General features: G+C 72.1%; 47 protein-coding genes and 3 pseudogenes (1 of these 50 cut by a window edge). 14 read left to right on the top strand and 36 right to left on the bottom strand.

The features are described from left to right. Positions 1–328 precede the first annotated feature (328 nt). Positions 329–685 carry a histone-like nucleoid-structuring protein Lsr2 gene (locus tag ACQEVU_RS52060; RefSeq protein WP_433338136.1) on the bottom strand — a complete coding sequence of 119 codons (357 nt, stop codon included), beginning with the start codon at positions 683–685 and terminating at the stop codon, positions 329–331. A gap of 242 nt (positions 686–927) precedes the next feature. On the opposite strand from ACQEVU_RS52060, the gene ACQEVU_RS52055 reads away from it, so the two are divergent. After that, the gene (locus ACQEVU_RS52055) at positions 928–1,650 is read left to right on the top strand and encodes a class I SAM-dependent methyltransferase (protein WP_433338134.1); all 723 of its coding nucleotides are present in this window, start codon (positions 928–930) and stop codon (positions 1,648–1,650) included. Here the strand turns inward: ACQEVU_RS52055 and ACQEVU_RS52050 are convergent. Beyond that, positions 1,647–2,408: a type III pantothenate kinase gene (locus ACQEVU_RS52050; protein WP_433338132.1), complete on the bottom strand. Its 762-nt coding sequence runs from the start codon at positions 2,406–2,408 to the stop codon at positions 1,647–1,649. The genes ACQEVU_RS52055 and ACQEVU_RS52050 overlap by 4 nt on opposite strands. A 44-nt stretch (positions 2,409–2,452) precedes the next feature. Between ACQEVU_RS52050 and ACQEVU_RS52045 the strand changes: the two genes are divergently transcribed. After that, positions 2,453–4,531 carry a hypothetical protein gene (locus tag ACQEVU_RS52045; RefSeq protein ID WP_433338130.1) on the top strand — a complete coding sequence of 693 codons (2,079 nt, stop codon included), beginning with the start codon at positions 2,453–2,455 and terminating at the stop codon, positions 4,529–4,531. A 3-nt stretch (positions 4,532–4,534) separates the two neighbouring features. On the opposite strand, the gene nadC is transcribed toward ACQEVU_RS52045, so the two are convergent. From nadC to ACQEVU_RS52005, 8 genes are all read right to left on the bottom strand, one after another. After that, a complete protein-coding gene (gene nadC, locus ACQEVU_RS52040) occupies positions 4,535–5,413 on the bottom strand; it encodes a carboxylating nicotinate-nucleotide diphosphorylase (RefSeq protein ID WP_433338128.1) in 879 nt (292 codons plus the stop codon). Positions 5,414–5,420: 7 nt separating this feature from the next. Further along, complete coding sequence (locus tag ACQEVU_RS52035; protein ID WP_433338126.1) at positions 5,421–7,058, bottom strand: L-aspartate oxidase; 1,638 nt, start codon at positions 7,056–7,058, stop codon at positions 5,421–5,423. A gap of 113 nt (positions 7,059–7,171) precedes the next feature. Continuing rightward, positions 7,172–8,044, bottom strand: a complete 873-nt coding sequence (locus ACQEVU_RS52030; RefSeq protein WP_433338124.1) for a septum formation family protein — start codon at positions 8,042–8,044, stop codon at positions 7,172–7,174. Positions 8,045–8,089: 45 nt separating this feature from the next. After that, positions 8,090–8,995 (bottom strand): septum formation family protein, encoded by a 906-nt coding sequence (locus ACQEVU_RS52025; RefSeq protein WP_433338122.1) that lies wholly within the window; start codon positions 8,993–8,995, stop codon positions 8,090–8,092. A 102-nt stretch (positions 8,996–9,097) separates the two neighbouring features. Then, the gene (panD, locus tag ACQEVU_RS52020) at positions 9,098–9,520 is read right to left on the bottom strand and encodes an aspartate 1-decarboxylase (RefSeq protein WP_433338120.1); all 423 of its coding nucleotides are present in this window, start codon (positions 9,518–9,520) and stop codon (positions 9,098–9,100) included. After that, a complete protein-coding gene (gene panC, locus ACQEVU_RS52015) occupies positions 9,517–10,320 on the bottom strand; it encodes a pantoate--beta-alanine ligase (RefSeq protein ID WP_433338118.1) in 804 nt (267 codons plus the stop codon). The genes panD and panC overlap by 4 nt, the downstream gene beginning before the upstream one ends. Further along, complete coding sequence (locus tag ACQEVU_RS52010) at positions 10,317–11,204, bottom strand: Rossmann-like and DUF2520 domain-containing protein (RefSeq protein ID WP_433338116.1); 888 nt, start codon at positions 11,202–11,204, stop codon at positions 10,317–10,319. Before ACQEVU_RS52010 ends, panC begins: the two co-directional genes overlap by 4 nt. A 127-nt stretch (positions 11,205–11,331) precedes the next feature. Continuing rightward, positions 11,332–11,877 (bottom strand): TetR/AcrR family transcriptional regulator, encoded by a 546-nt coding sequence (locus tag ACQEVU_RS52005; RefSeq protein WP_433339738.1) that lies wholly within the window; start codon positions 11,875–11,877, stop codon positions 11,332–11,334. A gap of 244 nt (positions 11,878–12,121) precedes the next feature. Between ACQEVU_RS52005 and ACQEVU_RS52000 the strand changes: the two genes are divergently transcribed. Beyond that, on the top strand, positions 12,122–13,414 hold the full coding sequence (locus ACQEVU_RS52000) for a D-arabinono-1,4-lactone oxidase (protein ID WP_433338114.1): 1,293 nt from the start codon (positions 12,122–12,124) through the stop codon (positions 13,412–13,414). A gap of 93 nt (positions 13,415–13,507) precedes the next feature. Here ACQEVU_RS52000 and topA read toward each other — a convergent pair whose 3' ends face one another. The 6 genes from topA to ACQEVU_RS51970 form a co-directional block, all read right to left on the bottom strand. Next, entirely contained in the window at positions 13,508–16,315 is a 2,808-nt protein-coding gene (topA, locus tag ACQEVU_RS51995; protein WP_433338112.1) for a type I DNA topoisomerase, read from the bottom strand. Positions 16,316–16,593: 278 nt separating this feature from the next. Continuing rightward, positions 16,594–17,541: a hypothetical protein gene (locus ACQEVU_RS51990; protein WP_433338110.1), complete on the bottom strand. Its 948-nt coding sequence runs from the start codon at positions 17,539–17,541 to the stop codon at positions 16,594–16,596. After that, a complete protein-coding gene (locus ACQEVU_RS51985; protein ID WP_433338108.1) occupies positions 17,532–18,059 on the bottom strand; it encodes a hypothetical protein in 528 nt (175 codons plus the stop codon). Before ACQEVU_RS51985 ends, ACQEVU_RS51990 begins: the two co-directional genes overlap by 10 nt. A 102-nt stretch (positions 18,060–18,161) precedes the next feature. After that, positions 18,162–20,540: a sodium-translocating pyrophosphatase gene (locus tag ACQEVU_RS51980; protein WP_433338106.1), complete on the bottom strand. Its 2,379-nt coding sequence runs from the start codon at positions 20,538–20,540 to the stop codon at positions 18,162–18,164. A gap of 209 nt (positions 20,541–20,749) precedes the next feature. Then, the gene (locus ACQEVU_RS51975) at positions 20,750–21,226 is read right to left on the bottom strand and encodes an ATP-binding protein (RefSeq protein ID WP_433338104.1); all 477 of its coding nucleotides are present in this window, start codon (positions 21,224–21,226) and stop codon (positions 20,750–20,752) included. A 4-nt stretch (positions 21,227–21,230) separates the two neighbouring features. Next, positions 21,231–21,593, bottom strand: coding sequence for an STAS domain-containing protein (locus ACQEVU_RS51970; protein ID WP_433338102.1), 363 nt, complete (start codon positions 21,591–21,593; stop codon positions 21,231–21,233). Positions 21,594–21,743: 150 nt separating this feature from the next. Between ACQEVU_RS51970 and ACQEVU_RS51965 the strand changes: the two are divergent. Next, positions 21,744–24,002, top strand: a pseudogene (locus tag ACQEVU_RS51965) (DEAD/DEAH box helicase); the annotation flags it as partial. A 192-nt stretch (positions 24,003–24,194) separates the two neighbouring features. Here the strand turns inward: ACQEVU_RS51965 and ACQEVU_RS51960 are convergent. The 8 genes from ACQEVU_RS51960 to ssd all read right to left on the bottom strand — a co-directional run bounded on the left by ACQEVU_RS51960 (position 24,195) and on the right by ssd (position 29,378). After that, entirely contained in the window at positions 24,195–24,533 is a 339-nt protein-coding gene (locus tag ACQEVU_RS51960; RefSeq protein ID WP_433338100.1) for an Rv3654c family TadE-like protein, read from the bottom strand. Between the two features lie 20 nt (positions 24,534–24,553). After that, positions 24,554–25,144 (bottom strand): TadE family type IV pilus minor pilin, encoded by a 591-nt coding sequence (locus tag ACQEVU_RS51955; RefSeq protein ID WP_433338098.1) that lies wholly within the window; start codon positions 25,142–25,144, stop codon positions 24,554–24,556. Then, complete coding sequence (locus ACQEVU_RS51950; protein WP_433338096.1) at positions 25,141–25,320, bottom strand: DUF4244 domain-containing protein; 180 nt, start codon at positions 25,318–25,320, stop codon at positions 25,141–25,143. The genes ACQEVU_RS51955 and ACQEVU_RS51950 overlap by 4 nt, the downstream gene beginning before the upstream one ends. Before the next feature lie 69 nt (positions 25,321–25,389). Continuing rightward, positions 25,390–26,052: a type II secretion system F family protein gene (locus ACQEVU_RS51945; RefSeq protein ID WP_433338094.1), complete on the bottom strand. Its 663-nt coding sequence runs from the start codon at positions 26,050–26,052 to the stop codon at positions 25,390–25,392. Next, complete coding sequence (locus tag ACQEVU_RS51940; RefSeq protein ID WP_433338092.1) at positions 26,052–26,258, bottom strand: hypothetical protein; 207 nt, start codon at positions 26,256–26,258, stop codon at positions 26,052–26,054. The genes ACQEVU_RS51945 and ACQEVU_RS51940 overlap by 1 nt, the downstream gene beginning before the upstream one ends. Continuing rightward, the gene (locus tag ACQEVU_RS51935) at positions 26,258–27,091 is read right to left on the bottom strand and encodes a hypothetical protein (protein WP_433338090.1); all 834 of its coding nucleotides are present in this window, start codon (positions 27,089–27,091) and stop codon (positions 26,258–26,260) included. The genes ACQEVU_RS51940 and ACQEVU_RS51935 overlap by 1 nt, the downstream gene beginning before the upstream one ends. Beyond that, on the bottom strand, positions 27,088–28,308 hold the full coding sequence (locus tag ACQEVU_RS51930; protein ID WP_433338088.1) for a TadA family conjugal transfer-associated ATPase: 1,221 nt from the start codon (positions 28,306–28,308) through the stop codon (positions 27,088–27,090). Before ACQEVU_RS51930 ends, ACQEVU_RS51935 begins: the two co-directional genes overlap by 4 nt. Further along, positions 28,305–29,378: a septum site-determining protein Ssd gene (gene ssd / locus ACQEVU_RS51925; protein WP_433338086.1), complete on the bottom strand. Its 1,074-nt coding sequence runs from the start codon at positions 29,376–29,378 to the stop codon at positions 28,305–28,307. Before ssd ends, ACQEVU_RS51930 begins: the two co-directional genes overlap by 4 nt. A gap of 692 nt (positions 29,379–30,070) precedes the next feature. Here ssd and ACQEVU_RS51920 point away from each other — a divergent pair. Further along, positions 30,071–30,904, top strand: coding sequence for an HAD family hydrolase (locus ACQEVU_RS51920; RefSeq protein WP_433338084.1), 834 nt, complete (start codon positions 30,071–30,073; stop codon positions 30,902–30,904). Positions 30,905–31,171: 267 nt separating this feature from the next. Here ACQEVU_RS51920 and ACQEVU_RS51915 read toward each other — a convergent pair whose 3' ends face one another. Beyond that, entirely contained in the window at positions 31,172–31,912 is a 741-nt protein-coding gene (locus ACQEVU_RS51915; protein ID WP_433338082.1) for an oxidoreductase, read from the bottom strand. 119 nt (positions 31,913–32,031) lie between these two features. Here ACQEVU_RS51915 and acs point away from each other — a divergent pair, with 119 nt between their 5' ends. The 3 genes and pseudogenes from acs to ACQEVU_RS51900 form a co-directional block, all read left to right on the top strand. Beyond that, the gene (gene acs, locus ACQEVU_RS51910) at positions 32,032–33,996 is read left to right on the top strand and encodes an acetate--CoA ligase (RefSeq protein WP_433338080.1); all 1,965 of its coding nucleotides are present in this window, start codon (positions 32,032–32,034) and stop codon (positions 33,994–33,996) included. Positions 33,997–34,666: 670 nt separating this feature from the next. Continuing rightward, a complete protein-coding gene (locus ACQEVU_RS51905; RefSeq protein WP_433338078.1) occupies positions 34,667–35,179 on the top strand; it encodes a hypothetical protein in 513 nt (170 codons plus the stop codon). Between the two features lie 121 nt (positions 35,180–35,300). After that, positions 35,301–35,522, top strand: a pseudogene (locus ACQEVU_RS51900) (transposase); the annotation flags it as partial. Positions 35,523–36,096: 574 nt separating this feature from the next. Here ACQEVU_RS51900 and ACQEVU_RS51895 read toward each other — a convergent pair. The 3 genes from ACQEVU_RS51895 to ACQEVU_RS51885 form a co-directional block, all read right to left on the bottom strand. Continuing rightward, on the bottom strand, positions 36,097–37,470 hold the full coding sequence (locus tag ACQEVU_RS51895) for a DUF1501 domain-containing protein (protein WP_433338076.1): 1,374 nt from the start codon (positions 37,468–37,470) through the stop codon (positions 36,097–36,099). A 22-nt stretch (positions 37,471–37,492) separates the two neighbouring features. Then, the gene (locus ACQEVU_RS51890) at positions 37,493–39,442 is read right to left on the bottom strand and encodes a DUF1800 domain-containing protein (protein WP_433338074.1); all 1,950 of its coding nucleotides are present in this window, start codon (positions 39,440–39,442) and stop codon (positions 37,493–37,495) included. 257 nt (positions 39,443–39,699) lie between these two features. Then, complete coding sequence (locus tag ACQEVU_RS51885) at positions 39,700–40,737, bottom strand: C45 family autoproteolytic acyltransferase/hydolase (protein WP_433338072.1); 1,038 nt, start codon at positions 40,735–40,737, stop codon at positions 39,700–39,702. A gap of 74 nt (positions 40,738–40,811) precedes the next feature. Between ACQEVU_RS51885 and ACQEVU_RS51880 the strand changes: the two genes are divergently transcribed. Then, entirely contained in the window at positions 40,812–41,735 is a 924-nt protein-coding gene (locus ACQEVU_RS51880) for an alpha/beta fold hydrolase (RefSeq protein WP_433338070.1), read from the top strand. A gap of 75 nt (positions 41,736–41,810) precedes the next feature. Here ACQEVU_RS51880 and ACQEVU_RS51875 read toward each other — a convergent pair whose 3' ends face one another. Together ACQEVU_RS51875 and ACQEVU_RS51870 are read right to left on the bottom strand one after the other, a co-directional pair. Then, complete coding sequence (locus tag ACQEVU_RS51875) at positions 41,811–42,176, bottom strand: hypothetical protein (protein ID WP_433338068.1); 366 nt, start codon at positions 42,174–42,176, stop codon at positions 41,811–41,813. Position 42,177: 1 nt separating this feature from the next. Next, positions 42,178–46,698, bottom strand: coding sequence for an SseB family protein (locus ACQEVU_RS51870; RefSeq protein WP_433338066.1), 4,521 nt, complete (start codon positions 46,696–46,698; stop codon positions 42,178–42,180). 272 nt (positions 46,699–46,970) lie between these two features. Here ACQEVU_RS51870 and mycP point away from each other — a divergent pair, with 272 nt between their 5' ends. Then, positions 46,971–48,149 carry a type VII secretion-associated serine protease mycosin gene (mycP, locus tag ACQEVU_RS51865; protein WP_433338064.1) on the top strand — a complete coding sequence of 393 codons (1,179 nt, stop codon included), beginning with the start codon at positions 46,971–46,973 and terminating at the stop codon, positions 48,147–48,149. A 498-nt stretch (positions 48,150–48,647) separates the two neighbouring features. Here the strand turns inward: mycP and ACQEVU_RS51860 are convergent, their stop codons facing one another. Together ACQEVU_RS51860 and ACQEVU_RS51855 are read right to left on the bottom strand one after the other, a co-directional pair. Further along, positions 48,648–48,950 (bottom strand): WXG100 family type VII secretion target, encoded by a 303-nt coding sequence (locus tag ACQEVU_RS51860; protein ID WP_433338062.1) that lies wholly within the window; start codon positions 48,948–48,950, stop codon positions 48,648–48,650. Positions 48,951–48,964: 14 nt separating this feature from the next. Next, the gene (locus ACQEVU_RS51855) at positions 48,965–49,288 is read right to left on the bottom strand and encodes a WXG100 family type VII secretion target (protein ID WP_433338060.1); all 324 of its coding nucleotides are present in this window, start codon (positions 49,286–49,288) and stop codon (positions 48,965–48,967) included. Between the two features lie 62 nt (positions 49,289–49,350). Between ACQEVU_RS51855 and ACQEVU_RS51850 the strand changes: the two genes are divergently transcribed. Then, the gene (locus ACQEVU_RS51850; protein WP_433338058.1) at positions 49,351–50,220 is read left to right on the top strand and encodes a DNA adenine methylase; all 870 of its coding nucleotides are present in this window, start codon (positions 49,351–49,353) and stop codon (positions 50,218–50,220) included. Here ACQEVU_RS51850 and eccB read toward each other — a convergent pair. After that, a complete protein-coding gene (gene eccB / locus ACQEVU_RS51845; RefSeq protein ID WP_433338056.1) occupies positions 50,214–51,563 on the bottom strand; it encodes a type VII secretion protein EccB in 1,350 nt (449 codons plus the stop codon). The genes ACQEVU_RS51850 and eccB overlap by 7 nt on opposite strands. 100 nt (positions 51,564–51,663) lie before the next feature. Here eccB and ACQEVU_RS51840 point away from each other — a divergent pair, with 100 nt between their 5' ends. The 3 genes and pseudogenes from ACQEVU_RS51840 to rarD all read left to right on the top strand — a co-directional run bounded on the left by ACQEVU_RS51840 (position 51,664) and on the right by rarD (position 55,755). Then, positions 51,664–53,805, top strand: coding sequence for a type VII secretion protein EccE (locus ACQEVU_RS51840; protein WP_433338054.1), 2,142 nt, complete (start codon positions 51,664–51,666; stop codon positions 53,803–53,805). Positions 53,806–54,293: 488 nt separating this feature from the next. Beyond that, positions 54,294–54,641, top strand: a pseudogene (locus ACQEVU_RS51835) (phage holin family protein); the annotation flags it as partial. A 187-nt stretch (positions 54,642–54,828) separates the two neighbouring features. After that, entirely contained in the window at positions 54,829–55,755 is a 927-nt protein-coding gene (rarD, locus tag ACQEVU_RS51830; protein WP_433338052.1) for an EamA family transporter RarD, read from the top strand. A 170-nt stretch (positions 55,756–55,925) separates the two neighbouring features. Here the strand turns inward: rarD and ACQEVU_RS51825 are convergent, their stop codons facing one another. From ACQEVU_RS51825 to ACQEVU_RS51815, 3 genes are all read right to left on the bottom strand, one after another. Then, the gene (locus tag ACQEVU_RS51825; protein ID WP_433338050.1) at positions 55,926–56,684 is read right to left on the bottom strand and encodes a hypothetical protein; all 759 of its coding nucleotides are present in this window, start codon (positions 56,682–56,684) and stop codon (positions 55,926–55,928) included. A gap of 32 nt (positions 56,685–56,716) precedes the next feature. Next, the gene (locus ACQEVU_RS51820; RefSeq protein WP_433338048.1) at positions 56,717–57,232 is read right to left on the bottom strand and encodes a sigma-70 family RNA polymerase sigma factor; all 516 of its coding nucleotides are present in this window, start codon (positions 57,230–57,232) and stop codon (positions 56,717–56,719) included. Between the two features lie 223 nt (positions 57,233–57,455). Next, positions 57,456–57,671: the 3' portion of an IclR family transcriptional regulator gene (locus tag ACQEVU_RS51815; protein WP_433338046.1), read on the bottom strand. Its footprint extends 561 nt past the window's final position; 216 of the gene's 777 nt are visible here — the last part of the coding sequence; its start codon lies beyond the right edge, outside the window; its stop codon occupies positions 57,456–57,458.

The following is a 57,671-nucleotide window of genomic DNA, read 5'->3' as shown; positions in this document are numbered from 1 at the left end:
CCGTGCCATCACTCTATCGCCGCGGGCCGACACCTTGCGGGGTGTGCGGCGTTGCCGCACCCCACATTCGAGACGCGGGACCCGCGATCTGACGTTGCCTACCCCCCGGGAACCACGTGTACCCGGTGCTTTCGCCCAACGTTCGCACCCGCCGCCCTGTTCCAGCATCCCCGCCGGTACGCCAAGAGCGAAATCCGGCCGCCGAACGCACGACACCCACCGTAACTGAACCACTACGGTGGGTGTCTGGAGTCTCTGGAATCGCGTGCGGAGGACCAAAACGTGCGCTAAGTACCCGATATGGACCGGACGAAACGGTCAACGGGAACTAACGACCCGCTTCGGCGTTATAGCGGTCGACGATTTCCTGCTTGATGCGGCCCCGATCGGACACCTTGATGCCCTTGTTCTGAGCCCATTCCCGAATCGCCTTGTTCTGCTCCCGATCGGCGGCGGCCCCACCGCGGCCGCGAGCGCTGGCGGCGCGCCCACCGACAACCACGCCACCCCGTCCGACCTTGGTCCCGGCCGACAGGAACGGGCTGAACGCATCGCGCAGCTTCGTTGCGTTCTTCTTGGACAGGTCGATCTCGTACTGCACGCCGTCGAGCGCGAACTTCACCGTCTCATCGGCTTCGCCGCCGTCGAGGTCGTCGACCAGCACGTGGATGGTCCGCTTGGCCACTGTCGTATTCCCTTCGAGGAGCCCGCCCCGCGATGTGCGAATGCAAAGATAACGCAGTAAGGCCGCGCTCCGTCAACGGTACGCCGAAACTACCCCGCCCGCACCAGCAGAAAGAGGATTTACGGCGGTCGGAATTGGCTCCGCCCAACAGGTGATCACACATAGCAATGCGACCGACACGGATCTGTACGCGCGCGCATTGCGGGGCCCTCCGGAATTCGCCATGGCGTACGGTCGGCGGCATGGACTTCGCGAAACACGCGTCTTCGTTCGGGCCCGCCGCGGACCTCTACGACCGGACCCGGCCGCGCTATCCGCAGGAGGCGCTGCGCTGGGCGCTCGGCGACGACTCACGCGCGATTGTCGACCTCGGCGCCGGCACCGGCATTCTCACCCGCCAGCTGAGCGAACTCGGCCACCGCGTCATCGCGGTCGAGCCCGACGACGAAATGCGCCGCCGCATCGGCGGGGATGCCCGATCCGGCAGCGCGACGTCAATTCCGGTCGAGGACGCCAGCCAGGACGCCGTCACCGCGGGGCAGGCATATCACTGGTTTGCCGGCGCCGACGCGCACACCGAGATCGCGCGCGTGCTGCGGCCCGGCGGATTGTTCGTGCCGATCTGGAACGTGCGCGACGAGTCGGAACCGTGGGTCGCCGAGCTCTCCGATGTGTTCGACGGTCACCGGGCCCGGTCGGTCATCGACGAGCGCCATCTGGGCCCGGACCAGTTCGGGCCCGCATTCGCGCCCGCGGAGCTGCGACTTTTCCACTGGAGCACGCCGCACACGGCCGACTCCCTGGTCGACCTGATCCGTTCGCGCTCCTATTACCTGGTGTCCGACGCCGACACCCGCGCGGCGCTCGAGCGGCAGGTGCGCGAACTGGCCGAGAGGACGTTCGAGCCGGGGGAACAATTCGCGCTGCCGTACGTCACCTACACGTACCGTGCGAAAAAGCTCTAAGTGTTGCGCTCGAAGATCAGCCGCAGGCCGATCAGCGTGAGCATCGGCTCGTGATGCGTGACACTCTGGCACTCCCCGATCACGATCGAGGCGAGGCCGCCCGTCGCGACGACCGCCTTCACGTTGCCGCCCAGCTCCGCGGTCACCCCGCGCACGACGCCGTCCACCTGGCCCGCGAAGCCGTACACCACGCCCGACTGCAGGCACTCCACCGTGTTCTTGCCGATCACCCGCGGCGGCTTGACCAGCTCGACCTTGCGCAGCTGGGCGGCGCGGGAGGCCAGCGCGTCCACGGAGATCTCGATGCCCGGGGCGAGCACGCCGCCCAGGAACTCCCCGCGCGCCGACACCACGTCGAAGTTGGTGGAGGTGCCGAAGTCCACGACGATCGACGGCCCGCCGAAGAGGGTGTACGCCGCAAGAGTGTTCGCCACCCGGTCGGTGCCGACCTCTTTCGGGTTGTCGATGGCCAGCTGTACGCCGGTCCGCACCCCGGGCTCCACGATCACGGTGGGCACGTTGCCGTAGTACCGCTGCAGCATCGTGCGCAGCGAGCGCAGCGCGGCGGGGACGGTCGAGCACGCCGCCACGCCGGTCAGGGACACCGCGTCGGTGGCCAGCAGACCCCGGTAGAGCAGGCCGAGCTCGTCCGCGGTCGCGCGGGAGTCGGTCTTGATCCGCCACGAGTGGACGATCTTCTCGCCCTCGAAGGTGGCGAGCACCGTGTTGGTGTTCCCGATGTCGATGCACAGCAGCACCCCGGAAGCCTAACCAACGCTCACTCAATTACGATCGCGTCCCAATGATCCTGTTCGCCCTGCTGCCAGTGGCCACGTTCGTCTTCACGGCCGCCGCGCTGCGGCCGCGCGCCGGGGCCGACGGCCGGCTCGCCGTGGTGCGCGCCGCGATCGCGGTCGCCGCCGCCACGGTCCTCGCCACCGAGCTGCTGTCGCTGCTCAACTGGATCTCCCCGCTCCCGGTGATCATCCTGTGGAGCGCCGCCACACTGACGACGGCCTGGCTCGCGAAACCGGGCATATCAGAGCTTAAAGCGAAATTTCCGGTACGCCGGAAACGCGCGCCAGGCAGCGCCCGCCCGGCCGGCGCCGAGCCGGCCCACGCGGCAAGCCCTCAGGAGAAGGCGGCCACTCAGGAGAAGGCGAGCGTTCAGGAGAAGCGCAGCACAGCCGCCGAGCACGCGCCCACGATGAGCGCGCCCGCAGAACGCACAGACATCGAGAACGCGCCCCCGGGCGTGGATGATGAGCAAGCCGCAAGAGTGACGTGGGCGGGCGTCGTGGCCGTCGCACCGCTCATCCTGCTGGTCGCCGCCGAGCTGATCCTGGCCATCGCCAGCTCCCCCAACAACTTCGACTCCAACAGCTACCACCTGCCGAAGATCGAGCACTGGATCGCCAACCACAACCTCGCCAACTACCCGACGGTCCAGACCCAGCAGCTCATCCTCGTCCCCGGCGCCGAGTTCCTCCTGCTGCACCTGCGCCTGCTGACCGGCGGCGACGCCGCGTTCAACCTGCTGCAGTGGTCCGCCGCCCTCCTCGGCGCCACCGCCGCCGCCCGCTGCGCCGCCCAGCTCGGCGCCGGACGAGCCGGCCAGTGGATCGCCGCGGGCGTGTTCCTCACGGCCCCCGCGGTCGTGCTGGAGTCGACGAGCACCCAGAACGACCTCGTCGTCACCGCCTGGGTCCTCTGCGCCGCCACGATCGCCCTGGACGCCCGCCGCCGCCCCGCCACGATCGCCGACATCGCGGGCCTCGCCGGCGCCGCGGGCCTGGTCATGGTCACGAAGTCGACCGGCCTGATGGCCCTGGCCCCGGTCCTCGCCTACTGGGCCGTCGCGCAATTGCGACAGAAGCAGATGAAACGCACCATCAGCGGCGCCGTCGTGGTCGCCGCCGCCTGCGCCCTGCTCGCCGGGCCCTCGCTGCTGCGCGTCCAGGAGGCGTTCGGCTCCCCGTTCGGGCCGCCCGGGTACCGCGCCGCCCTGTCCACCACGCGCCACGACCCGCCCGCCGTGCTCGTCAACGGCCTGCGCCTGGGCGCCTCGACGCTGCTCACCCCGATCCCGGCGATCAACGAGGCCGTCGGCGAGGCGGTCGTCAACGTCGCCGGCCTGGTCGGCGTGGACCCGAACGACCCGGGCATCACCCAGTGGCGCAGCGTGTTCCCGGGCAACCGGTGGAAGCCCGACGAGGACCGCTCGCCGTACCCCGTCCAGTCCGCCCTCGCCCTCCTCGGCGCCGCGCTGGGCCTGTGCTGGCGGCGCACGCGGGGGTACGCGCTGCTCGTCCTCGGCGCCCTGCTGATGACCGCCGCGATCGTGAAGTGGCAGGACTGGGGCAACCGGCTGATCCTGCCGGCGTTCGCGGTGGCGGCCCCGCTGGCCGGCTACGCCCTGGAGCGGGCGAAGCAGCACAAGATCCTGCCGGCCCTGGTCGCCTTGGCCCTGGCCGCCGGGACCGCGCACGGCTACGCCGCCGTCCTCTACGGCCAGCCCCGCCGGCTGCTCGGCCAGGGCTCGGTGTTCACCCTGGACGACTGGCAGGAGCGGTTCGTGCGCCAGCCCGACCACGCCGGCGCGTACCGCACGGCGATCGACCAGGTCCGCGCGAGCGGCGCCCCGCGGGTCGGCCTCGTACTGCAGGGGGACCTTTGGGAGTACCCCCTGCAGTACGAACTGCGGGACAGGAAGCTCGTCGAGCTCTACTCGGAGGTCGACAGCCAGCCGGCCGGGCACGCCGACGACGTCGACGCGGTGATCTGCGTGTCGAGCCCGGAGCGGTGCCAGAGCGTCGTGCCGGAAAACTGGCAATACACCCAGATAGATGCGTTCGTGGCGACGGCCTTTCGACCGAAGTGACGGCTAGTGCAGGCGCAGGTCCATGGCGATGTCGAGGATCGGCGAGGAGTGCGTGAGGCCGCCGACCGACAGGTAGTCGACGCCGGTCGCGGCGTACTCCGCCGCCGTGGCCAGCGTCAGGTTGCCGGTCGCCTCCAGTTCGGCCCGTGAGGCGACCGCGCTGACCACCTCCCGCAGCAGGTCGGGGCGCATGTTATCCAGCAGCAGGAACGTCGCGCCGGCGGTGACCGCCTCGACGGCCTCGCCGACCGTGGTGACCTCGACCTGCACCGGCACGTCCGGGAAGGCCTCGCGGACACGTTCGAAGGCCGCCGTGATGCCGCCCGCCGCCAGCTTGTGGTTGTCCTTGATCATGGCGACGTCGTAGAGCCCCATGCGCTTGTTGGTGCCGCCGCCGGCGCGCACCGCGTACTTCTCGAGGATCCGCAGGCCGGGCGTGGTCTTGCGGGTGTCGAGCACGAGCGCCTTGGTGCCCTCCAGCAGGTCCGCCCAGCGGCGGGTGTGGGTGGCGACGCCGGACATGCGGCACAGCAGGTTGAGCGCGGAGCGCTCGGCGGTCAGCAGCGCCCGGGTGGGCCCGCTCACCGTGGCCAGCACGTCGCCGCGGGCCACCCGCTCTCCGTCGCGCTTGCGGACTTCGGCGACGGTACCGCTGGACACCGCCTCGAACACCGCCGCCGCCACCCACAGGCCGGCGACCACGCCGTCGGCCCGGGCCACGATGTCGGCCTCGTCGGTCTGCTCCGCCGGGATCGTCGCCACGCTGGTGACGTCCAGGCCCTCGGGGCCCAGATCCTCGTCCAGGGTGCGCCGGACGATGTCGTCCACGGCCGCCGGGTCGAGGCCGACCTTGCGCAGCTCGGCCTCGGTCTGGATCCTCACTGGTCTCTCACGCGTCCTCCCAGGTTTCGGTGAGCGCGCCGGCGTCGTCGAGGGCGGCGAGGAAGTGCCCCCGGTACACGTCGCTGGCGTCGGGAAAGTCCTCGCGCCAGTGGCAGCCCCGGGTCTCCTGCCGCTGCGTTGCGGCGGCGACCAGGGCACTGGCGACGGTGAGCAGGTTGGTCGCCTCCCAGGCGGCGACGTTGGCGGCCGCCCGGTCCAGCGAGAGCTTGGTGAGCGCCTGCGCCGCCTGGTCGAGCGACTCGGCGCTGCGCAGCACCGAGGCGTGCGCCGACATGGCGGCCTGCAGGTGGGGGCGGATCGCCGGGTCGGCGGACCAGGTCGGGCCCTCGGCGGCGACCGGCTCGCCCTGGTCGGGCAGGTGGCGGGCGATGTCCTCGGCGATGCGGCGGGCGAAGACGAGCCCCTCCAGCAGCGAGTTGGACGCCAGGCGGTTGGCGCCGTGCACGCCGGTGCAGGCGACCTCGCCGCACGCGTACAGGTTGGGGATCGAGGTGCGCCCGTGCAGGTCGGTGCGCACGCCGCCGGAGGCGTAGTGCGCGGCCGGCGAGACCGGGATGAGGTCGGCGGCCGGGTCGACGCCGGCGGCCCGGCAGGAGGCGACGATCGTCGGGAAGCGGGCCTCAAGGAACTCGCGGCCGAGGTGCCGGGCGTCGAGCCACACTTGGCTGGTGCCCTCGGCGCGCATGACCCGGTAGATGCCCTTGGCCACGACGTCGCGCGGGGCCAGCTCGGCCAGCTCGTGCCGGCCGAGCATGAAGCGGTTGCCGTCGCCGTCGCGCAGGTAGGCGCCCTCGCCGCGCAGCGCCTCGCTGACCAGCGGCTGCTGGGAGTCGCGGTTGCCCAGCGCCAGCGCGGTCGGGTGGAACTGGACGAACTCGATGTCGGTCACCTTGGCCCCGGCCCGCAGGGCGAGCGCGACGCCGTCGCCGGTGGAGACGATCGGGTTGGTGGTGGCGGCGAAGATCTGGCCCATGCCGCCGGTCGCGAGCACGACCGCGCGGGCCATGACGGCGCCGACGCCGTCCTCGGCGCCCTCGCCGAGCACGTGCAGCGTGACGCCGCAGGCCCGGCCGGCCGAGTCGGTGAGCAGGTCGAGCACCAGGGCGTGCTCGATGAGGCGGATCCACGGGTCGCGGTGCACGGCGTCGTGCAGGGCCCGCTGGACCTCGGCCCCGGTGGCGTCGCCGCCGGCGTGGATGATCCGGTTGGCGTGGTGGCCGCCCTCGCGGGTGAGCATGAGTGAGCCGTCGGTGTTGCGGTCGAACTCGGCGCCCCAGCGGATCAGCTCGCGCACCCGGGTCGGGCCCTCGCGCACCAGCACCTCGACGGCGGCCGGGTCGCAGAGCCCGACGCCGGCCACGAGCGTGTCCTGGGCGTGGGCCTCCGGCGTGTCGAGCGGGTCGAGCACCGCGGCGATGCCGCCCTGCGCCCACCGCGTCGAACCGTCATCGATATTGACCTTGGTGACGACGGTGACGTGCAGGCCGGCCTCGCGCAGGTGGAGCGCGGCGGTCAGCCCGGCCACCCCGGAACCGATGACGACGACATCGGTCGGCTCCGCCCACCCGGGCGGTGGCCCGGCGAGGCGGCGCGGCACGATCGGCCCGTTCAAGCCCTGAGTCATCCCTACAGTCAACATCACTCGTCTGGATGACGGGTGGTGATGCTCATCGCCCTCCCGTAGGCATCCCCGAACAGCGGGTGAGCGGGATCCGCCGGGCCGTGGTGCCCAGCTCGTCACACGGCGAGCGGCAGCGGCCCCTTGCCCAGGCCCTTCACGGAGGCCTTCAGCGGCTTCGGGCTCATGAGGTAGCAGGCGAACGCCTGGTCGCTGCCGAGCCAGTCCGCCGAGGTCTTCGGGCCGACCGAGCCGGCCGACAGGTCGTCGCGGCCGCCGTCCTCGGGCAGGCCGAGGTAGCGCAGCCCGACCGATGTGCACCCCTTCGCCGTCGCCGACTGCACCGCCGCCTCGTCGAACGGGGCCTCGGGCGGGGTGATGATGTAGACGCCGGTGTACTCCCCGTCGTGGCTCTCGCCGCAGCCGGCGTACCGCAGCTGCTCCCCGTCCTTCTTCACGCACGCGATCGCGAGCGGCGAGCCGGCGCCGAGCGCGCCCTTGAGCGAGCCGGTGTGCTGGGCGAACCGGTCGCCGGTCGGCCCGGTCACCTCGGCCACCGCGCAGCCGAAGAAGCCGTCGGTGGCCGGCTTGATCCAGGAGGCGATGATCTGCACCTTCGCCTCGTGCCAGCCGCCGCCGAGGAAGATCGGCCCGGTGACGAGGCAGGCCCGCCGCGCCTGTGCGTAGAGCAGCGCCTGGGCGATCTTGACGTCCTCGCCCTTGGCGTCGTCGAGGCGGTGCAGGAGGTCCTTGCCGACCTGCCCGACGTGGAAGAGCTCGACGGTGTGCGCGCCGGCGCAGTCGACCGGCCTGCCGTCCCAGGGCAGCGCCGCCTTCGCCCCGGCCGCGTCGACCTGGTAGCAGGTGCCCTCCGCGGGCGCGCCGGCCGGCGGGGTGCTGGGGATGTCGCGCCCCTGCCCCCGCTCGTACATCCAGTACACCCCGCCGCCGATCAGCGCCAGGACCGCCAGGACGATGGCCACCCGCTTCATGAGCAAGCAGTCTGCGTTACCCGCCGGTAACTGTCCAGTCGCGCCTTAGAACGTCGTGGGGCCGATGCCCTTGAGGGAGCGGGTGATCGTCTTCTTGTCGAACAGCATCGCGTAGCAGCGCGAGGAGCGGTCGCCGCGGTTCCAGTTCTCCTCGCCGACCGTCCAGTAGCCGATGCCGACCTGCTTGTGCGCGGCCAGCTGGGCGGTGGTCATGTTGAGGAACTTGGCGCCGAGGGCGTCGCAGCCGGCCTCGATGGCCGCCTTGCGCTCGTCGGCGTTCTTCGGGAAGGCGCGCTCCGGGGCCGTGTACGTCCCGACGTACTCGATGTTGTGCGCGCTCGTGCACGGCGTCGCCGTGTAGTCCAGCCACGTCGTGCCGTCGGTGTCGTAGACCTCCATCGCGCAGCCGAGCGCGACCGGCTTGTCCCCGGTGAGCGCGTTCTTCAGGCTGCCGGTGCGGTTGACCGGCTTGCCGCCGTCGCTGACCACCTCGGCCAGGTCGCAGCGCAGGTAGCGCGCGCCGGCCGTCCACTGGGTCGCGGACGGGACGAGGACCTGCAGCGCGAGCCGGCCGTCGTGGAAGTCGCCGCCGAGGAACTTCTCGGCCTCGCTGTCGCACTTGGCCCAGCCGTCCTTGAGGTCGGCGCCCTTCGGCGGGGCGCTGCCACTGGCCGCGGAGCCGGGGAGGTCGCCGACGTAGAAGGTCTCGCTGGCGTGGGCGGTGTTGCAGGAGTCGACCGCCTTGAACGAGAACAGCGTGATCGTGTCGGGCTCGAAGTAGTCGACGTTGGTGGTGTAGCAGGCGCCGACCGGCGGCGACGGGATCTTCGCGGCGGCGAGCATCGGCCAGTCGTCGACGAGGTCCCCGTCGGTGCCCGACGGGGCGCCGCACCCGGCGAGGAGGGTCAGGGCGACCACCGGCACCAGTGCCGCGATCAGCTTGCGCGCCATCCCTCGTCCGTCCTTCCACGTCCGTTGAGCAGGCCACCACCCGTAAGGGGCGGTGGCAGTCTGCCCAACCTTAGACGCGGTTGGCAACGCGTCGATAAACCCTCAGCCGCGCACGAGATCGCCCCGGATCGGGGATCCGACCATGCCGGGAACGGCGGACGCCGGGTCGGAGTCGAGCTCGATCACCCGGTTGTCGGCGTCGACGTGCACGACCCGAGGCCGGTAGGTGCGGGCGGTGGCGTCGTCGAGCTGGGCGTACGAGATGAGGATGACCAGGTCGCCGGGGTGCACGAGGTGGGCGGCGGCGCCGTTGATGCCGATGACGCCGGAGCCGCGCGGGCCCGCGATCACGTACGTCTCCAGGCGCGCCCCGTTGGTGACGTCCACGATCGCGACCTGCTCGCCGGCCAGCAGGTCCGCGGCCTCCATCAGGTCCTCGTCAACTGTCACGGATCCGACATAGTGCAAATCGGCCTGGGTCACCGTGGCCCGGTGGATCTTCGACTTGAGCATCGTACGGATCACGGCCGGTCTCCTTGCAGGTTGTCGATGCCCAGGTTGTCGATGCCCAGGTTGTCGATCAGTCGGGTGCCGCCGACCCAGGCGGCGGTGAGCATGCGGCCCTCGGCCGCGACGAGGTAGTCGACCTTGACCTCGGGCACCTTCGCGTACTCGGCCAGGCCGGCCTCGACCCCGCCGGCGACGGCGGCGGCCAGGGCCCGGTGCAGGACCAGCGCCTGCTCGCGCTCGACCGGCGACAGGTAGCGGTTGCGGCTGCTCAGGGCCAGGCCGTCGGGCTCGCGGACGGTCGGCACGCCGCGCACGTCGATCGGCAGGTCGAAGTCGCGGGCCATGGCCCGGATCAGCGTGAGCTGCTGGAAGTCCTTCTCGCCGAAGTACGCGACGTCGGGGCGGGTCAGCTGGAACAGCTTGTTGACCACGGTGAGGACGCCGTGGAAGAAGCCGGGGCGGCTGGCGCCCTCGAGCTGGCTGCCCCACGGGCCGGGGTCGACGCGCACGGCCGGGTCGCCGCCGGGGTACATGACCTCGCGGGTCGGGGCGAAGACCAGGTCGACGCCGCAGGAGCGGGCCAGCTCGAGGTCGGCCTCGAAGGTGCGCGGGTAACGGTCGAAGTCCTCGGCCGGCCCGAACTGCAGCGGGTTGACGAAGATCGTGAGCAGCACCGAGTCCGCGTCGGCGCGGGCCCGGCGCAGCAGGGCCTCGTGCCCGGCGTGCAGGGCGCCCATAGTCATGACCACGGCGACCTCGCCGGTCAGCCCGGGCCGGGCGGCGCGCAGCTCCTCGCGGGTGGTGGCGACCTTCATACGGCACGCTCCTTGGCTTGTTCCTCGCGCAGGACGTCCAGCAGCGGCTCGGCGTCGATGGGCCGCAGGCGGCCGGCGGCGATGACCCGGTCGGCGGTGCGCCGCGCGAGGGCCAGGTAGGGCGGCACGGAGCCGGGGGCGACGGCGTCGAGGGCCTGCAGGTGCTTGCGCACGGTGCCGGCGTCGCCGCGCGAGACCGGGCCGGTGATGGCGGCGTCGCCCAGGCGCAGGGTGTTGTCGAGCGCGGCGCCCAGCAGCGGGGCGAGCACGCGCTCGGGCTCGTGGACGCCGGCGTCGCGCAGCCGGTCCATCGCCTCGCTGACGAGCGTGGCGAGGTGGTTGGCGCCGTGGGCGAGCGCGGCGTGGTACAGCGGCCGCTTCTGCTCGTCGATCCACTCCACGACGCCGCGCAGGTCGGCGACCAGCGCCTCGGCCGTCGCGCGGAGGTCGGCGGGGGCGGTCACGCCGAACGAGACGCCGTCGAGGCGGTCGAGGTCGGCGGCGGTACCGGTGAACGTCATCGCCGGGTGCAGCGCGAGCGGCCGGGCGCCGGCGGCGGCGACCGGGGCGAGCACCGCGAGGCCGTGCGCGCCGGAGGTGTGCGCAACGATCTGGCCGGGGCGCAGCGCGCCGGTCTCGGCGAGGCCGTTGGTGAGGTCGGCGAGCACGTCGTCGGGGACGGCCAGCAGGACGAGGTCCGCGGCGGCGGCGACCTCGTCGGCGGGCAGCAGGCGCGCGTGCGGCAGGAGGCGCTCGGCGCGGGTCCTGGAGGCGGCGGAGACGGCGACCGTGGCGACCACGGTGTGCCCGGCCCGCTCGAGCGCGGCGCCGAGCACGGCACCCACTCGCCCGGCACCGATGATGCCGATGTTTTGCCTGTTCATCTGACGGATCCAGTCCTCGTGTCGGGGTACCGGTCGATCAGAAGTATGCGCTGCAGCGGGCAAAGCGGACAGGCGATGTGGGATTGTCAACAACGCGATTCGTCCGCTTTGCCCCGCCGAGCAGCCACTACAGGCGGTGGTGCAGGTACTCCTTGATCAGCGCCTTGGCCTCGCCGAGCACGACGGCGTCGCCGTCCGGCGAGCGCCGGAACGCCAGCTTGATCAGCGCGTCGGCCGCCTCGACCGCGATCGCCAGCACGAACTGCAGGCGGTCGGCGTCGACGATGCCGAAGCGCTCGACGAGCAGCCCGGTGAGCTGCGAGACGATGACGTCGTTGTTGTCCCGCTCGTCGTCGAGCAGGTGAATGTCCACGACGTCGCCGAAGTGCAGGGTGCGGAAGCCCGGCACGGTGCGGTGCATGTCGATGTACTCGTCGATCGCCGCGTCGACGGCGTCCCACCAGTGCGCGATGCCCTCGTCGGCCAGCCGGGCGCCGAGGCGCTCCAGGTAGCCCTCGAGGCTGCGCAGCGTGAGCGCCTGGACGATGGCCCGCTTGTCCGGGAAGAACTGGTACACCGAGCCGATCGCCACCCCCGCCCGTTCCGCCAGCAGGGTCGTGGTGAGCCCGTCGTACCCCACCTCGTCGACGAGTTCGGCGCAGGCGTCGAGCATCCGCCCGACCCGCGCCACGCTGCGCCCCTGCACCGGCACCCGGCGCAGCGGCTTGGTCCCGGCGCCGGCCACAGTCTGCGTCGCCACCCGGTCTTCCCCCCTCTACCTCGTCGGGTCCGGCGGGATATCCCCGCGCAGGCCCGCCTTTGAAACCTACTCACGTCAACGACCGGGCACGATCGACGGATAGCCCATTTCACCCTTGTGATTGACGGGGGGCATACGTGAAGGGTACTCAGGTTTCGTGACATCTCCGTGGGCCAACTGGGCCGGCAACCAGACCGCGACCGCCGCCCGCGTCGCGCACCCGTCCAGCGCCGCTGAGCTGGGCGAAGTCCTCCGCGCCGCGGCCGCGGACGGCCTGCGGGTCAAGGCCGTCGGCAGCGGGCACTCCTTCACGCCGACCGCCCTGACGGACGGCGTGCGGGTCGAGCTCGACCGGATGGCGTCCCTCCTGGGGGTGGATGGAAACCTTGTCACGATCGGGGCGGGTATGCCCCTTTCGGTGGTGAATGCGACGCTCGCCGCGCACGGCCTGGCCATGCCCAACCTCGGCGACATCGACGCGCAGACCATCTCGGGCGCGCTGTCGACCGGCACGCACGGCACCGGCGCCGGCTTCGGCTGCCTGTCCACGTTTATCGAGGCGCTCACCCTGGTCACCGCCGACGGCACGGAGCTGGCCTGCTCGGCGACGCAGAACCCCGAGCTCTTCGCGGCCGCCCGGGTCAACATCGGCGCGCTCGGCGTGCTCAGCACCGTCACGCTGCGCTGCGCCCCGGCGTTCGTGCTGCGCGCCGACGAGCGTCCGGCGCCCCTCGCCGACGTGTGGTCCGGCCTCGACGAGCACATCGGGGCCAACGACCACTTCGAGTTCTACTGGTTCCCGTACACCGACCGCGTCCAGATCAAGCGCAACAACCGCGTGCCGGCGGCCGACTCGCCGCTGCCGGGCTGGCGGCGCTGGCTCGACGACGACTTCCTGTCCAACACGGTCTTCGGCGCGGCCTGCCGCCTCGGCCGGGCATTTCCGGCGACGGTACCCCCGGTGAGCCGGATCTCGGCGCGGGCGCTCTCGGCCCGCACCTACACCGCCGCCTCCCACGAGGTGTTCTGCACGCCCCGGCGGGTCCGTTTCGTGGAGATGGAGTACGGGCTGCCGCGCGCGGCGCTGCGGGAGGCGTTCGACGGGCTGCGGTCGGTGGTCGCCGGGCTGCCGTACAAGATCCAGTTCCCGGTGGAGGTCCGCTTCACCGCGGCCGACGACATCTGGCTGTCCCACGGCCAGGGGCGCGACAACGCCTACATCGCCATCCACCAGTACGTCGGCGCGCCCTTCGAGGAGTACTTCCGCCGCTTCGAGGCGGTCACCGAGCCGCTCGGCGGGCGGCCCCACTGGGGCAAGATGCACTTCCGCACCGCCGAGTCCCTCGCCCGGGTGTACCCCCACCACGCCGACTTCGTCGCCCTGCGCGACAAGCTGGACCCGAACCGCCTGTTCGCCAACGCGTACACGGAACGGGTCCTCGGCGCCTAGCCGTGTTTCCGGATGCCGGGGGGAACTCCGCTCCGCCCAGCCCACCCGGCCCGTCGCCGGCCGGCGTGACCGGCGGGACGGGCCTGGGCGCGCCTACTCGTCGGAGGCGGCCTTCTTCCGCGCGGAGGTGGCCTTCTTCGGGGCCGCCTTCTTCGCGGGGCTGGCCTTCTTCGCCGCCGTCGTCGTCTTCTTGGCCGCGGTGGTCTTCTTCGCCGCCGTGGTCGCCTTCTTCTCCGGCGCCGCCTTCTTGGCCGCGGTGGCCTTCTTGGCCGGTGCCTTCTTCGGCGCCGGGCCCTTGGCCCGCTTCTCGGCCAGCATCTCGCTGGCCTCCTCCACGGTGAGCGACTCGACGCTCTGGCTGCGCCGCAGCGAGGCGTTGAACTCGCCGTCGGTCACGTACGGCCCGAACCGGCCGTCCTTGATGACCAGCGGCTTCTCCGTCGCCGGGTCGTTGCCCATCTCGCGCAGCGGCGGCTTGGCCGCGGCCGCCTTGCGGGTCTTGGGCGCGGCCAGCAGCGCGAGCGCCTGGTCGAGGCTCAGCGTGAACAGCTGCTCCTCGTTCTCCAGCGAGCGGGTGTCCTTGCCGCGCTTGATGTACGGCCCGTAGCGGCCCGAGAAGGCGATGATGTCCTCGCCCTCGGCGTCCTTGCCGACCGTGCGCGGCAGCGTGAGCAGCGTCAGCGCCTGCTCGAGGGTCAGCTGGTCCGGGCTCTGCGCCTTGAGCAGCGACGCGGTCTTCTCGCCGCTGGAGACGTACGGCCCGTAGCGGCCGGACTTCACCACCACCGGCTCCCCGGTCTCCGGGTGCTCGCCCAGCTTGCGCTCGCCGCCGCCGGCGCTCAGCGCGAACAGCTCGGCGACCTTGTCCTGGGTGAGCTCGTCCGGGGCGAGGCCCTCGGGGATCGTGGCCCGGTCGGCCTCCTCGCCCTCCGGCGCGCCCGGCAGGAAGCGCTGCAGGTAGGGGCCGAACTTGCCGACCCGGACGACCACGTCGCGGCCGGCGTCGTCGCGGAACAGCGGGATCGAGTTGATGCCGCGCGCGTCGATCTCGCCGAGGCGCTCGGTCACCATCCGCTTGAGGCCGCCCTGGCGGGCCACGGAGCCCTCGTCGCCGGTGTCGCCGCCGAAGTAGAACGGGTGCAGGAAGTTGACCGCGCTCTCGTCGCCGTTGGCGATCTCGTCGAGCACGTTCTCCATCGAGGCGGTGAAGTCGTAGTCCACCAGCCGCGGGAAGTGCTGCTCGAGCAGGCCGATCACGGCGAACGCGAGGAAGGACGGGATCAGCGCCTGGCCGCGCTTGAACACGTAGCCGCGGTTGTTGATCGTCTCCATGATCGACGCGTAGGTCGACGGGCGGCCGATGCCGAGCTCCTCCATCGCCTTGACGAGGGAGGCTTCGGTGTACCGCGACGGGGGTTGGGTCGTGTGCCCGGTCGGGACCAGCTCCTGCTCGGTGAGGGGCTGCCCCTTGACCATCACCGGCAGGCGCCGCTCGGCGTCGTCGGCCTCGGCGGACTCGTCGTCGCTGGACTCCACGTAGGCGCGCAGGAACCCGGGGTCGGTGATCGTCTTGCCGGTGGCGGCGAAGTCGACCGACTCCTGCTGGGCGGTGACCGCGTTGATGCGCACCGAGGTCGAGTTGCCGACCGCGTCGTTCATCTGCGAGGCGATCGTGCGCTGCCAGATGAGCTCGTAGAGGCGCCGCTCGTCGGCGTTGAGCTCGTTGGCCACCTCGCCGGGCGTGCGGAAGGTGTCGCCGGCCGGGCGGATCGCCTCGTGCGCCTCCTGGGCGTTCTTGACCTTGCCGGTGTACCGCCGCGGCTGGGCCGGCACCTGACCGGGCCCGTAGAGGTCGTGGATCTGCTGGCGGGCCGCCGCGATCGCCGCCTCGGAGAGGTTCACCGAGTCGGTACGCATGTAGGTGATGTAGCCGTTCTCGTACAGCCGCTGCGCGACGCGCATGGTGTTGGCCGAGGACAGCCGCAGCTTGCGGGCGGCCTCCTGCTGCAGCGTCGAGGTGATGAACGGCGGGTACGGCCGGCGGCGGTAGGGCTTCTCCTCGACCCGGGTGACCTTGAACGGCCGGCCCTCCAGGCGGGCGGCGAGGCCGCGGGCGCCCTGCTCGTCGAGGTGGATGACGCCGGAGCCGGGCCGGACCTTGCCGGTCTCGGGGTCGAAGTCGCGGCCGGTGGCCACGCGGTCGCCGTCGATCGCGATCAGCGTCGCGTTGAACGGGCGCGGGTCGTTCTCGGCCAGCAGCCGGGCCAGGATGTCCCAGTAGTCGGCGGCGCGGAACTTCATCCGCTGCCGCTCCCGCTCGACCACGATCCGGGTCGCCACGGACTGCACCCGGCCCGCGGAGAGGTTGCGCTGGACCTTCTTCCACAGCACGGTCGAGACGTCGTAGCCGTAGAGGCGGTCGAGGATGCGCCGCGCCTCCTGGGCGTCGACGAGGGCCCGGTTGATCTCGCGCGGGTTGGCCACGGCGGCCTGGATCGCCGGCCGGGTGATCTCGTGGAAGACCATCCGCTTGACCGGGACCTTCGGCTTGAGGGTCTCGAGCAGGTGCCAGGCGATCGCCTCGCCCTCGCGGTCCTCATCTGTGGCCAGGTAGACCTCGTCGGCCTGCTTGAGCAGGTCCTTGAGGCGCGTGATCTGGCGGCGCCGGTCGGCCGAGATGACATAGACCGGGGTGAAATCGTTGTCGATGTCGACGCCGAGGTACGCCCAGGGCTTGCTCTTCAGCGCGTCGGGCATGTCCTTCTTGCCCACCGGCAGATCCCGGACATGGCCAAAACTGGCCTCGACGAGGTAATTCGGGCCCAGATAGCCCGAAATCGTCTTGGCCTTCGCCGGCGACTCCACGATCACCAGCCGCTTTGTGTTGGCGGAGTTCGGCACAGTTCTCCCCGGTGCGGACGGACAGACGTCAAACGTAACGCGCGCCTCCGCGTCGAGTTGCGCATTGGGGGCGCCCCGGCGGTTCGGCAAGCGACACGCCGATCGGCGCCACGGTACACCCATGCACAACCGCGACCTGCCCGATCTTGCGAACGTGTCGCACTCGCTGCCCCATTTGCGGCGGTTTGTCGGGGCCGCGGCGGCCCGGGTGCGCGCAAATCACATCACTCGGACGGCCCGGCCACCCTACTGGGGGTAACCCGGCCGCCAGCTGGCCGTCAGGCCGGCCAGGCGCCCGTCGGCGCGGCGGCCGGCGGCTCGCCCACGAGCTCCGCGAGACGGGTGATGCGCCGCGGTCCCACGATGCGGTACGCGGGGGCACCCGTTTCGGCACCGACGAGTACCGCCGGCAGACCGACGGCCTCGAGCGCGTCCCCGACGGCGATCCAATTGTCGGCAACCCTGCGGTCGAGCACCTCCTCGTCCTCGAACTCCTCCACCGGGGGCGGCGGCGGTTCCAGCACGGAAATCGGGTCGAGCACCACGGTGGGCAGGTCGCCGACGCCGGAGTCGGGCCATTCGTCGGCCGCTGGGTCGCCGAAGTACTCCTCGGCATCGGCGAACTCGTCCGGGCCGGGATCGAAGGCTGTGATTTTGCTCTCGCTTTTGCGTTTTCGCACGTTGGGGCGCTCGGGGCGGGGCTGGGGCGGCCGTACGACCGCGGCCGGCGCCTCCGGCTCCTCCGGGGCGAAGAGATCGGGCGGGGCGAGCGGCTCCGGCTCGGGCTCCTCCGGCGGCGCGAGCGGGCGGGGCGCGAGGCGCAGGAGAAAGGCCCGCTGGCCGTCGTAGGCGCCGGCGGCGGCGACCCACAACCGCAGCGCCCGGCCGTCCAGCGTGAGCCCGCGCGGGGCGATCTTGACCCCGTCCTCGTCCAGCCAGCGCCGCGCGAGCGGCGCCAGGGCCGAGGAGTACGCCGTGCGCAGCTGCCGGCGGTCCTCCTCGCCGGTCGCCTCGCAGCTCACGACCAGGCCGCGGGCCTCGAGCTCGTCGCGCAGCACGAGGGCGCGCCACCCGTCGTCGACCACGATCGACACCCGGGCGGTGCCGCCCATCCGGCCGACCTGGCCGGCCCCGGCCAGCAGCCCCTCCAGGTCGATCGGCGCCGGAGCGCGGGCCTCGACCCCGAACAGCGACAGTTGCCGGCCGCGGGCCGGCGTCACCGGCACTCGGGCACCTCGTCGAAGGCCTTCTGCAGGTCGGCCGGACCGGTGTGGGCCGGGTCGATCGCGCTGCGCTCGTACTCCTCCTTGAGCGTGCCGAACGCCGAGCCGACCGCCGCGTAGAACTTCTTGGCGTCGGCGGTGGGCAGCCCGGACACCGTCCGCTTGGCGTTGCCGTAGGCGTCGCGGGCCTTCGACAGCGACGCCGTGAACTGCTCGGCGACCTTCTTGCCGTCCTCGACCCGGGGCACGCCGGCGCCGTCGACGCCGGCCCGGGCCTTCTCGCTGGCCGACTCCGCGCCCGAGAGCAGCTCGACGATGTTGGTCTTGGTCTGCGCCGGCGTCTTGGCCGACGACAGCTGCTGGTTGGCCTTCTCGGTCAGGTCCGAGATCGCGGCCCGCCAGGGCGACAGCGCCGAGCAGACCGTCTTCGCCCACGCCTTCGGCTCGACCCCGTCGCCCCCGCCGCACCCGGCCGCGGCGCACAGCAGGACGACGGCGGCGAGGAGGCGGGCGGCGCGCATGGTGTGCAGCCTAAAACCGATCGTCTGTTCGAGAAAACACGACGCTCCGGCCGAATCCGGCCGGAGCGTCGTGCATGTGCGTTTGTCGGCGTCGATCAGACGTCAGGCGGTGACCTTCTCCGGCGCGCTCTCCGTGGAGGCGGCGCCGTTGCCCTCGCCGGCGTCGACGGCGACCGGCTTGCGCTTACTGACCACCACCGCGGCGGCGATGATCAGCACCGCGGCGATCGCGATGACGTACCGGAACGCGTGGTTGCCGGAGCCGACCGTCAGGGTGACGACGCCGGGCGCGATCAGCAGCGCGACCAGGTTCATGACCTTGATCAGCGGGTTGATGGCCGGGCCGGCGGTGTCCTTGAACGGGTCGCCGACGGTGTCGCCGATGACCGTCGCGGCGTGCGCGGGCGAGCCCTTGCCGCCGTGGACGCCGTCCTCGACCAGCTTCTTCGCGTTGTCCCACGCCCCACCGGAGTTGGACAGGAACACCGCCATGAGCGTGCCCGTGCCGATCGCGCCGGCCAGGTACGCCGCCAGCGGGCCGACGCCGAGGCCGAAGCCGACGGCGATCGGCGCCATCACCGCGAGCAGGCCCGGGGTGATGAGCTCACGCTGGGCGTCGCGGGTGCAGATGTCGACGACCTTGCCGTACTCCGGCCGCTGCGAGCCGTCCATGATGCCCGGGAACTCGCGGAACTGCCGCCGGACCTCGAACACGACCGAGCCCGCCGAGCGGGCCACGGCGTTGATCGCCAGGCCGGAGAACAGGAACACGACCGCGGCGCCGATGAGCAGGCCGACCAGGTTGCCCGGGTTGGCCACGTTGAGCAGGACCGCGGTGGCCGCGTTGTCCGCCGCCTTGCCGGCGTTGCCGAGCGCGGTCTTCATCGTGTCGGTGTAGGAGCCGAACAGCGCCGTGGCGGCGAGCACCGCGGTGGCGATCGCGATGCCCTTGGTGATCGCCTTGGTGGTGTTGCCGACCGCGTCGAGCTCGGTCAGCGTGCGGGCTCCCTGCTCGTCGATGTCGCCGGACATCTCGGCGATGCCCTGGGCGTTGTCGCTGATCGGGCCGAACGTGTCCATGGCGACGATGACGCCGACCGTGGTCAGCAGGCCGGTGCCGGCCATGGCGACCGCGAACAGCGACAGGGTGATGGAGCCGCCGCCGAGCAGGAAGGCGCCGAAGACGCCCGCGCCGATGACGATGGCCGAGTAGACCGCCGACTCGAAGCCGACGCTGACGCCGGCGAGCACGACCGTGGCCGGGCCGGTCAGCGCGCTCTTGCCGATGTCCTTGACCGGGCGCCGCTCGGTCTCCGTGAAGTACCCGGTCAGCGCCTGGATGATCGCGGCGAGCGCGATGCCGATGACGACGGCGATGATCGCGGTGACGTGCGGCCCGAACGGCGGCGCGTCGCCGCCCTTGAGGGCCTGGATCGCCTTGAGCCCCTCGGTGTCGCCGGTGAGGCCGGTCCAGCTCTTCGGCAGGTAGGCCACGGCGGCTACGCCGACCAGGACGGCCGAGACGACGGCGGAGATGTAGAACGCGCGGTTGATGGCGACGAGCCCGTTGCGGTCGGACTTGCGCAGGCGGGTGAGCAGCACGCCGATGAAGGCGATGATCACGCCGATCGTCGACACGATCAGCGGGAACACCAGGCCCTGCTCGCCGAAGGCGGCCCGGCCCAGGATCAGGGCCGCGACCAGCGTGACGGCGTAGGACTCGAACAGGTCGGCCGCCATGCCGGCGCAGTCGCCGACGTTGTCGCCCACGTTGTCGGCGATGGTCGCCGCGTTGCGCGGGTCGTCCTCCGGGATGCCCTGCTCGACCTTGCCGACCAGGTCGGCGCCGACGTCGGCGGCCTTGGTGAAGATGCCGCCGCCGACCCGCATGAACATCGCGAGCAGCGCCGCGCCGAAGCCGAAGCCCTCAAGGACCGTCGGCGCGTTGTCCTTGTAGATGAGCACCACCAGGGAGGCGCCGAACAGGCCCAGACCCACGGTGAGGAAGCCGACCACACCACCGGTGCGGAACGCGATCTGCATCGCCTTCTCGCGACCGCCGTCCTCCCGGGCCGCCGCCGCGACGCGCAGGTTGGCGCGGGTGGCCAGCGCCATGCCGGCGCCACCGATGAAGGCCGAGAAGACCGCGCCGACGACGAAGAACGCCGACCGGCCGATCTTGATCAGAGTCTCGTGGGTCCCGGCGTCGTTCACCGGGAGCAGGAACAGCAGTACGACCGCGATGACGACGAAGATGCCCAGGGTCTTGAACTGGCGCGTGAGATACGCGGTTGCGCCCTCCTGCACCGCCCCGGCGATCTCCTGCATCTTGGGTGTACCCCGACCGGTCGCGAGTACCGCCCGAACCAGCGCCGCGGCGAAGCCCAGTGCCACGAAGGCGAGGACCAGCGCGACGACGACATAGGTCAGGTTGCTCCCGGAAAGGGAAATCTCGCCGGCTGCGGCGAGTGATCTGGACATTCGTTGTCCTCCTGTACCGACACATGACAGCGCCGCGAGCGGTCAGGCCGGCGGCGGGTCTCCACGCGGGGAGCCGTGCTGGACGACCGAGGTACCCAATGACCAGGGACGTCATACACGATCGCCGTACTCTAGCCGGATGGCGTGTCCGTGGTCACACCGACTTGCGCGTTTGAACAAATCGCATTCTGTCGATTTGCTCACGTCGGTCAATCGCCGGCGCGCTCCAAGGGCCAGGACATACGGACCTCGGTCCCGACACCTTCGGATAATTCGGACACATTCAGATCATCGACGAGGCCCGCGAGCAGCGCAAGGCCCATGCGGGCGGCGACCGCCTCCTCCGCCAGCAGGTCCGGCGGGGCGGTCAGCGGCAGCGCCGGATCGGACAGCAGGACGACGGCCTCGTCCTGGGGCTGACGGCTCACCATCGCCCCGTTGGCCGCCCGGTCGACCACCCGGACGGTGAACCGGTCGCCGTCGGCCATCGCCACGTCGACCAGGGCGTCGAGGCCGTGCGAGCGATGCAGGGCGACGGCCCGCGAGCAGGCCTCCCCGATCGCGAGCCGGACCTCCTCGAGCAGCTCCTCGGCGACGCCCGCACGCCGCGCCACGGCCACGCCGACCAGGCGGGCCGTGCGCACGTGAGCCGGCGCCGGCGAGAAGGAGAGTCGTACCGTCGGCATGGACCTACGCCGGTGATTCGGCGCTCGCGCCGCCGGCGGCGGTCGCGGCACCCACGGTGTCGTACAGCGAGAACACCCGGTCCAGCGCGGTGATCCGGAAGATCTTGAGCAGCCGCTCGTGCGCGCAGACCAGCCCGAACGTCCCGTTGACCGCACGGAGCCGCTTCAGCGCGCCGACGAGCACCCCGAGCCCGGTCGAGTCCAGGAACTCCACGCGGCTCAGGTCGACGACCACGTGCCGCGCACCGGCTTCGACGAGATCGACGAGCTTTTCACGCAGTCGCGGGGCGGTGTAGACGTCGACCTCACCGCCGACCTCGAGCACCGTGTGGTCGCCGGAGTCGTACGTCGACAACGACAGCTCCATGCGGACCTCCTTCTCTGGCGGCCAAGTTGTGCATGCCCTCCACGGGCATCTAACCATCGACGCCCCGCCCAGGCGACGCTCCACCCCCATTCCCACATCTGGTCGGCGTGTATCACGAACCACGGTTCGAACACGTGTTTTAGAGTGCTGGACGTGCTGGTCCACACCGAAACGCTCCCCCGCCGCGACGGGGTCGTCGTCCCCTGGCCGGAGTGGGTGCCGGAGCCGGTCCGCACGGCCTTCGGCTTTGAGCCCTGGCGCCACCAGGCCGACGCCGCCACCGCCGCCTGGCACGGCACGCACACCGTGATCGCCACCGGTACCGGCTCCGGCAAGTCGCTGGCCTACCAGCTGCCCGCACTGTCGCGGCTGCTGGCCGATCCGAAGGCCACGGTGCTGTACATCGCCCCGACCAAGGCCCTGGCCGCCGACCAGCTACGGACCCTCAAGCAGCTGGGCCTGCCCGGCCTGTATCCCGCCACCTTCGACGGCGACACCTCCCGCGAGGAGCGCGACTGGGTCCGCCAGCACGCCCGCGTGGTGCTCACCAACCCGGACATGCTGCACCACGGCATCCTCCCCGGCCACGCCTCCTGGTCGCGCTTTCTGCGCGGCCTGGCGTACGTCGTCGTCGACGAGTGCCACGCCTACCGCGGCGTCTTCGGCTCCCACGTCGCCCACATCCTGCGCCGCCTGCGCCGCATCGCCGCCCGCTACCGCGCCACCCCGTGCTTCGTGCTGGCCTCGGCCACCGCCGGCGACCCCGCCGCCTCGGCCGAGCGCCTCACCGGCCTGCCCATGACGGCGTTCGCCGACGACACCTCCCCGCGCGGCCCGGTCACCTTCAGGCTTTGGGAACCGCCCCTGCTCAACCCCGAGGGCCCCCGCCGCTCCGCCCTCACCGACACCGCCACCCTGCTGGCCGATGCGGTCGGCCGCGGCGTGCGCACCCTGGCCTTCGTCCGCTCCCGCAAGGGCGCCGAGGTCGTCGCCACCATGGCCCGCAGCTTCCTGGACTCGGCCACGCCCGGCCTGGGCTCCCGCGTCGCCGCCTACCGGGCCGGTTACCTGCGCGAGGACCGCCGCGCCCTGGAGCAGGACCTGATGGACGGCACCCTGCTCGGCCTGGCCTCGACCAACGCCCTCGAGCTCGGCGTCGACCTCACCGGCCTGGACGCCGTCATCATGTCGGGCTATCCGGGCACCCTGGCCTCGATGTGGCAGCAGGCCGGCCGCGCGGGCCGGGCCGGACGCGCCGCAACCTGCGTCCTGGTCGCCCGCGACGACCCGCTGGACACCTATCTCGTACACCACCCGGAAGCCCTGTTCGGCCGCCCGGTGGAGGCCACCGTCTTCGACCCGGCCAACCCGCACGTCCTCGCCCCGCAGCTGTGCTGCGCCGCCGCCGACCTCCCCCTCACCCCCGCCGACCTGCCGCTGTTCCCGCCCGGCACCGAGGCGGTGCTGCAGTCCCTGGTCTCCGCCGGCCTGCTGCGCAAGCGCCCCGCCGGCTGGTACTGGACCGAGCGCGACCGCCCGGACGTCGACATCCGCGGCGCCGGCGGCGGCCCCGTCGCCGTCGTCGAGTCCGCCACCGGCCGCCTCCTGGGCACGGTCGACACGGGCTCGGCGCACCACCAGGTCCACACCGGCGCCGTGTACCTCCACCAGGGCGCCACCTACGTCGTCGACGAGCTCGACCTGGCCGACAACGCCGCGCTCGTGCACGCGGAGGACCCGGACTGGAGCACCCACCCCCGCGACGTCACCTCGATGACCATCCTGTCCGTCCGCGAGTCCCGCGCCGCCGGCCCGATAACCCTCTCGCTGGGCGAGGTCGAGGTCACCAACCAGGTGGTGAGCTACCAGCGCCGCCGCCTGGTCTCCGGCGAGGTCATCGACACCGTCCCGCTGGACCTGCCGGAGCGCATCCTCAACACCGTGGCGGTCTGGTGGACCATCGACCCGGACGCCCTCGACGAGGCCGGCATCCCCGACGTCGAGTGGCCCGGCGCCCTGCACGCCGCCGAGCACGCCGCCATCGGCCTGCTCCCCCTCGTCGCCACCTGCGACCGCTGGGACATCGGCGGCCTCTCCACGGCGGCCCACGCGGACACCGGCCTGCCGACCATCTTCGTGTACGACGGCCACCCCGGCGGCGCAGGCTTCGCCGAACGCGCCTTCGAGACCGCCGTGACGTGGCTGACCGCCACGAACGAGGCCATCCGCGCCTGCCGCTGCGAGACCGGCTGCCCGTCGTGCGTGCAGTCCCCGAAGTGCGGCAACGGCAACAATCCCCTGAACAAGCCCGAGGCCGCCCGCCTCCTTTCCCTGGTCCTCTCCCACCTGTCGACCCCAACGCCCCCTGCCCCTCGCCCACCGGCCCTGCCCCTGCCGACCCCCGCCTGACCCGCCCACCTCGAACCCGGTGGCCCAGGGCCCTGCATCCACAGGCCTCGGGCGGCGGTCGGGGCTTGGTGGTGTTCGGGTGTGGGACTCGGACTCGCCTCATCCGAGTCCCTCCCGAGTGCCTGACCTCAGCTCCTCACCCGCACCCCCGTTCTCCTGCGATTTCCGCCCGGCCGCGCGAGGCGCAGGCCCTTATGCGGCCATGACCGGCCCGGCCCGCGCGGTGGCCGAAGCCGTAAGGCCGACAGGGGCCCGGACCTCGACGTCCACGGTCACCACCGGCCCGGCGACCTTGCAGCTTGCGAGCCGCCCGCCATTGGCCGCCACCAACCGCGCGGCCTCCGCACAGGCCCCCGCGGACCCTCTGACCGCCGACAGGGCACCGGCCAGCGCCCCGGCATCGGCCGCGTTGCGCGCCCGATGCCGGGCGATGACCACCCCTTCCGCGCTCACGAAGCCGATCGTCAGCAGAAACACGGCCAGCCCGACCCCGAGCATCACGACCGACGCCGACCCCCGGTCCCCCCGCACGACTCCGATAGGCGCCCGGCTCACGGCCCGGTGCCGGTCTGCGGCTCGACCATCGCCACCGCCCGCTCCTCGACGGTGAACCCGGCCAGCATCGGCGCCGGCACTTTCATCCGCACAATCACCCGGACCACGTCCCCGTCGTGCTCGACCGCCACATCGGTACCGCCCCCGAAGTCCGGCACCGGCTCCCCCCGCGCAACCGCCCGCACGGCCGTCCCCGCCGCGTCGACACAGCTGATCTTGGTGCCGAGCGCCCCGATCGCCATGACGCACGCCGCGAGGAACAGGAGCACGACCGGCACCATGAGCGCGACCTCGAGCGTCGCCGACCCCCGATCCCCGCCGCGCCGATGCCGCGATTTCCCACGCCGCCGCCGCCCGCGCCCGGCCCGATGCCCCCGCACGGCCCCCTCCACCGGCTCCGGCTCCGGCACGGCCAGCAGCTCGCCACCCGTCCCCGGCGCCGCACGGAACTCCACCAGCCCCGGCGCCGGACGCGCCCCGGCCCGGAACACCTCCACCGACTCCGGTCCAGGCGGAAGCTCCCGGACCGGCGGGGGCCGGAACTCCACCATGGACAGCGGCAGCAGGACCCTTCCCCGCGCGGTCACTTGAGGTTCTTCATGACGACCGCGGTAAGCGCCTGCCGCACCTCGTCGGAGCTGACGGCCGCGATCAATATCCCGGCGAGGATGACCCCGACGGCCATCGTCACCGCGTACTCGATGCTGATCGACCCCGCGTCCCCCCGCCGAAGACCGAGAAGCCGCAACTTGAAGGCGTACATTCGAATATCTCCCTTTTCGTGATTTTTCCGGGCAATCGGAGCGCTGCGCAGCGCAGCGGCGACGAACGTTCACAGCGTCGCCAGCGCGTTGCGAATGACGGCGACGACGATCGGAACCACGCCCGCGAGCACGAACGCGGGCAGGAAGCACAGGCCGACCGGCAGCACGGCCAGCACGCCCACGCGGCGCACCGCGGCCTCGGCGGCCGCCGCCTTCGCCGCCCGCAGGTCGGCCGCCTGACGATCGAGGGTCCGGGTCAGCGCGAGCCCATGCTCGGCGCTGCGCGCGGCCGCCCGCGCCAGCCGCGCCCCGCCCGGCAGGTCATCCAGGTGCCCCCACGCGGCATCGGGCGCGGCCCCCAGCCGCAGCGCCCGCCCGGTCCGGACCAGCCGCACCCCGACCGGCCCGCCGAGCGCCTCCCCCACCGCGATCGCGGCCCGATCTGGAGGCGCGCCGGCCCGAAGCGCCGCCGCCAGCAGATCCGCCGCGAACGGCAGGTCGGCCCGCGCCGCCGCCCGCTCCCGCCGCACCCCGGGCGCCTCGAGCCGCCGCAGCGACACCCCGCACCCGAGCGCGACGACGGCCCCGAACACCAGCCCCGGCACACCCCCGACGGCGAGCGCGACGCTCAACCCGACCAGCAGCGCCAACGGCCACCGCACCCAGCTGCTGAGCATCCCGCCGCCCGGCGCTGCGGCATCAGCGCGGCTCCCCTCACGTGGGGCGGTCATCAGCACACCTCCGCGGTGACGGTCCACGACTCGCCGTCGTCGCTGAGCGCCAGGCTCAGGCCGAACGACACGGCCAGGGGCAGGCGCAGCCCGGGGAACAGCAGGCGGACCTGAGCGATCGCCATGTACCGGGTCAGGCCGGGCGCCGACCGCTCCACCCCCAGGCCGGCCGCGATCGACACCGGCGGGCGCTGCCACGTGCTCATCAGCGCACCTCCGACGTGGCCGCCTGGACCATGCCGCTGGTCCACACGAACCCGCCGCACTGCAGCGCCACCGCCGTGACGGCGCAGGTCGCGCCGAGCGGGGTGTGGAGCAGCTGATGTACCGGATGCGTGCCCAACGCGGCGCCCACCCACAACCCGGCGGCCGGCAGCGCCAGCAGGACCGCGGCGGTCGCCTGCGCCGAGGACAGCTGGGCCGCGACCCCGCCGCGCAGGGTCTGGCCGGAGCGCAGGTCGGCGTCGACGCGGTCGAGGAGGTCGGCGAGCGGGACGCCGAGGCTCTCACTCAGCCGGTACGCCGCATCGAGCCTCGCCTGCGCCACCTCCGCCGCGGCCTCGGCCCAGATCGCCCGACGGCCGCCGGAGACGCCCGGACCGCCCGTGCGCCGAGCCGCCGCGACCCCGTCGGGGATCGTGCCGGCGCGCAGTTCCTCGGTCGCGGTGTCCACGGCGTCGAGCAGGGTGGTGACGGTGTGTTCGGCTTCCTGACGTACCAGATGACGGCGCACCGCAATGAGCGCCATCAGCGCATAGATCCCGGCGACGGCCGCCGCGACCACGCCCGCGGCCAGCAGCGCCGACCCGGTCGCGAGGCAGACGACGGCCGCGCTCGCCGTGATCGGGCGGCGCAGCAGGGCGCGGCGGCCCCGGCGGGCGAGGACGCCGGCGCGGCCCGGTCGAACCGGCGGCTTCGCGGCCGCGGCGCGCGTCACGCGGGCCAGCCGGGCGGCGGCGCGGCGGCCGCGCAGCAGATACACCATCCAGCCTGCGAACAGCGCCATCCCGGTTGCGACGGCAAGGTCGAGGGCGCTCATGACCAGCCCTTTCCCGCCGTGTACCGCCACCGCCCGTCCGGCCGCGGCGGCTCCACGCCCCGGCGTTCGAACAGCTCGTCGAGCTCGGCGGCGCCGGGTCCCGGTCCCTCGCCGCCCCGCCACGCGGTCACCACGCCGGCTGTGCGCCGCTGCGGGTCGAGGGAGATCACGCAGACCTCGGTGAGCCGCCGGTGCCCGTCCCGCTCGCGGTGCAGGTGCAGCACGACGCGCAGGGCGGAGGCGATCATGGAGTGCAGGGCCGCCCGCGGTACGCCACCCATGAGCCCCAGCGTCTCCAGCCGCGCCGGCACGTCGGCCGGCGAGTTGGCGTGCAGGGTCGCCGCGCCGCCCTCGTGGCCGGTGTTGAGCGCGCCGAGCATTTCGACGATCTCCGCGCCGCGGCACTCGCCGACGACCAGGCGGTCGGGGCGCATCCGCAGCGCCTGGCGGACCAGGTCGCGCAGCGAGACGATGCCGGCGCCCTCGACGTTGGCCAGCCGGGCCTGCAGCGATACGACGTGCGGGTGCACGGGCCGCAGTTCGGCGGCATCCTCGACGACGACCAGCCGCTCGGTGACCGGGACGGTCGACAGCAGCGACGCGAGGACCGTGGTCTTGCCGGTGCCGGTACCGCCCGTCACGAGGTACGGCAGCCGGGCCTTCACCACCGCCTTGAGCAGCTGCGCCGCGCCCGGGTCGACGGTGCCGCACGCAACGAGCTCGTCCAGCGTGAACGCGGTGCGCCGAAATGTGCGCAGCGACAGATACGGCCCGCCCAGCCCGACCGGCGGTAGCACCGCGTGCATGCGCGTCCCGTCGGGCAGCCGCACGTCGACGAACGGGCTGGCGTCGTCGAGGCGCCGCCCGGCGGTCGACGCGAGCCGCTGCGCGAGCTTGCGCACGAAGGCCGGGTCGCCGAGGGTGCCCGGCACCAGGCGCAGCCCGCCGGCGCCGCGGTCGACCCAGACGTGTCCCCCATTGACCAGCACGTCGGTCACCGACGGGTCGGCCAGCAGCGGCGTGAGCGGGCCGGCGCCGATCATCTGGCCGGTGAGATCGTCGGTGACCTCGCGCAGCGTGTTCTCGCCGAGCAGCGCCGCACCGGGCTCGGCCCGCACCGCGGCGGCCACGGCGCCCGGGGTCGCCTCGATCCCCTCCAGCGTCATCCGGGTGCGCACGCGCTCGACCAGGCCGGCGGGGCGCGGGGCGGCCCTCATGCCGCCGCTCCGTGGCCGTGGCCGAGGCCGACGTCGCCGAGGATGCGGCGGCACAGCGCGGCGAGCGGGCCGCGCCCGCCCGCGGCCGGCGGCCGGCCCCGCTCGAGGCGGCGGGCCAGGCCGCGCTCGGCGCGCACCGATCCGGCGACCGGCAGGCCCAGGGTGCTGGCGATGTGGCGGGTGCGCAGCCGGCCGGGTGCCGGCCCACGGACGACGACCTGCAGTGCGTCGGTGTGCGGCGTCAGGGTCGCGGCGACCCGGCCGGCGGCCACGCAGGCGCGCAGCTCGGCCGGCACGACGAGCAGGACCCGGTCGGCGGCCCGCAGCGCGAGCACTGCGGCGTCGTCGAGGCGGCGCGGCAGGTCGGCGACGACCAGGTCCCGGCCGCGGCGCCCGGCGTCGAGCGCGGTGGCCATGGCCTCGTGCGGCAGGCCGCCGGGCGCCCCGCGGTCGCAGGACAGCACGGCCACGCCCCCGCGGCGCGGCAGTGCGTCGACGAGCGCGGGCGGGTCGACCGCGCCGCTGGTGGACTCCAGGGCCGGCCAGCGCAGGCCGGTCACGTCCTCCCAGCCAAGGACCAGGTCGGCGCCGCCGCCGAGGGGGTCGGCGTCGACGAGCAGCGAGTTGAGGCCGACGGTACCCGCCGTCACGGCCAGCCCGGCGGCGAGCACGGTCGCCCCGGCGCCTCCGCGGCCGCCGACGACGGCGAGCACTCGGCCGCCGACCGCGGTGTCGACGGTGGCGAGGCGCAGGAACTCGTCGACGAGGTGGTGGATGCCGTCCGGGAACTGCACCACCTGGTCGGCGCCGACCGCATCGGCGAGGACGGCGAGCCGGTCCAGGGCGTACACCCGGCCGACCAGCATCACGTTGGGGCGCTCGGGCAGGCGGGCCCGCGCGCAGGCCGGCGCGGCCTCGTCGCCGATGAGGACCAGCGGTGCGCGCGGATATCGGTGGCGGGCCGCGTCGGGGCCGGGCGCCACGTCGAGCTCGAGGGCGAGCCGGGCGGCGAGGTCGATGACCTGGTCGAGCAGCGCGGGATCGTCGGAGACGAGCAATGGTCGGTGCACGGGAGGCTCCACGGTCGTGAGCGGTTCGGCAAACTGCGCTCACCTTGGCGCCGCCTGCCGGTCGGCCGCTCGCCGCCGGGGTCGAATCTGTGGATAACTCGGTGCTTGTGGATAACCTCCGCAGACGAAGTCGATCTGCTATGTAAACCCCGACAAATCGGGCCATGACGGGCGGGCGGCGGTGGGGGTACCGAATGAAAAAAGTTTGGGTGTGCACCCGGAAACCGTGAACGCTCAACAAAGCATCCGGCGTCAATGCTGAGTAACCGGACGCATAGCGACGAAAGTTGGCAGCCACCATCCAAAAGGCCATGTGGCTGAAATCCGGCAACCTGCGCGGAAAGGACCCCACAGAGGGGACGACCCCCGCCGGGGGGTGACGGGGGTCGCCGGGGGTTCGGCTCCGGGGGGGTCGAGCCGAACCCGCTCAGCGGTCACGGGGGGTGCAACCGCCGAGGGTCAATAACGGGCTTCAGTCAGGACGACATGAAACCGCGTCGCAAACATAAGCATGCCTGAGTCGACCGCCATACGTCGAGTAGGACCGGCCCGCAACACGCCCCGGACACCAATCAATATTTCAGTCTGGTGTAACTCTGACGTGACCGGTCGCGAGCCGAGCGTGATCCAGTCGGCCTTTGGACGATCTTTGGTCAAGTCAGGGCTCCACGGGGCCCCTCGCGCCGCTACACTTGCCCGCCGTGGGGCGTAGCGCCGCGTTTTTCGACCTGGACAAAACGGTGATCGCCAAGTCAAGCGCCTTGGCCTTCGGTCGACCGTTCTATCGCGACGGCTTGATCAGCCGCCGCGATGTCATCAAAACCGCCTACGCACAACTGATTTTCCGGGTCGGCGGCGGCTCCGACGAGCAGACGATGGCCAAGACCCGGGACTACCTCGCCGCACTCGTCAAAGGCTGGCGCGCCGAGCAGGTCCGCCAGATCGTGCGCGAAACGCTGGACGAGCTGATCAGCCCGTATATCTATGCCGAGGCGGCCGCGCTCATCGACGAGCACCGGGCGGCCGGCCGCGACGTGGTGCTGGTCTCGACCTCCGGCGAGGAAATGGTCCGGCCCATCGGCGAACAGCTCGGCGTCACCGACATCATCGCGACGCGAATGAACGTCGGCGACGACGGCTGCTACACCGGCGAGATCGACTTCTACGCCGCCGGGCCCAACAAGGTCGTCGCGGTCAAGGAGCTCGCCACCGAGCGCGATTACGACCTGTCGGCCTGCTACGCGTACTCCGACTCGGTCACCGACGCCGGGCTGCTCAGCCTGGTCGGGCACCCGACCGCGGTCAACCCCGACCGGGGGCTGCGCCGCGTCGCCGTCGAGCGCGGCTGGCCGGCCCTGGAGTTCCGCCACCCGATCCCGCTGAGCCGGCGCCTGCGCGAGCGGCCCGCCGTCCCGATGGCCGCGGCCGCAATCGGGCTGGGCGCGGCGTTCGCGATCGGGTTCGCGCTCTACAGCAGGTACCGCAAGGCCCGCGCGGCCCAGCTCGCCGCCGCCGCGGCTGCCTGACGCGCCCCATCCGTCACTTTCTGCTACGTGGGGGTTCCGATCGTGGCCGGCGCGGCGTAGAAATGAAGAGCGAGGTCAGGCGGGTTTTCCGCCCGGATCTCGTGCACGGCCGCCGGGCACCCACGAGCGACCAGCCGCGGTAGGCGCGTTACAGCGGATCCGCGAGGACCGCTGCAAACGGACTTGAGGTGCACGCCTGGTAACCCGGTCGGACGTGTGTGACGGCGCCTCCTCCCATCGAGGCGCCGTCCACTGTGTCCGGGCCCATCAGCCCGCGGTCGCCTTCTCGCAGATCTCGACGAGCTCCTCGGCCGCCCGCTCGGCCGCCGCCGCGTAGTGGCGCAGCCAGGATCGCAGCCCGTCGGGAGTGCCCGTGGCGAAGGCGTTGGCGGAGCCGACGTACTCCGGCTCCCGCGCCCGATGCCCCACGTCCATCGCCAGCAGGCCCCGCGGGTCCAGCCCGCCGGCGACCAGCGTCAGCCGGGCCGCGGCCCGCGCCACCACGCCGTTGGGCCCGGCGAAGGCCTTCAGGGCCAGCAATTCACCGTGTACCACAGCCGCCTGCAACAGCACCGGAGCGCTCGTGCCGCCGGCGACCAGCGCGGCCAGGCCGTCGAGGCGGGGCACCGCGGCCGGGTCGAGCGGCCGGCCCAGCTCGGCCGGGTCCACGACGTCCCGGGCGACGATGGTGTGCAGCTTGGCCAGCACCTGCCGGGGCGCGCGCGTCCAGGTGGCCGTCAGGCCGTCCAGGGCGGCCGTGGCGCGCAGCGCGCCCTGCACGACGGGGTCGGTGACCACGCCGGCGCGCACGCCCTCGAGGTCGAAGCCGTGCGTGTCGAGCGCGGCGCTGGCGACCGAGGTGCGCAGCGCGACCTCCGCGGCGACCGGGCCGCCCGAGCGGCGCAGGGCGCGGTGGCGCATGGCGGCGTCGACGGCCGCGCGGGCCTGGTCGAGGGCGGGCCCGACATCGGCAAGGTCGAGCAGGGGCGCGAGCGGATCGGATGGCACCCCAAGACGGTATCGTGCCACTACTGTGAACAAAGTTTAGAGAAGAGGTCCTTCTTTTCTGTCGTACCCCCGAACTAGCCTCATTGCGAGAGCTGGACCACATCGAGGAGCCATCACCGATGAGCGAAACCTTGGAAAACCTTCTCAACGAGACCCGGCAGTTCCCGCCGCCTGCCGAGTTCGCCGCCGCCGCCAACCTCACGGAGGGCGCATACGCCGAGGCCAGGGAGGACCGCCTCGCCTTCTGGGACCAGCAGGCGCGCCGGTTGAGCTGGGCCAAGGAGTGGGACCAGGTGCTCGACTGGTCCAACCCGCCCTTCGCGAAGTGGTTCGTCGGCGGGCAGCTCAATGTGGCGTACAACTGCCTTGACCGGCACATCGAGGCCGGCCGCGGCGACAAGGTCGCCATCCACTTCGAGGGCGAGCCCGGCGACACCCGCACCATCACCTACGCCGACCTGCACCGCTCGGTCTGCCAGGCCGCCAACGCGCTCACCGACCTGGGCGTCGTCGCGGGCGACCGCGTCGCGATCTACATGCCGATGATCCCCGAGGCCGCCGTCGCGATGCTGGCCTGCGCCCGCATCGGCGCGACGCACTCGGTCGTCTTCGGCGGCTTCTCGGCCGACGCCCTCAGCGGCCGCATCATCGACGCGAGCGCCAAGGTGGTCATCACCGCCGACGGCGGCTTCCGCCGCGGCAAGCCCAGCGGCCTCAAGGCGATCGTCGACGAGGCGCTGGTCAAGACGCCCAGCATCGAGAAGGTCCTCGTGGTGCGCCGCACCGGCCAGGACGTCGACTGGAACGCCGATCGCGACGTGTGGTGGCACGAGGCCGTCGAGACCGCCTCCGCCGAGCACACCGCCCAGCCGTTCGACGCCGAGCACCCGCTGTTCATCCTCTACACGTCGGGCACCACGGCCAAGCCCAAGGGCATCCTGCACACCACGGGCGGCTACCTGACCCAGACGAGCTTCACGCACCACGCGGTGTTCGACCTCAAGCCGGACAGCGACGTCTACTGGTGCACGGCCGACATCGGCTGGGTCACCGGCCACAGCTACATCGTCTACGGCCCGCTGTCCAACGGCGCCACCCAGGTCATGTACGAGGGCACCCCCGACACCCCGCACCGCGGACGGTTCTGGGAGATCGTGCAGAAGTACAAGGTCACGATCCTCTACACCGCCCCGACCGCGATCCGCACGTTCATGAAGTGGGGCGACGACATCCCCAAGGGCTTCGACATGTCGTCGCTGCGCCTGCTGGGCTCGGTCGGTGAGCCGATCAACCCCGAGGCCTGGATGTGGTACCGCGAACACATCGGCGGCGACCGCTGCCCCATCGTCGACACCTGGTGGCAGACCGAGACCGGCGGAATCATGATCTCCCCGCTGCCCGGCGTCACCGCCGCCAAGCCCGGCAGCGCCATGCGCCCCCTGCCCGGCATCTCCGCCGACGTCGTCGACGACCAGGGCAACTCGGTCCCCAACGGCGGCGGCGGTTACCTCGTCCTGCGCGAGCCCTGGCCGTCGATGCTCCGCACGGTCTGGGGCGACGACCAGCGCTTCATCGACACCTACTGGTCGCGCTTCGACGGCATGTACTTCGCGGGCGACGGCGCCAAGAAGGACAGCGACGGCGACCTGTGGCTCCTCGGCCGCGTCGACGACGTCATGCTGGTCTCCGGCCACAACATCTCCACCACGGAGGTCGAGTCGGCCCTGGTCAGCCACCCGAAGGTCGCCGAGGCCGCCGTCGTCGGCGCCACCGACCCGACCACGGGCCAGGCCATCGTCGCCTTCACTATCCCGCGCGGCGGCGTCGACACCGACGGCGAGGCCGGCGATGCCCTGATCCAGGAGCTGCGCAACCACGTCGCGAAGACCCTCGGCCCGATCGCCAAGCCCCGCCAGATCATGCTCGTCCCGGAGCTCCCGAAGACCCGCTCCGGCAAGATCATGCGCCGCCTGCTCCGCGACGTCGCCGAGAACCGCAGCCTGGGCGACGTCACCACCCTGCAGGACTCGACGGTCATGGACCTGATCTCGTCCGGCATGCAGTCCGGCAAGGCCGAGGACTGATCCGCGCGGCCGCGGAACCCGGCGCCACGCCGGGTTCCGCGCCGCACCGCCGCACCGCCGCACCGCCGCACCGCCGCACCGCCGCACCGCCGCACCGCCGCACCGCCGCACCGCCGCACCGCCGCACCGCCGCACCGCGTCGTGTCGCGCCACCGGGCCGAGTTCCGCCGGACCGCACCGCGCCGCCAAGCAGGGCCGCCGACCGCCGCACCGCCAGGTCCGCCTCGCCGCGACGCACCGCACGGCGGCGCCACCGGACCGCTGCACCGCCACCGCCGCGCCGAGCACCGGGCCCGGTCGCGCCACCGGGCCGAGTTCCGCCGCACTGCCGGGTCCGTACCGCCGGGTCCGCACCGCCGAGCCGGGCCGCGCCGCCGCCGCGCCCTGCCGCCGCGCCGACGCTTGCTCTGCCGAGCGGGTCCGCGCTACCGCAATGCACCGCGCCGCGCCATAGGGCCGAACCCCATCAGAGCGTCGTCGCGTCAGACCGCTCAAAGTGCGTGTTTGAGAAGTGCCCTGGTTTGCTCGCCGAGCCTGCGTAACCGTCGGCATCGATGCAACCAAAGTGGCCGAATGTCTCAGCTGTGGAGTTGCCCATCGGACCTGACCGACGAGCAGGTCTCGACCGACCTTGTCGGCCGGTTCCGCACCCGACGCTGTACCGTCCTTTGTGGCCTACTTCGCGGACCTGACGCCCTACGCGTACTTCCACAGCGACGAAGACGACGAAGACATCGTCTGGCGCGAATGGGGCGAGCTGAGCTACCGCCCGCGGTACGAGCGGCTCAACATCGGCTGGCTGGACGCGTCGCACCCGTTTGACCGAGGCCCGGTCCCGGACTGGTTCGCCGGCGCGCTGCTCGACATCATCGACGGCCCACCCGTCAACGAAACTCGAGGCCTGCACGGTTGCGAGTTCTGCCCGCCGGGCACGGGCAGCATCGCCTATCCTCGGCCGCGCCGGAACTGGCTGGCGTACTACGAGATCAGGGTGCCGGCCGGGCCCGGCGTGATGTTCGCGGCGCCAGCGCTGATCTGGCATTACGTCACCGCGCACGACTACCGGCCGCCAGCGGAGTTCGTCGAAGCGGTGCAACGCTACGACGCCAACTGGGCCACCGAGCCGAGCCCCTGGATCCCGCCCGACGCGGAGCGCGACATCTGGAACCGCACCGCCAGGTAGCCGGCGTCAGCGCGACTCGACGACCGGGTCCAGCAGGTGTGGGGCGGCGTCGCGCCCGGACTACCCGTAGCGGTCGGCGTGTCTGCGTGACTCTCGATGTTGACGCGGCCAGGGTGGCCGGATGTCCCGGCAGCGGCGCTACCCATCGGACCTGACCGACGAGCAATGGGCGCTGGTGGAGCCATTGTTATCTGCTGTGAAGCTGGGCGGCCGGCCGGAGAAACATCCACGATGATCTATTGTGGACAGTATCTTGTACGTGGTCCGGACCGGCTGCGCCTGGCGGTATCTGCCTGCCGACTTTCCGCCGTGGCAAACGGTCTCCTGGTACTTCAAGCGGTGGGAATGAGACGCTGGTGCACACCCACGACATCACCGAAGGGCTCGGCATCCGCTGGCGGCCACCTGCATCCCTCTGCAGCGCCGTGCTCGCCCGACTCTTTCCGAACGCTCCGGCCGGGGATCCGGTCCAGGTGCTTCTCTGGTCCACAGGGCGTGTGGACCTTCCTGGCCGTCCCAGACCCACCTCCTGGGTCTTGAAGGCTGCAGTCGGATAAGTTCTGCTGCCGGATACCGTCGCTCGCGCTGTCCACAAGCGGCCGCTCATGGCCGCGAAGCAGGTGCCTTGCCTATCCGTGCATAGACACCGCCGGCCACGGTGACCGCCCGGGTGACGACAGACTGCTCCTGCAACGAAACGCCAGTCTCAAGGCGATCATGCATATGCGCTGATGGGCGGGGCTCAGGGCGTACACCCGACGAAAATGCAAACAGAGAACTTGCATGTCGCCGGAGTGCGCAGCTGCAGGTTTTGAGGGGGTCCGGGTGGAGCGGAGCTCCCCCGGCATTAATAAGCACAGTACAGACAGAGGCGGCCCCCGGGACCGGGGCCGCCTCCTCAATACGCGTAGGTGGAGCTACGCGTAGATCTTCACCGGGGTATAAGTCTGGCGCGGGAAGATCTGGCCTACCTCGGCGTCCGTCAGGCCGAACCGGCCCTGCGCTACCGAACCGAACACCGAGAACATGTTGTTTTGTTCCGGCACGTCGCCGTTCACGAGCGTGTCGAGGCCGTTCCAGACGCCCAGGAGCTTGCCCGCCAGCTTCTTGCCCGACAGGACGACGACGCCGCCGCCGTGGCCGTGGTCGGTGCCGCCGCCGTTTTCGGCGACGCGGCGGCCGAACTCGCTGGAGACCATGACCGTGACGTTCGCGGCGAGGTCGGGGCCGAGGTCGTCGAAGAACGCTGCCATACCCGACGCTAGCTCGCCGAAGTGCTGGGCGACATAGCCGCCGCGGGTGCCCTGGTTCTCGTGGGTGTCCCAGCCGCCCATGCCGACTGTGGCGATGCGCACGTTGGCGCCGCCCTTGATGAGCTGGGCGAGCTCGCGGAAGGCGTTGCCGACGCCGGTGTACTTGACGTTGTTCGCCGGCGTGTAACCCTGCTGGGCGAGCTTGCTCGCGAGGGTCAGGGCGTCGATGCCGGCCTTGACCGGGGTCTCGATCGGGTGGTTGACGCCGGTGAAGAGCGCCTTGATCGCGTCGACCGTCGGCTGGCGGAACCGGCCGTCGCCGTTGACGTTGAGCGACGCGACGCTGTTGAGCGCGAGCGCGCCGCCGCCGCCGACGAGGGAGCGGGGCAGGGTCGAGCCGATGCCGATCGCCCGGAACGCGGTGCCGGGGCCGAGCTTGTCGGCCAGGTTGGTGAGCCAGCCCATGCCGCCGGTCTCGGCCGGCAGGCCGCCGAGCTGGCAGATGTCGGTCGCGGCGAAGTGGCTGCGGTCCAGGCGGCGGTCGCTGACGCCCGGGATGAAGGCGAGCTGGCCGGCGTCGAGGTACTTCTTGAGCGGCGCGAACGACTCGTTGAGGCCGAAGCCGCGGTCGAGCGGGATCGACGTGCTGGTCGGCAGCGTAAAGCTCGGCCGGACCCGGTTGAGCACCGCGTCGTCCATCGGGGCGAAGAGCGACAGGGCGTCGGCGCCGCCGTAGAGGAACACGTGGATGAGCGTGCCGGTCGGGGTGGCCGCGAAGGACGCCTGCGTCGTCAGGAACTGGCTGGTCGCCAGCGCCGTCGTGGTGGCCGCCGCGCCGACGAAGAACCGGCGCCGGGTCACGCCCCGGCCGTCCTCCTGTGCGTCCTCTTCGCGCGCCAGGTCGAGGTACCGATCCCGGACGCCCTTCTGCTCTTCCTGCACCGCGACCGCTTCGGCCCGAAGCGCGGCCTCGAACCGGTTCGGACCGAGCCGCAGCAGGTCCGGGCACTCCGGGTGGAGCGACTTCTGCTTTCGCACTGGCTTCTCCATGGTGTGCCGCCTACCGCAGGTGGTGGTGGGGAGTGGCGAAGATCGCGCGTACGACCGCGGCGATGGCGCCGTTGAACGTCGCGTCGACCGGGGTGCTGGCGGTCGTCGTCGGGCTGACGATGTGCAGGATCGCGGTCTTGCGATCGTTGTCGAGCGTCACGTTGATGAGCTTCTTGGTGAGCGCGTCGAGGTAGGCGCCCGCGGTGGTCGGCGGGTTGGCGATGAGCGCCTCGGGCTTCTGCCAGGTGAACTGGCGCCGGCCACCGGTGATGGCGTTGTACGCGTCGTTCCACTGGTTGACCATGGTGCCGGCCGAGGTCCAGGCGACGTACACGTCCGGGTACCCGTTCGGCGTCGGCAGCTCCATCGGCGCGTGCCCGAACTCCTCGAGCTTGCGCATGATGTCGCCGAGGCCATGGACCATCGGGCTCATGTTCGTGTTGTTCGACGTGAACCCGGCCGGCGCGTCCGCGCCGATGTCGAGCGCCCGATAGGTGGCGGTGAGGTACTCGCCAGGCCGGCGCACCTTCTGCCCGACGGACTCCCAGAACTCGGTCCGCGACAGCATCGTCATGATGACGGCCGGGATGTTGCTCTTCTTGTCGAGGTACGTCTTGGCCATCGCGTCGACGAGGGTCTTCGGCGGCACGTCGGACACGAACCGGGTGGCCAGGTTCTGCGCCATGTAGCGGGCGGTGTTCGGGTGCAGCGCGATGTACCGGAAGTACGCCTCCTGCACCGCCTCGCCGCCCGCGGCGTCGCCGTTCGGGTGCGAGAAGCCCATGATCTTCACGGGGCCGACGTAGTGCTGCTCGGGCCGGTACACGTACTGGTTGTCGCGGATGCTCCGCCCGGTCTGCAGCATGGCGGCCTGGCGCACGTCGGTCTCGTTGTACCCGTTGAACGCGCCGACCGTGTACAGCTCGAGGTTCTCGCGGGCCAGGTTCTCGTTGATCCGGTCCTTCGTCGAGTCCTGCTGGTCGAGGTAGCGCAGCAGCGCCGGGTGCTTGTTCGCGGCCACGAACATGTCGACGTAGTTGCCCAGCGCGTGCTTGCGGATGACGTCGCGCTCGAAGGCGGCGCGGGTCAGCTCGTTGCCGTCGTGGAACGCGGCCACGTGCAGGTAGTCGTCGAAGAAGTCGACCATCATCTCGAAGAGCTGGCGGTCGGAGAACAGCTGCTTGGCGATGGCGTACCGGACGTTCTGGTCGTCGGCGCGGATGCCCTTCTTGTCCAGGTCGTCGCGCTGCGCCTTGAGCTGCTCGTACGTCATGTTCCAGGTGACGAGCTCGGCGTCGGCCTTCTGCTCGCCGCGGGTCAGCGGGATGGTCTCCGGCTTGAGCTGCTTGTCGATCCAGCCGTTGATGCCCAGCTTGTTGATGTCGCTGATGACCTTGGTGTTCGGCCCGAACGTGAGCCGGCTGGCCAGGTGGCGGACCGGGTCCTTCTTCGGCAGCACGGTGCTGGCCTTGACGACGGCGTTCTTGGCGGCGTCGGCGGGGGTGCCGAACGAGGAGCCGGTCGTCGGGGTGTTCTTGCGGATGGCCAGCCCGGCGTTGCCGTTCATGAGGCTCTGGTTCTGGTCCACGTACGCCGGCGGGGCCGTGTCGGCGGCCGCGGCCTCGGCGTCGGCGGCGCCGTCCGGGTGGGTGCCCTTGCCGAAGAACTGGGTGACGGCGTACGCCCCGCCGCCGATCAGCGCGGCGGCACCGCCACCGATGGCGATCATCGCGGCGCGGCGGCGCCAGCTGGACGGCTCGTCGTCGTAGTCGTCGTCATCGTCGAGGTCGGGCAGCGGCCCGCGACCCCGCGGCGTGGCGGCCGGGTCGTAGAAGTGCGGACCGGAGCCGCCGCGATCGGCGCGCATCGAACCGTAACCCTGCCGGTCGTATCGACCGGTCTGGTCCGCGTAGCCGGACTCGTAGTACGAGTCGCCGTACGGGTCGTAACGCTCGTTCATCTACAGATCCCGATCAGACGATGGAGGGCTCGCGTGTCGTTAGCGGAAGGTAGTGGCTGCTCAGGAGCCGTTCAACCCACGACTGAAGCGCTCTGATCAGGACTTAAGACAACATCGGTGACCCAAGGTCACCCGGCTTGGAACGGGCTGGCGAAACACCCGTCCGAGCTGCTGAAACGCATGTAACAGGGGACCGCCGAAACCGATATCAGCACAGATACATTTAAGGCTGTGTTACAACTCGTCCGGCGCCCGGTTCAGTCCGTTTTGTCCAGCCAAACGTCGTAGTATTCGCCGGCCGTGCACGGCGGCCCGGCGGCGATCGACATGCGGCGTTCGTCCAGGTCCATGACGAGCGAGTAGAGCGACTCGGTTCGATCGGCTTCAGGGGCGTCGGGCTCGTCGTGGCGGCAGATCGACTGCGGGTGCCCGCCGTGGTCGCGCAGCACCTGCTTGATCCGCTCCTCGCCTGGGCCTTCCCCGAGCAGGCGGCGCGCCCGGGCGGCTCGAAAGAACGACGAGCCGCCGAACGACTTGAGCGTGTCGATCGACGACAGCGCGGTCTCGAAGTGGTTGGCGTGCGTGAGCACCCCGTCGACCGGGTGCAGGAAGCCGACGTCGTCGGGCGCGACCTCCAGGTCGATCACCTCGCCCGGAGCGCCGGCCTGCCCCAGCAGGAGGTTGATGCTGGCGCCGCGCGGCGTACCGCAGACGGCCTTAATCGCCGCCCCGAGGTGGCGGGCGTCCAGCGCGGCGCGCAGCAGCACGTGATAGGGCGCGCCGCCGTCGCGGCGGTCGCGCTTCGAGCCGAGCATGTTGACGCAGACGCCGAGCCCGGCATCGTTGAGCCCGGCCTTGGCGAGCATGCCGGCCTCGGTCAGCGCGAGCGCCCGGCGCCCGAGCTCGTCGGTGGTGTCCAGGAGCAGCGCATAGGGTCGCTGGTCGGGATGCCAGTCCCAGTTCTGCGCGAGCAGCGTCTGCTCGCCGAGCACGCCGATCGCGGTGCACTCGTGCGGCTGCTCGCTGTAGATGAGCTCGGTGCGGCCGTTGAGCGCATAGATCTCGTCGACGTGGACACCGGATCCCTCGGCGACCCCGTCCAGCATATCGGCGACGCGCGGCGCATATCGATGCGATGCCTCGCGGAACAGCGATCCGTAATGACGCGCGTACGATGTGTCGAAAGGGAACCGGGCCAGGTAGTTGGCGGTGTTCGCGACGATGAGATCGACGGCGGCCGCACCGTACGCGACGCCGCACTCACGCGGCGTGCCGGAGACGGTGACCAGCGGCAACGGGGGGTGCACAGCGTGAACGCTAGCCGCTCGCATGGCGTGAAATCGACCGCCTTGGCCCTACGCTGAGCCTCATGAACCCCTCGGTTGACGACACGTGCGTCATGATCGACGGGCCGTGGTCGCACCGATTCGTCAGCGCCAACGGCACGCGCTTCCATGTGGTGGAGGCGGGCACCGGGCCGCTGGTGCTGTTCCTGCACGGTTTTCCCGAGTTCTGGTACGCCTGGCACAACCAGCTGCCGGCCATCGCCGACGCCGGCTTCCGCGCGGTCGCCGTGGACCTGCGCGGCTACGGCGCGAGCGACAAGCCGCCGCGCGGTTACGACGGGTACACGATGGCGGGCGACGTCGCCGGCCTCATCCGCGCCCTCGGCGAGCGCAGCGCGTTCCTGGTCGGAGCCAGCTACGGCGGCATGATCGGCTGGGCGACCGCCGCGTTCCACCCGAAGATGGTCCGCCGCCTGGTCGTGCTCGGCGCCGCTCACCCGCTGCGACTGCGCGCGGGCCTCGCCACCGACCCGCGCGGCCAGCTCGCCGCCGCCAAGCCGGTGCTGCGCTTCCAGGTGCCGCGCTTCGAGCACGTTCTGACCAGGCACGACGCCGCACTGGTGGGCGACTACCTGCGCCGCTGGGGCGCGCCGGAGTGGGTCGCGCGCGAGGACTACCGCGACTACGAAGCGTGCTGCCGCGAGGCGATGCAGATCCCGCAGGCGGCGTTCTGCGCGCTGGAGACCTACCGATGGGCGGTGCGCTCGGCGCTTCGGCTGCAGGGGTACCGCTTCGTGAAGCTCCTGCAACAGCCCGTGACGGCCCCGACGCTGCAGCTGCACGGCGCGCTCGACCCGGCCGTGCTGCCACGCACCGCACAGGGATCCGGACGGTACGTGCTCGCGGAGTACGAATGGCGATTATTACCCAACGCCGCCCATTTTCCGCATCTCGAACAGCCGGACGTGATCACCGGAGAGATTCTCAGATGGGCCAAAGCAGGGTAATGGCTCGGGTCCGTGCAACGCACGACCGTTGCTCCCGCCAGGAATCCCGACGTCCGTCGGGCCAAGAACAAAACCTCAGACACGGTACTCGCGCAGCTCGCTGACCTCGGCCCGCGGCGCCCAGCCCTGGTACACGCCGTAGTCGAACTCCTCGAGCCCGATCTCGGCGGCGACCGGCGCACGCCCGCCCGTGTACTCGACGCGCAGCCACCCGTCGTGCTCGCCCAGCACGATGAACGGCTGGTCGCGCCAGAAGCAGGTGGTGCGCACGTACACGAGATCGTCGACGTCGTTGCGGTGCACGATGCGCCGGTACCGCCCCGGCCGCACCTCATCGAACCCGTCGCCGGCGTCCGGCCGGTAGAGCCGCACGTCGTCGCCGTCGGGGCTGGCCTCGTACTCGGCCCCGCGCCAGCGCGCCGCATACCCGTCCCGGATCACGCTACGCCCTCCGCCACGCCGGACCGTCCGCGTCGAGGCGGGCGATGAGCTCCTGCTGACCGTCGCGGCGCAGTCGCCACAGCTCGGCGTCGTGCGGCAGCCGCGCGCTGTCGACCTTGAACTCGGCGATCACGTCGCCGGTCTCGCTCGGCGCGAACCCGTTGCCGCGGAACGGCGGTCGCTCGATGACCCAGCCCTCCATGGCGCGCATGGCCTCGGGCGACGAGCCGCCGTACGGGATCCGGTAGAGGTCGCCGCGGTAGGCGATCCAGCGCAGCACGTAGGCCTCGTCGGCATCGGGCTTGAACGACGAGCCGGCGTACCCGAGCCCGAGCGCGTTGTACAGCTGCTCGGGCGTGCGCAAGTGCCCAACCTCCGCGGCGCGGTGCACGAACCCGGAGACCCGGTCGTAGTTGCGCTCGAGGTAGTGCGACAGCTGCTCGGGCGAGATCGGCTTCTGCATGACCTGCTCGCGCCCGGACGCCGGCGGCTCGTACGCGGGCCGCCTCTCCGGCTCGGCCGCGGCCGGCGCCGAAGCGGCCGGCTGATCGTCCGGGTCGTCGACCCCGAGCCCCATCTCGGTCGCCCAGGTCGCCAGCTGCACCACTTCGGTCCCCGGCAGCACGGCCCCCGCCGGCGACTCGGGATTGATCGCGAACGCCAGCTGGTCACCGGGCGGCCAGTGCCGGATCAGCCGCGTGAACTTGATCCAGCTGCCCTGCGCGTCGGCCCCGAGCCGCTCCTGCATCCGCTCCGGCGACGTGAACACGATCAGATGCGGCAGCCCGTTCATGTGCTCGGTCCGGAAGTTGGCCGGCTCGATGGGCCCGTCGCCGGTCCAGAACGGGATGAGCACCTTGGCCAGCAGCAACGTCGACAGGAACCGGTCGGTGCTGTTGGCCTGCGCCGCCTCGAACAGGTCCTGCTCGACGGTGTTGGCCGGCCTGAAGTCCGGCACGGCGGCCTTGACCGCGGGCGTCACGACCTCGGCGTCGACGATCTCGTCATGCAGTCGTACGGGCGGCGCGTCCTCGACGATCTCCGGCTCGTAGACGGGCTCGCGCGTAGGCTCACGCGCCGGCTCGACGTGGTACACGGCGGGCTCGGTCGACGGCGTCCACTCAGCGGTCGCTTCCCCGGCCGGCGCCCACTTGTCGGTGCTCGCCTCGCTGGCCGGCGCCCACTTGTCGGTGGTCTCGGCCGACGGGGACCACTTTTCCGTGGTCTCGGCCGACGGGGTCCACTTTTCCGTGGTCTCGGCCGGCGGGGTCCAGTCGTCCGTGCTCTCGGCCGGCGGGGTCCAGGAGAACGTCGGCTCCTCCGCCGCGCCGGCGCCGGCCGACGGCAGGTCCTGCACCGCGTCCCGCTGGAAGTCGGGCCGCTCGGCGGCCCCGTCCTCGAAGAACGTCCGCAGCGAGGGCGACGCCTCCTCATCGGCCCGCACCCCCGCATCGCGCTCCGGCGGCACGAGGAAGAACGACCCGGTGTTCTCCTTCTCGTCCTCGCTGCGCCGCTGCTCCTGCGCCAGCGTCTCAACCCCGGAGGCGAACGAGGCCTGCGCGGGCTCCTCGTGGTCGTCGGGCTCGGACCGCAGATCGGCCAGCGCCGCGTACGGATCCCGGATCGCCGGCTCGTCCACCGGCACCCCGAACGCATTGAACGCCCGCGGCTCCGCCTCGTCGTCGAAGAACGGCCGCTGCGGCTCTTCGCGTGCGCTCTCGCCCGGCTCGCCGAAGAACGACGGCTGCACCTCGGCCCGCCCGGCAAAGAACCCGGGCGCTTCTCCCTGCTCGGCCTTGCTGCCCCACGTCGACTCGGCCGGCGCAGCCGGCTCAGCCTTGTTACCCCACCCGGACTCGGACGGGGCAGTCTGCTCGGACTTATTGCCCCACCCGGACTCGGACGAGGAAGCCTGCTCGGACTTGTTGCTCCAGCCGGACTCGGGCGACGGCTCGAACGTGCTGCGCTGAGCGGGCTGGTCGGCGCCGTTGGCCCAGCCGGACTCCGGCCGCGCCTCGAACCCGCCGTGCTGCCCGCCCTGCTCGCCCGCGCCCCATCCCGGCTGCTCCGCCGGCTCACGCCGCGACTCGAACGCCCCCGGCTCACGCCGCGACTCGAACGCTCCCGGCTCGAAAGCCGCCGGCTCACGCCGCGACTCGAACGCACCCGGCTCCGCGGCCTGGTCCGGCCGCGGTTCGAAGAGCCCTCGCTCCCCACCGCCGGCCCCCGGCCCGGGCGTGTCCGAGAAGAACGGATGCTCATCGAGGTTGGCGCCCCCGAACCCGGCACTGCGTGCCCCGGAAGCAACGCCCCCGAACGCCTGGTCCGAGGCGGACGGCGCCTCGTCAACCTCCGGCGCCTCCACGTCGAGCCGGCTGAACCCGGGCCGATCGAACACAGGCCGGTCGAACGGCAACGGCGCCTCCGGCGCGTCCGCCCCACGCCACGCCTGCGGCCCATTCTCCGGCCCGCGACCCTCGCCCGCGAACGCCTCACCACCGCTTCGCGCCGCCAGCCCCGGTCCCCCGGGCCGCACGTCAGCGGCCCCGGTCCACCCCGTACGGCTGGGCCCGTCAACGGCCGGGTCACCGGCGGCGAACGCCCCGGGATCGACCAGCCCCGGCCGCAGCGGCACGGACTCGCCGCCCCGATACGCCGCCGGCTCCCCGGGCCGCCGCGGCAGCGACTCCCCGCCCGCGAACCCACCGGCTTCCCCGGCACCCGGCCGCGACGGCTCGCCGTACGGCGCGCGCGACGGCTCCCCGCTCACCGGCCGCTGCGGGAGCACATCACCCGAAAGCGGGCGCTGCGGCAGTGCATCGCCCGAGAGCGGCCGCTGCGGGAGCGAATCACCAGGAAGCGGACGCGACGGAAGTGCATCGCCCGAGAGCGGGCGCTGCGGCAGCGCGTCGCCGGCGCCGAGCCGCGACGGCAGCGGCCCACCCGGCCGGTACGCCGCGGGCGGCTCCGGCTCGGGCCGAGTCGCCTGAGGCTGCCGCGTCGGCAGCGGCGGCCCCGACGCCAGCGGCAGATCCGGCGGCGGCTGCCAGGCGGCCGGAATCACCGGCTCGGCATGCTCGGTGTAGATCTCGCCCAGGCTGCGGGCCGGCTCGCGCCGCGGCCAGTACCGCCGCGGATCGCCACCGGCCTCGTCCCGCCCGGCCTCGCCACCACCCGGCCGCGAGGGAAGCCCGGACTCCCCGCCAAGCGGACGCGAGGGAAGCCCGGACTCCCCGCCAAGCGGACGCGACGGCAGCCCGGACTCGCCACCACTGGGCCGCGACGGCAGCCCCGACTCGCCGCCCAAGGGGCGTTGCGGAAGACCCGACTCGCCGCCCAGCGGGCGTGACGGAAGACCTGAATCCCCACCCATGGGGCGCTGCGGAAGGCCGGACTCGCCGCCGAACGGGCGCGACGGGAGGCCCGACGGCCGCGACGGAAGCCCGGACTCGCCGCCCATCGGACGCGACGGCGGGCCGGACGTCGGGGCTCCGCCGTTCTGCGGCCGGGTGGGCAGGTCGGTGCGCCCCGACGGGCCGCCGCGGTCGAGCCCGGAGAAGAGCTCGCGCTCCCCCGGCACGTCCAGCGACTTGCGGTCGGAGCCGTCGAACAGGCCCCGGGACGCGGCGCCGGGGAACGATGCCCGGCCACGCGCGGCGGCGCCGCCCGAAGTCGGTGCGTTTTCGGCGGGTAGGGGGCCACTTGGCGTACCACTTGGGGAGGAGGGCGACGAGAACGCCGACCGGCCCATGGTGCGCTCGAACGAAATCGGGCGATCCGCCCGGGTCGGCAGAAATGCCCCGGGAGGCGCCACGTCCGGCGGGGGCACCTCGCGGCGCGGCGGCACCGTCGACGGGGGCGGCGGCGCGGGCGGGGTGGCGGCGGGCGGCACGTAGGGGCCGGGCGGCTGGAACGGCGGCGCGCTCGAGGCCGGCGGCACCGCGGGCGGCGCGGGGGCCGCGGCCGGCGGGGCCGACGTCGTGGCGTTGGGCCCGCCCTGGTCGGCGCGCATCCGCTGGCGCTCGATCGGCGTGGGCGCGGGCTGGTTGGGCACGGTCCGCAGCGGTACCTGCGCCACCGCACGAGTCCGCGAGGTCGCCTGCTCGATGCGGGCCCGCGCGCCCAGCGTGCGGCCGGGCAGCCGCACGTCGCCGCGGCTGATCTGGGTCACGAACCACGACGGCAGGTAGCCCTCGATCGGCAGGCCGGGGTTGACCGCCAGCCACCACTCGACGTTGGGCCATATCCCGGCAAGATCGCGGAACGGCACCCGCCGGTGCGTGCCCGGGTGGCCGGCCAGGCACTCGTGCAGCGCCGACGGCGAGGTGAAGGCCAGCACGTGCGTACGACCCTCGGTCGTCCACGTGCCCCAGCCGCCCTCGTTGTTCGGCGAGCTGTCGGGCGCGATCGGCAGCAGGACGTCGGTGCGCGCCAGGATGCGGAAATACTGCTCCTGGTCGTTTGCGCGCAGCGCATCACGCATGGCGACCTCGGCCTCGGTGGCCGGCTCCCACTCGCTCACGGCCACCCCCTCTTCGGGCTCGGAAACCGCCGCGTCGCCGAAACCTAACCTATACGGCCAGGACAATTCGAGGGGTGCGACGCGGGCAAGCGCTCCGGCCAGCATAGCGATCGAAGCCCGGTGGATCACAGCGCTGTCTCATTCGCGGCACCTCGCCAGGGACAACCCATCGATGGCCGACGTCATAGCATGGTGCCATGCCCCGCCGGCGCACCCTGTCCGCTTTGGCGGTTTTGCTGAGTCTCGCGGTTTTTCTCATCCCAAATCCGGCCGTGGCGTGGGCGCCGGCCACCTGCCCAGGCGCGGTCCGCAAGCCGGCGCCGGCACCGTCGGGCACGCCGTGGCCCCTGCAGCGGTACGACCTGACCAGGCTGAACGCCCTCGCCGACGGCCGCGGCATCGTGGTCGCGGTGATCGACTCCGGCGTCGACGCGCGCAACAGTCAGCTGACGGGCGCCGTCCAGCCCGGCCCCGACCAGCTCGACGGCGGCAACTCGGTCCTCGACTGCGTCGGCCACGGCACGGGCGTGGCCGGCATCATCGCCGCCCGCCCGACGCCGGCCTCCCCGTTCCGCGGCCTGGCCCCGGCGGCGACGATCCTGGCTCTGCGCGTCAGCGAGCAGATCGAGGGCGACGACGGCTCCCCCACGGGCCGCCGCGGCACCCCGCAAGGCCTGGCGAACGCCATCCGCGACGCCGTGGCCCGCCACGCCCGCGTGATCAACCTGTCCCTGGTCTCGTACCAGGACAACGACGCCGTACGCGAGGCCGTCCGCTTCGCCGTGGCCAGCGACGTGGTCGTGGTGGCCGCGGCCGGCAACGGCGCCGAGTCGGGCAACCAGACCCCGTACCCGGCGGCGTACGACGGCGTCATCGGCGTCGGCTCGCTAGCCCCCGACGGCCAGCGCGTCCGGACGTCGCAAACCGGCCCGTACGTCGACCTCGTCGCCCCCGGCGCCGAAATTGTGACGACCGCAACAGATAAGGGCCTCCAGGTCGTCGACGGCACCAGCTTCGCCACCCCGTTCGTGGCCGCCGCCGCGGCCCTCCTGCGCCAGTACCGCCCGGACCTCACCGCCCGCCAGGTCGCCGCCCAGCTCACCGCCACGGCCGACGGCGGCCACGCGGGCCCCGGCTACGGCGCCGGCGTCCTCAACCCGTACCGCGCCCTCACCGAACCCGTCGGCGCCTCCCCGAACCCGGCCGCGCAGCCTCTGGCCCAGTCGACCCGCAACGACGCCGCCGAGGCCGCGGCGTCCACGGCCCGCCACCGCACGGTCCTCCTGGGCATCGGTGGCCTGCTGGCGGTGGTGATCGCGTTCCTGGTCGCGATGGTGCTCCCACAGGGCCGTCGGCGCCGGTGGCGGCCCGGGCTTCGGGAGCTTCCGCCGCCGCAGTCGACGATGCCGGACCACACGACGCCGGCCTTCGGCCCTCCACCGCACCGCTGACGCCTGCGCGTCGCCGCTCGCTCCTGGCACTCCTCCCATCGGAACTTCCCGACATTTCGGAAATGTCGGTTATCAGCAGCGGCCGCACGGAGACGGCCGAACGAGGGAGCGCGGGGAATCGGCGGCAGGGTGAAGCAGCGCCAGGCAAAGGGGGCGGCGCAGCGTCAACGGCGGCGCAGCGTAAAGAGGACGCGGCGCAGAGACGGCGCGGCGCAACGGCGGCGCGGCACGAGCGTCCGGGGCGCGGCACAAAACAGCGGCAGCCCCCAATGGCAGCGCGGCACACGAGGCGGCGCGGCCCGATGGCGGCAAAGCACGCACAAGCAGCGAGCGCGCAGCACAAGCAGGGCCCGGCACAATCTACGCCGTGGCCCAACGGTCGGGCGGCGCAAACGAACACCGCCAGGTAATGCGGCGCCGCGACGAAGACGACGCCGTGGAGACAAGCGGCGCCCGCCCCACCGCATCCGTGGGGCAGGCGCCGGACGTGCGAACCGCTCAGCCCTGACCCGGGAAGAGGTGGACGTTGCGCTGCTCCGTTTCGCGGTACCGCTGCAGGGCCTCCTCAACCTGAACCTTGATGTCGCGAACCATCAGGGCCAGATCCCCACCCGCCCGCTCCCAGCCCGCCTGGCGCACGGCATACGCCTCCTTGGCGTCGCCCTCCCAGCCGGCCGTGAGGCGCTTGCCCAGCTGCGAGACCTCGTCGAGGCGCGCCTGCAGCGTCTCCAGCGCCTTCTGCAGGGACATGCCCGCGTGCTCCAGCGCGGCGTATTGAACAACAAGCGTGTCGTCCGTCATGGGAATCCTCCGGATCAGCCGAGCGCGGAAAGGTCGATGCCGGTCGTGCGCTGCATCCTGCTCGCCGCCTCGGTGTCGGTGGCGTCGTAGTTCTGGCCGGCCGTGCGAAGCGCCTGCGCCGTCTCCAGGAGGTTGCGGTTGAGCGCCACCTGGTCGTTGTGGAAAGCCTGCTTGACCGCGGTGAACGAGCGTCCGCCGGCGCCCTGCCAGCCGCTCTGCGTGATTTCCAGCTCGCTCATCAGCGTGTTCAGCATGTTCTGCAGTTCGCCGTCGACCTGCTCGAACCGCTGCGCCGCCGCATTGAGCTCGGCCTGTTGAGCCTGCGTTGTCTGAGCCACCGGCGATCACCCCCGTCTCTCGTTAGTTGGCTTCCGACTTGCCAGCCTGACGTTATCGACATATGACGATCGGCCACCAGACCCAATGCTTCCCTGTGGATAACTTCCGGCATTTCGCCTTTATGATGTGCGTCATGGCGGAGGGCCGCTCGTTCATCAAGTGGGCTGGCGGAAAGACACGGTACGCGTCTGCGCTCATCGCCGCTGCCCCTGCGTACTCGGGGCGCTACTGGGAGCCATTCATGGGCAGCGCCGCCGTGTTCTTCGAGCTCCGGCCGGCCAAGGCGGTGCTCTCCGACGCCAACCCCGAGCTCGTCGCCTGCTTCCGCGCGGTCGCCGCCGACCCCGAAGCGGTAATGGCGCGGCTCGATGCGATGCCCAACACGCCGGAGGAGTTCGCGCTGGTCCGGCGGCTCGATCCGGCCACGCTGGACGACATCGAGCGGGCCGCCCGCGTCATCTACCTGAACAAGACCGCGTTCCGGGGCCTGTGGCGGGTCAACCGTCACGGCGGGTTCAACGTGCCCTACGGAGCGTATGACAGGCCGTACTATCGACGGGAAACGCTGCTCGAAGCCTCGCACGCACTCGCAAGCGCCGATGTCCGCCTGTGCGACTTCGCCGATGCGCTGCGCGAGGCGGCGGCCGGCGACTGGGTCTTTCTCGACCCGCCCTACCTGCCCGAGGGCGGGTTCGCGGACTTCAAGCGATACACCGCGGGCCAGTTCCGCGACGCCGACCACGAGCGGCTGGCGGCGGAGATGCGCGACGCGTCCGACCGCGGGGTACTGCTGACCATGACCAACAGCGACACGGACGCCACGCGGCGCATCTACACCGGCTTCAACACGACCCGCATGGCGACCCGCCGCGACATCAACCTGCGCGCCGCCGCCCGCGCGAGCTTCGACCTGGTCATCACGAACTACTGAGCCGGCTGCCCGGCCGAAACGGGGTCGAGCGCCGGGCCGGCCGGCAGCAGCCCGACTACCTGGCTGGGCACGGCGACGGGGTCCTGGCCGGAGTACCCGAGCGCGGCCAATGCGTCGGGCACCGGCACGGCGTGCCGCCGGCCGAGGTCGGTGACCAGCGTGACCACGCCCGTTTCGGTCCGCACCAGAGCACCACTCCCCGGCGGTACCACCACCCGATCCGCCAGCACCGCCCCCTCCGACGTCGCCGAGGGGGTCCGCAGCGCGTGCGAAAGGTCGGGCGGGGTGGCGCCGATGGTGACGGCATCCGCGGTACACACCGGGCCGTTCTGGGCGTCGAGGATCTCCGGCGCCGACGTGGGCAGCGCGCCGGCGCCCCCGGGGTCGGGCGCGAACGGGTCGACGGTCCCGCTGGGCACGAACTGCCTGAACTGGTTGGCATTGAGCTCGACATAGGCCGCGTTGCCGCCCTGCAGCGCGGCGGCATCTCGCAGTGCGAGCAGCAGCGATCCCTGCAACGGCGTGACGGACTTGAGGCCTGCGGTGGTGAGCAGGAAGTACTGCTTGCCGGAACTGGAGTCGACGCTGTACAACTGCCCGACCTTGGCGGCTCCCACCGTCTTGCCTCGGTCGGGCACCGCCGGGGTGACCAGGTCGGTCCCGGACGGCAGGGCGTTGAGCAGGGCCTGCGCCACCGTCGCCTTCGGCCGCGACGACCAGACCAGCGCGGGCAGCACCTCGTCGGGCTGGCGGATGAGGTGCTTGTACCCGTGCCAGACCAGATAGGTCTGCTGCTGCGGGCCGGAGACGAGCAGGCCTTTGTCCGCCAATGGTGTACCCCCGGAAGGCCCCCCGCCGACGAACAACACCGACCCTTCGCTCGTCGAGCAGACCGTCCACGCCCCTTTCCGCAGCCCGGACGTGGGCGGCAGCGAACTCGGCGCGCCCGCGATGCCGAGTGTTTCGCCCCGTGGCGCGCCCGCGAGCGCCGAGCGCTGCACGACCACCGTCGGCGCGCCGGGCGAGTTGAGGATCAGCAGCGCCGAGGCCTGGTTGAGGACGGGGTGGAGGACTTCGTCGCGGTACACGAACAGGGCCCCCGACTCCTGCTCCACAATGATCGCCTTGTCATTGCGCCATTTGCCAGAATTCCCGGGCCGGACGGCGGCGAGCGCGGCCGCCCCGCCGATGCCCAGCGCAGCGATCAGCACGCCGACCAGCGTGGCCCCGGCAACCCGCCGAAATGGCGGCTGAGCAGGGTCGGTGTCCCGCATCACCAACGCCGACACCACCCGCTGGACCATGAACTGGTACGAGTGCAGCTGGTCCTGCCGCGACGCCATCAGCCCCCCAAAACTGTCGTACCGGCGCCCTACGATAAGCCCGTCAGTTCCATTGGCGGGGGGCGATATGGCGACGCGCACGCGGATAGTGCTCACACAGGTGGCAATCGCGCTGGTGGCCGGCGCATGGGTGGCCGGCCCGGTCTGGACGATCGCCGCCGCTCCGGTGGCGCTCGTCCTGCTGGTCTTCGCGGTCGCCCGGGTCCGCAACCGCCCGCTCTCGCGCTGGATCGGCGACGGCATCCGCTTCTTCGGCCGCCGCCGCACCCTGCCCGCCGGCTCCGGCGGCGCGGCCCTGCTGGCCCTGGTCCGCCCCGGCGCGTCCACGTCCAGCCTCGACGTGGACGGCGCCGACGTAGGCGTGCTCGAGGACACCGACGGCCTGGTCGCCATCGTGCGGGTCGGCGAGGTGTCGGCCCTGCTGGGCACCGCCCTGCCGCCGCTGCCGCCGCTGAGCGCCCTGCTGCCGACGCCGACGCGGGACGTCCCGGAGGTGCGCGTCCAACTACTCGTCAGCGCCGTGACCGCCCCGCCGCCGTCGGCGACGCCGTCCGCCACGTCGTACCGGCAGCTGACCGAGGGCCGCGTGCTGGCCCACCAGCGGGTCCTGATCGCCGTGCGGGTCCGTCGGGCCGGCGGCTACCGCCGAGCCGACCTGGAGCAGTCCCTCATCGTCGCCGTCCGCCGCGTCACCCGCCTCGTGACGAAGGCCGGCCTGCCCGCGCTGCCGCTGTCGGCCCCGTCGGCGCTGACCGCGGTGATGGAGGCCGCCCAGCACGACCCAACCCGCCCGGTCCGCGAGACCTGGTCCGGCCTGACGATCGGCGGCCTGCACCAGGCCGTGTTCCGCCTGCGCCGCTGGCCGTCGGACCAGGGCCCGCTGATGACCCGCCTGCTGACCCTGCCGAGCTCGGCGACCACGCTGTCGCTGACCGCCCAGTCCCCCGGGCCTTCGACCACGGCCGCCCCCACGCCCTCGCCCGCCGCACCCGCACGCGTGCCGGCCCAATACGCCCCGTCCTCGATCCACGCCCCAGACGATCCGTCCGCGCTGGCCATGTCCGGCGCGCGCCCGGCGTCCGCCCACACCGACGGCTACGGCGGTTACGGCGGCTCCACGGGCCCAGGCAGCTACGGCGGCCAGGACGACTACACCGGCGGGCGACCGGGCTTCGCCCACGCCGACGGTCACGGCGGTTACGACAGCTCGACGAGCCCAGGCGGCTACGGCGGCCAGGACGGTCACGCCGGCGGGCGACCGGGCGTGGCCCGGCAGCGTGAGGGCGGTGCGCACGACGGCCTCGACCCGGTCGCGGCCGACGCGACCAGCGCCGTCAGCGGGGCGGCGGTGCGGGCCGAGCTGGTGCTCCGGCTGTCCGCGCCGACGGCCGCGGCGCTCGTCCAAGCGACAGCCGCCCTGCGCCGCCTGGTCGCCAGCATGGACGCGAAGGTCACCCGCCTCGACGGCGCCCAGCTCGACGGCCTGGCCGCCACGCTGCCACTGGGCGGCGGCGCCCCCGGCGAAGATGCCGTGCTGGCCGGCCTGGTCAGCGGCCGCGACGGCCTCATATTGGGCGGCGGGCGCCCAATAACCGCCACCCCCGCCCTGCTGTCGGCCACCGAGCCGACGGTCGGCGGCGAGGGCGTGGTCATGGGCGTCAACCGCCGCGGCGACCCGGTGGTCGTCCGGCTGTTCCGCCCGGAGCCGACCCGCGCCGCCCTGATCGGCGGCCTGCGCTGCGCCCAGCTGGTGATCCTACGGGCCCTGGCCACGGGCGCCCGCGTGGTCGTGCAGTCGGCCCGCCCGCCGGCGTGGGAGCCGTTCCAGCGCGCGCTCGGGCCGGCCGAGCCCATGGCCGTCGTGCCTCCGGGCCCGGTGGCCGAGCCGCCCCCGGCGAGCGCCACCCGCCCCCAGCTTCTGGTCATCGACGTCGGCCCGGTTGCCGGCCGCTCGGTACCGGTGCCGGAGAGCGCCTGGCGCACGGTCCTGCACGTGCGCGACGACCTCACGTCGTCCGACACCGACCTGCTGACCCGGGCCGACCTGGCCCTGCTCCAGCCGCTCAGTCCGCACGAGGCCGCACTGGCCGGCGACGCCCTGGGCCTGGGCGACTCGCGCGACTGGCTGACCCGCATCTCGGCCGAGATGCTCGGCGTCGTCGTCAACCGCCAGACCGTCCGCTGGACGCAGCTCGCGACGACACCACTGGAGCACCAGTTGACCGGAGGCCCCGCCCGTTAGTCCGGCGGCGTAGCGCGGGGCTACGGCGGCGTCGGCCTCCTCCGGGGTCGTGTATTGCGCGAGCCGGCAGGATCCAATCCCGGGGTTCCGCCGCGCGCGGCTTCGTCGCCCCCAGCGCCGGCTCCGCAAGCGCGACCGCGGCCAGGGCCGCCGGTCACCGAGCTACTTGCTCACACGTCGTTCTGCACGGTGCCGAGGATGCACACCGGTTGGAAACTCGATGAGTTTGGCTTGTCGCGGTGAGTGACTCGGCGGCGTCGGGTGGCGAGCTCGTGTGGGGCCATCGCGTCGAGGAGATCAGCCCACAGACCGGTTTAGCAGGGCTTTTTCCGCTGAGAGCCGCCCGCGAAGTAGCCGACGGGCAGGGCAGCGACAAGACGTCCGGGCGCGCTGCCGCAGGTCCTGAGGGGGTTCGGATGGAGCGCAGCTCACCCGGCTCGAGCGAAGCGAGCTAGGTACTCAGCCAGGGGCGTGGCACGATCACCCGCATGGGAATCCTCATCCGGCTCGCCGTGAGTGCGTTCACGGTCTGGCTGGCCACGTTGGTGATCTCCGGCATCACCGTTGAGGGCAGCTCCGGGCGCAAGGTGCTCACCGTCGTCGCGGTGGCCGCGATCTTCGGGATCGTCAACGCCGTGCTGCGGCCGATCATCAAGACGATCGGGTGCTGGGCGTACGTGTTAACGCTCGGGCTGGTGTCGCTCGTCGTCAACGGGGCGCTGCTCCTGCTGACGAGCAAGATCGCCGAGGCGCTCGACCTGACGTTCCACGTCGACAAGTTCTGGCCGACGGCGGTGCTCGGGGCGCTGTTCATCGGCATCGTCAGCTGGCTGCTCAACTTCTTCGTGCCGGACGGCAAGGACAAGAAGCGCAAGCAGGAGTACGACCGGCGGCAGCCTCCGCCGCGGCAGCAGTACGGCAACGGGTACCAGCAGAACTACCGCAACTACCGGTGACGAACGCCATGGCGTGAGGGGTGGGCGAGCGCCCGCCCCTTACCGCGGTAAGGCATACGGTGTCTCCGTGGACCCCCTGCGCCGTGGTTACCTCTCCGCTCTGTCGGCCAATGTGCTGTGGGGCGTGTTCCCGCTGTACTTTCACGCGCTGCGGCCCGCGGGGGCCGTCGAGGTGCTGGCGCACCGGATCGTGTGGTCGCTGGTGAGCGTCGGGCTGCTGCTCGCGGTGCTGCGGCGGTGGCGGCGGCTGTTCGAGCTGCTGCGCAACGGGCGGCTGGTCGCGGGGATCTCGGTCGCCGCGGTGTTCATCGCCGTGAACTGGGGCGTGTACATCTTCGCCGTGAACACCGACCGGGTGGTCGAGGCGTCGCTGGGGTACTTCATCAGCCCCCTCTTCGTCATCCTGCTCGGCGTCCTCGCCCTGCGCGAGCGGCTGCGGGTCGCGCAGTGGGTCGCGCTCGGGATCGGGACCGTCGCGGTGCTCGTGCTCAGCGCCGACTACGGGCGGCTGCCGTGGATCGCGGTGACGCTGGCCGGGTCGTTCGGGTGCTACTCGCTGATCAAGAAGCGGCTCGGGCTGCCCGCCGCCGAGGGGCTGCTGCTGGAGTCGGGAGTGCTGACGCTGCCGGCGCTCGCGTACCTGGTGTGGCTGAGCGTCCGGGGCGACTCGACGTTCGGGACCGTGTCCGCGGTGCACACGCTGATGCTGGCCGGCAGCGGTCTGCTCACCGCCGTGCCGCTGCTGCTGTTCGCCGAGGCGGCCAACCGGGTGCCGCTGTCGGGGCTGGGGATGATGCAGTACCTGACGCCGACGCTGCAGCTGATCATCGGCGTGCTGCTGTTCAGCGAGCCGATGCCGCCGATGCGGCTGGCCGGGTTTGCGATCGTGTGGTGCGCGCTGGCGCTGTTCACCTGGGACGCCTTCCGCCAGGGGCGGGCAAAACGCGACCGGGTGGCCACCGTGGCGGCCACCCGGGTCGGTGTGAGTGAGTAAGAGGACGTCCGGCTACGTGCTGGCGCTGACGCGACCGGGGGCCGCCGTGGCGGCCACCCGGGTCGGTGTGAGTGAGTAAGAGGACGTCCGGCTACGTGCTGGCGCTGACGCGACCGGGGGCCGCCGTGGCGGCCACCCGAGTCGGTGTGAGTGAGTAAGAGGACGTCCGGCTACGTGGTGAGGGTCAGCAGCGTGGTGCCGTCGCCCTTGCGGATCTCAATGCGGGCGATGTTGGAGCGCGGGATGCCGCTGTGCGCCGTCAGCTGCATCTCGTCGCCGGAGCGGGCCGTCCAGGTGTCGATCTCCTCCGGCTCCCCGGACTTGGGCACGACGACGAGCTTGTAGGTCCACTTGGCGTACTCGTCGCCCTCGCCCTCCTTGTAGGAGCAGCGCATCCGCACGACCGTGCCGTTGTCGGCCGGGGACACGGCGAGCGAGGCCTGCACCGGTACCGTCGCGGCGACCTCGCGCATCGCCTCGAAGTCCGGCTGGCCGATGCCGATGGCCCGCACGCCGATCACGGCGACGACGGCCAGGAACGCGGCCACGAGCGCCGTGCCGGCCGTGGTCCAGCGGCGCCGGCGGCGCTCGGTGCGCCGGGCGCTGCGGGCCCGGTCGAGCACGCGCGGCAGCAGCGGGTCGACCGCGGCTCCGTTGATCCGCTCCGACCCAGCCCCCGCGGCCATCGTCGGACCGGCCCACCGCGAGGCCGACGCGTGGTCGTCCACAAGGTCGCGCTCGTCGGAGACCGCCGGGTCGTCGAGGTCCGGGTCGGACGCCAGGGCAATCTGCGCGGCGATCTCCGGGTCGAGCCGGCCGAGCAGGCCCGGCAGGTCGGAGAACTCCGCCACCTCCGCACGGCATTCCGCACAGTCGGCGAGATGCCGCTCGTATGCCTCGTGCTCGGGCGGCGACAACGCCCCCAGCACGTAGACAGCCGAGTCATGGAGGTGTTCACACCTCATTGCGTCACCCCCAACTCCTCCAGTACGACTTTCAGCGAACGCAGTGCGTAAAAGGTCCGCGACTTGACCGTGCCGGCCGGCACGCCCAGGCGCTGCGCCGCCTCGGCGACCGAGCGGCCCTGGTAGAAGCACTCAACCAGGACCTCGCGGTGCGGCCGGGACAGGCGGGTCAGCGCCTCGGCGATGACCCAGGACTCCACCGCGCGCTCGGTCTCGTCGACCACGGCCGGAGTCTCCGGCATCTGGTCGGTGAAGACCTCGCCCACCCGCGCGGAGCGCCGCCGCCACGCGTCGATGGCTAGGTTCCGGGCGGTGGTGAAGAGCCAGGCACGGACCGAGCCACGGGCCGGGTCGAGCGCCTCGGGGTGTTGCCAGGCCCGCAGCAGGGTCTCCTGCACGAGGTCCTCGGCCCTTTGGCGGTCGCCGCCGGTCAGTCGCAAGGCGTGGGCGAACAGCGCGTCGCCGTGCTCCGCATGGAGCGCCTTCAGCAGGTCAGCATCGTCTCTACTCACGCCTCGATATGTTTCCGATCCCTTCCACCTGCTTCTACGCACTAATACGCAGAGAGGTTCAGCCCAAGGGCACATGTCACGGATGCGACATCGGCGGGACCCCCGCAACACCGATGGTGCTACGGACGACGGCGAGCGGCTACCCAGCGATCCGCGGCCGCAATCGGTTACTCCGCGAGCCGCGGGCGCAGACGGTTATTCCGCGAGCCGCGGGCGCAGACGGTTATTCCGCGAGCACCGTGGCCAGGTGGTGGGCGGTGGCCAGCAGGCGGGTGCGGACGACCTTCGCCGAGGACATCAGCTCGGCCGGCGGCAGGGCGCAGGCCAGCACGACCCGGCGGTCCTGGTCGCGGTCGTTGACGACCATCACCGCGGCGCAGGCCAGGCCCGGGCGGAACTGGCCGATCTCGATCTGCATGCCGCGCCGGTCGCCGGCGGC

It is taken from the genome of Dactylosporangium sp. CA-139066 (assembly GCF_050936175.1).
Taxonomy (GTDB): domain Bacteria; phylum Actinomycetota; class Actinomycetes; order Mycobacteriales; family Micromonosporaceae; genus Dactylosporangium.
This window is presented reverse-complemented; position numbering and strand designations above follow the sequence as displayed.

What these genes read in the sequence shown, in the direction of transcription:
- ACQEVU_RS52030 (WP_433338124.1), bottom strand. Translation starts at nt 8,044, where the DNA reads ATGAAGCGGGTGGCCATCGTCCTGGCGGTCCTGGCGCTGATCGGCGGC.
- ACQEVU_RS52010 (WP_433338116.1), bottom strand. Translation starts at nt 11,204, where the DNA reads ATGAACAGGCAAAACATCGGCATCATCGGTGCCGGGCGAGTGGGTGCC.
- eccB (WP_433338056.1), bottom strand. Translation starts at nt 51,563, where the DNA reads ATGGCGTCGCGGCAGGACCAGCTGCACTCGTACCAGTTCATGGTCCAG.
- ACQEVU_RS52005 (WP_433339738.1), bottom strand. Translation starts at nt 11,877, where the DNA reads ATGCTCGACGCCTGCGCCGAACTCGTCGACGAGGTGGGGTACGACGGG.
- ACQEVU_RS51890 (WP_433338074.1), bottom strand. Translation starts at nt 39,442, where the DNA reads ATGAACGAGCGTTACGACCCGTACGGCGACTCGTACTACGAGTCCGGC.
- acs (WP_433338080.1), top strand. Translation starts at nt 32,032, where the DNA reads ATGAGCGAAACCTTGGAAAACCTTCTCAACGAGACCCGGCAGTTCCCG.
- ACQEVU_RS52025 (WP_433338122.1), bottom strand. Translation starts at nt 8,995, where the DNA reads ATGGCGCGCAAGCTGATCGCGGCACTGGTGCCGGTGGTCGCCCTGACC.
- ACQEVU_RS51940 (WP_433338092.1), bottom strand. Translation starts at nt 26,258, where the DNA reads ATGAGCACGTGGCAGCGCCCGCCGGTGTCGATCGCGGCCGGCCTGGGG.
- ACQEVU_RS51970 (WP_433338102.1), bottom strand. Translation starts at nt 21,593, where the DNA reads ATGGAGCTGTCGTTGTCGACGTACGACTCCGGCGACCACACGGTGCTC.
- ACQEVU_RS51980 (WP_433338106.1), bottom strand. Translation starts at nt 20,540, where the DNA reads ATGTCCAGATCACTCGCCGCAGCCGGCGAGATTTCCCTTTCCGGGAGC.
- ACQEVU_RS51850 (WP_433338058.1), top strand. Translation starts at nt 49,351, where the DNA reads ATGACGATCGGCCACCAGACCCAATGCTTCCCTGTGGATAACTTCCGG.
- ACQEVU_RS51985 (WP_433338108.1), bottom strand. Translation starts at nt 18,059, where the DNA reads ATGCGCGCCGCCCGCCTCCTCGCCGCCGTCGTCCTGCTGTGCGCCGCG.
- ACQEVU_RS51950 (WP_433338096.1), bottom strand. Translation starts at nt 25,320, where the DNA reads ATGTACGCCTTCAAGTTGCGGCTTCTCGGTCTTCGGCGGGGGGACGCG.
- ACQEVU_RS51975 (WP_433338104.1), bottom strand. Translation starts at nt 21,226, where the DNA reads ATGCCGACGGTACGACTCTCCTTCTCGCCGGCGCCGGCTCACGTGCGC.
- ACQEVU_RS51945 (WP_433338094.1), bottom strand. Translation starts at nt 26,052, where the DNA reads ATGACCGCCCCACGTGAGGGGAGCCGCGCTGATGCCGCAGCGCCGGGC.
- ACQEVU_RS51860 (WP_433338062.1), bottom strand. Translation starts at nt 48,950, where the DNA reads ATGACGGACGACACGCTTGTTGTTCAATACGCCGCGCTGGAGCACGCG.
- ACQEVU_RS51880 (WP_433338070.1), top strand. Translation starts at nt 40,812, where the DNA reads ATGAACCCCTCGGTTGACGACACGTGCGTCATGATCGACGGGCCGTGG.
- ACQEVU_RS51935 (WP_433338090.1), bottom strand. Translation starts at nt 27,091, where the DNA reads ATGAGCGCCCTCGACCTTGCCGTCGCAACCGGGATGGCGCTGTTCGCA.
- ACQEVU_RS52045 (WP_433338130.1), top strand. Translation starts at nt 2,453, where the DNA reads ATGATCCTGTTCGCCCTGCTGCCAGTGGCCACGTTCGTCTTCACGGCC.
- ACQEVU_RS52035 (WP_433338126.1), bottom strand. Translation starts at nt 7,058, where the DNA reads ATGACTCAGGGCTTGAACGGGCCGATCGTGCCGCGCCGCCTCGCCGGG.
- ACQEVU_RS52055 (WP_433338134.1), top strand. Translation starts at nt 928, where the DNA reads ATGGACTTCGCGAAACACGCGTCTTCGTTCGGGCCCGCCGCGGACCTC.
- ACQEVU_RS51930 (WP_433338088.1), bottom strand. Translation starts at nt 28,308, where the DNA reads ATGAGGGCCGCCCCGCGCCCCGCCGGCCTGGTCGAGCGCGTGCGCACC.
- panC (WP_433338118.1), bottom strand. Translation starts at nt 10,320, where the DNA reads ATGAAGGTCGCCACCACCCGCGAGGAGCTGCGCGCCGCCCGGCCCGGG.